Consider the following 57,671-nt stretch of genomic DNA (forward strand, 5'->3'; position numbering starts at 1 on the left):
AGAATTTAATTCTTTAATCAGCTTCACCAATACGCCCATTGAAATAGGATCTTGGCCTGCGAAAGGTTCGTCGTACATGATGAGTTCTGGATCGAGTGCGATAGCTCTTGCCAACGCCGCTCTTCTAGCCATACCGCCAGATAGCTCGCTAGGCATCAAATGTGCAGCGCCTCGCAAGCCAACGGCTTCTAATTTTAATAATACGATTGTCTCGATGATTGCCTCGGAGAGCTTGGTGTGTTCTCGGAGAGGAAATGCAACGTTGTCAAACACCGATATATTTGTAAACAGAGCACCGCTTTGAAATAGCATGCTCATTTTTCTGCGCACGTCATATAATCGTTTGCGGCTCATCTGATGAATATTTTCATCTTGAAACAACACTTCACCGCTTTCCGGGGTCAATTGGCCTCCGATCAACTTCAAAAGAGTCGTTTTACCAATACCACTAGGTCCCATGACCGCGGTAATTGCACCCTTTTGCACCTGCATCGAGATGCTATCGTAGATAACACGTTCGCCGCGCTCAAAATGCATTTTGTTAATATCAACTAAAATGTCTGACATTCTGTGTTCTTTATTCCTATTTTGTCTTGCATCTTAGCTGCATCCTTACATCGCTCTTACCGAGCTTTACGTTGTACAGAACACACAGCATGCATATAAAAATTGTATTAATTTTACTGTTAACTACACTTTAACTGAGCAACCCACTTAAGGATTCGCTGATACCCTAGTAAAGACGAGTAATAGCGCTAAAAAGTTCATAAAATGAAGATTAACAAAGTTTAATGACTCTAAGCTGAACAAGACCATCAATTTCGCCATTTTCTTCACATAAAAGGCTTTTATTTTCAAATTTCCCTAAGGAATCTTGAAAAACCTGCGATGTAGCCCTAAATTATAGCGTAATAAGGACAGCTATGTGGTTATAATTTGCGGTTTTTCAAGGCGATTAATAGTATTTATTCGTAACAAAATTTATAAATTGTAATGAAAACTTACAAAAAGTAGCCAAAGCCCATTTTGTTTTAGACATTTTAGTGTCAAATGGCCCTACTTTTTGCGACAATAGAAAAACTACTTAGAAGAGACTACTTACTCAGTGTTAATACAAATTGTTATATTTTTAATAGGCTTAGCAGTACTAAGTTGGAGTGCTGACAAGTTTGTTTACGGTGCCTCAGCATTAGCCAAGAACTTCGGCGTGTCGCCAATGATGATTGGTTTGACGATTGTCGCGATGGGCTCTAGCGCACCAGAAATTGTTGTTTCAGCCACTGCCTCGATTAATGGTAATCCCAACACTGCGGTAGGGAATGCCTTAGGCTCTAATATTACAAACATTGCTTTGGTTTTGGGCATTACAGCGCTTATTAAGCCTCTGCTTGTATCTTCTACCACGCTCAAGCGTGAACTCCCCGTCTTATTGCTAGTCACATTATTTGCTGTGTACTTTCTATCCGACAGTTATTTAAGCCCTGTTGAAGGCATTATCTTAATCACCATGTTTGTCATTGTATTAGGCGGAATGGCTTGGCTATCGTTTAAAGTCGATAAGAACGATCCTCTGATTGCTGAAACAGAAGACGAGATTCCAAATAACGTTCCGACAGTTAATGCGGTAACGTGGGTGATTGTTGGCTTAGTCATGTTGCCCCTTAGTGCGCACTTTTTAGTAGAAAGTGCCGTGTTTATTGCGCGCCATTTTGGTGTGAGTGATTTGGTTATTGGTCTCACCATCATTGCTTTAGGAACGAGCTTACCAGAACTTGCTGCAAGTATTGCCGGTGTGAGAAAGGGTGAAGATGATTTAGCCTTAGGCAACATCATCGGCTCGAACATATTTAATATTCTGGCTGTTCTCGCAATGCCAGGCTTGATAGCACCTGGGCTATTGGATGCCGACGCTTCAAGTCGAGACTCCTACGTTATGCTTGGCCTAACGATATTGTTATTTGTATTTTGCTTTAATCTGCGTGGTACACGACAGATCAATCGCTATGAAGGCGGTATTTTTGTGCTAGCGTTTTTAGCGTATCAATACTGGCTTTTCGCATAAAGTAACAGTTTAAACAGAATCTTGTGTTGTTCATGCCAGATTCAGGCATCGGTATTTATAGTCCTAAATAGGACAAAAGAAACGAGAAGATAATGAGCTTTTTGCAAACCGCAAATAAAGTATTCGAAAATGAAATTGCCGCTTTGACGCGCTTGCAAGACCGACTCGACGAAAAATTTAATCAAGCTTGTGAGCTTATGTTGCATTGCGAAGGAAAAGTAGTTGTCTGTGGTATGGGCAAATCGGGCCATATCGGTAACAAGATAGCAGCAACACTGGCTAGCACCGGCACACCTTCATTCTTCATGCATCCAGGTGAAGCCAACCATGGCGATTTGGGTATGCTGGCCTCTGGCGATGTATTTATCGGTATTTCTAACTCTGGCGAAACGCAAGAACTCACCAGTCTACTTCCCGTCATCAAACGCAAAGGCATCCCGACGATTGCCATTACGAATAATGATGCCAGCTCACTTGCAAAGCATGCTGACGTCGCTCTCAACATACAAGTCACCAAAGAGGCTTGTTCTCTTGGTTTAGCACCAACCACAAGCACTACCTCAACCTTAGTACTTGGCGATGCACTGGCAGTTGCCTTACTCGAAGCTAAAGGGTTTACCGCTGACGACTTTGCCCTCTCTCATCCTGGAGGCTCTTTAGGCAAACGTTTGTTGCTAACAGTTGACGATATAATGGCACGAGATGACGAATTGCCTATCGTCTTAGAAACTGCCTCGGTCACCGAAGCGCTATTCGAGATATCTAACAAAGGCTTGGGGATGACTGGCGTTGTAGATGCTCAACAACAATTATTGGGTGTATTCACTGATGGTGACTTACGCAGAGCCTTAGATAAACATATCGACATTCATCACTCAATAGTTACTGAAGTAATGACCAAAGGCAGTATTACGATTGAACAGCATAAGTTAGCGGTGGATGCATTAAACGTTATGCAGCAACATAAAATCAATGCCTTGTTCGTTGTTGATGCTGACAGACACCCCGTGGGCGCGATTAAAATGCACACCTTGTTAAAAGCCGGAGTGGTGTAATGGCTAAAGTAAATACATTGTACGGACAGATAGACCAAAGCCTCATGAACAAATTTGCCAACATCAGGCTACTCGTATGTGACGTGGATGGTGTTTTCTCTGATGGTACGATTTTGTTGGGCAATCAAGGTGAAGAGCTAAAAGCATTTAACACCAAAGACGGATATGGCATCAAAGCACTCTCTAAAGTGGGTGTCGATGTAGCCGTAATTACTGGGCGGCAGTCGCAAATTGTTGCGAACCGTATGCAAGCCTTGAATGTGAAACACATTATGCAGAATCGGGAAGATAAGCAAGTCGCGATTAAGGAGTTGATTCGTGATTATGGATATACGAATTCTCAAATTGCGAGTGTCGGCGATGACATGCCCGACACAGGTATGTTTTTAGAAAGTGAAATTGGCATCGCAGTTGCTGATGCCCATCCAATGGTGAAGCAAAAGGCGACTTTTTGTACCAGCTTAGACGGCGGGCGTGGTGCTATTCGTGAAATTTGTGATTTAATATTACAAGCAAAAGGAAAGCTGGAAGAAATCCATGGGGCTAGTGTATGAATCGACTAGCGCTCAGTATCATCCTTATTTTCAGTGCCGCACTTGCGCTGTACGTACCCATTTGGATGGAAGAAGAAGAACAAGTTGAGGTGAGCGATAAAGACGCTGCACTCGTGCCTAACTATCAGGCCCTAAATTTACGCAGTAAAATATTTGATAAAGATGGTCAGCTCACTCATCAAGTCAGTGCCGCAAAAATGGAACACTACGACCTACTTGAATATGTAAACTTTGAGCAACCTGAATACACTATCTACTTAGCCGAGACCGGCGAGAGTTGGCAGCTTGTCGCAAGTGAAGGAACGTTTTATGACAACAATCGACTAGAGCTTGCCTCGGATGTTGTGATCAGTAGTCAACAAACTAACGACTACATACAAACCATTTCTACTGACTACATTTCTTTTAGTTTAGACACTCAAGAATTGTCTTCAGATCAACCAGTTGCTATATCTGGTTCGAATTTTACGATTAATAGTATTGGGTTTAGCGCAAATCTAGAAACCCAACAATACGAGTTAAAAAAACATGTTGAAACTGAATACTTACCTACTCGCTAGTTGCTTAACGCTAGGTTTAGCGTTTTCGAGCACAGCGCAGGAAATCATTCAAAAGAGTGATTTTGAGCAACCCATTAGACTTGAGTCTGAAAATACCTTTGCCGATAGTAAAGAGAAAGTGCTGTTTTACGAGGGTAACGTCAAGATTACTCAAGGTAGCTTAAAAATTAGCGCCGATAAAATGGAAGTGATAGGCACCAATGGGGCTGGGCGTGAAATTTTTATTGCCACCGGCAAACCTGCTTCTTATATCCAACAATTGGCCGACGGCAGCATGGTCGAAGCCCGTGCGAATGAAATCAAATACATTAAAGCTGACCGCACCATTTCTTTGAAAGGCAATGCACAACTTCTGCAGAATGCCTTTACGATTAAAGGTGATTCAATTATTTTTGATATGCAAAAAGAACAGGTGCTGGCCAACACAAATGAGAAAAGTAACACGCCTACCGTGACAATTTTCAGTCCAGATACGATTCAGAAAACCAAAGACACCTTGAAAAATAAAGCAGAAGACGCAGATAAGAAGCAAGAGGACGATCAATAGTGAGTAAACTCGTTGCCAATCATCTCGCCAAGTCATACAAAGCTAGGCAAGTCGTTAGAGACGTCAGTATTGAGGTATCCACAGGCCAAATCGTTGGCTTGTTAGGCCCCAATGGCGCCGGTAAAACCACTACTTTTTACATGATCGTTGGGCTCGTACCTATCGATAAAGGTGAAATTTTCATTGATCAGCTAGATTTATCAATTCAGCCCATGCATGAGAGAGCAAGACACGGTATCGGTTATTTACCGCAAGAAGCTTCGATTTTCCGGAAACTAACGGTATATGAAAATCTAATGGCTATTTTGCAAACGAGAAAAGAACTCACAAAAGACCAGCGCGAGCAACAAGCCGATGATTTAATGGATGAATTTAATGTGAATCATATTCGAAACAATCTTGGGATGAGTTTGTCAGGCGGGGAGCGGCGTAGAGTCGAGATCGCGCGAGCTTTAGCAGCAAATCCTAAATTTATTTTGCTCGATGAACCCTTCGCCGGTGTTGACCCAATTTCTGTTAATGATATAAAGAAGATAATACAACAATTAAAAGAACGTGATATTGGTGTATTAATAACTGACCACAATGTTCGAGAAACCCTCGATGTTTGTGAACAAGCGTATATAGTAAGTCATGGCGAACTAATCGCCTCAGGCAGTGCTGAGGAAGTTCTCAGTAACCAAAAAGTGCGAGATGTTTATCTCGGTGAACAATTTGTCTTATAGGTATTCCGTATCATGTTTAGAATTCGGCACGTCTCGCCGTTAACATTAGGTCAAGGGCATCAATGAAGCCTTCATTGCAGTTAAAATTCAGTCAACAACTTACGATGACGCCTCAGTTGCAGCAGGCGATCAAGCTATTACAGTTATCTACGCTAGACCTGCAACAAGAAATCCAAGAAGCGCTTGACTCAAATCCCTTATTGGAAATTGATGAAAGTGAACACAATAATGACAAGCAGTCAGAAGAGAATAGTGCAAACGATAGAGAGCAAGCTGATTCTAGCGACCTCAATTCGGCAAATTCTGACAACATCGATAGTCATGACGCCTTAGAAAACAATCAACTCACTGATGATTTACCGATCGACAGTTCATGGGAAGAATACCTCAGTTCGTCTTCTGCACCAGCAACGATGACAGGTGGCTCAAGCCCCGACGACGACTACGTCTTTCAAGGTGAGACCTCAGAAAATATCCAAGACCACTTAATCTGGCAGATGGAATTAACGCCCTTCTCTGATATTGACCGTTCTATCGCTATCGCAATTATCGACAGTATCGACGAATCAGGCTATTTAACCGTCAGTTGCGAAGACATTTTGGATAGCTTACAAAACGAAGAGATTGAGCTTGATGAAGTGGAATGTGTTTTAAAACGCATTCAAATGTTTGACCCTATTGGCTCTGGGTCCCGCTCACCTCAAGAATGCTTGCTGGTGCAACTCAATCAGTTTGCTCCCGACACACCTTGGGTCGCTGAAACTAAACATTTGCTAAGCGAACACAGTGATTTACTAAGTAGTAAAGACTACCGCACTTTAATGCGTAAAACGAAGTTGAAAGAAGACCAACTGCGTGAAGTGATGCGTCTGCTACAAACACTCAATCCCCGTCCTGGGAGTGAGATAGCAACCAAAGAGCCGGAATATGTCATTCCAGATGTCACTGTGCTCAAGAAAAACGGTCGCTGGGTTGTTGAATTAAATAATGATTCACTGCCGCCATTAGTGGTTAATCAAGAGTATGCGGCCTTAAGTAAAAGTACAAAAAATTCGAACGATTCCCAATTTATTAAGTCTCATTTACAAGAGGCGAAATGGTTTATCAAAAGTTTAGAAAGCCGCAACGAAACACTCCTAAAGGTGTCTCATTGTATTGTGCAGCAACAAATGGGCTTTTTTGAACACGGCCCAGAAATGATGAAACCGATGGTACTAAATGACGTAGCTGAAATGGTGGATATGCACGAATCGACTATATCTCGAGTTACCACACAAAAGTATATGCACACGCCACGTGGCATTTATGAGTTAAAGTACTTTTTCTCTAGCCATGTTTCTACTGAGTCTGGAGGAGAGTGTTCATCTACTGCGATAAGAGCATTAATTAAGAAGTTAGTGGCTGCAGAGTTACCTAGCAAGCCATTAAGTGATAGCAAGATTGCGCAATTGTTAGCTGATCAAGGTATTCAAGTTGCACGGCGGACAATTGCGAAATATCGAGAGTCTCTCTCGATTCCCCCGTCGAACCAAAGAAAAAGTCTTTTATAAGACGACATTAGAGGACGTAACATTATGCAAATTAATCTAACAGGTCACCACGTAGATATTACAGATTCACTCAGAGCATATGTCGATACTAAGTTTGAGAAGTTAGAACGACACTTCGACCATATCAGCAACGTACACGTGGTGTTAAACGTCGAAAAGCTGAGCCAAAAAGCAGAAGCTACTGTGCATTTAAAGGGTGACGTTGTTCACGCAAATGCCGAGCATAATGACATGTATGCAGCCATTGATGGCCTTATCGATAAACTAGACAGACAGGTTATTAAACACAAGGAAAAACTAAAGCGACACTAGTTGCTTAAGAGTTAATATGATCATATCTGATATCATTTCTTTAGACCGCACTGAATGTGCGGTCGATTGTCACAGTAAAAAAAGAATTTTCGAAGTCATCAGCGAGATTGCGGCCAGAGAAAACCCATCATTAGCACTTGGCGATATACTCGCGAGTATAGTGAGCCGAGAAAAAATGGGCAGCACAGGTATTGGAAATGGCATTGCCATTCCTCATGGCCGTATCGACGGCATAGACGATATCGTAGCTGTTGTCGTCACGAGTGAAGAACCTATCGACTTTGACGCTATAGACGACAGACCCGTTGATATTTTCTTTGCACTATTAGTACCATCAGAGCAAACAGAAGAGCATCTTCAGACACTTTCTTCTATTGCACAAAAACTCAGTGATAAAGAAATCGTGAAAACGATTAGAAAAGCCACAAGTAAAGACCAAATAATCGCAGCGCTAGCATAACCAAAACCTAGAATAAGGGGCTCATCATTGAATCTAATCATCATTAGCGGACGCTCCGGTTCAGGCAAATCAATAGCATTGCGCGCCCTAGAAGACTTGGGCTACTACTGCGTAGACAATATTCCGGTCAGCTTACTCCCCACGCTAACGCATACCTTGGCCGATGAGAATGAAAAAGTAGCCGTTAGCATCGACGTACGAAACATTCCCAAAATGGCTAACGAAGTGTCTGAAATTGTCGACTTCTTACCAGATATTTGGGAAGTGACTATTTTATATCTGGATGCAAGTGACGATGTACTTATCAAACGCTATAGTGAGACGCGCCGCTTACATCCCTTGTTCAAACTGAACAAATCATTGTCGGAATCGATTGAGGCTGAGCGTGAAATCCTCGTGCCAGTATCAGAAAAAGCAGACTTGCATATCAATACCGATAATTTATCGCTTCATGAGCTCTCTGAGCTGATTAGAGAGCGCGTATTAGGGAAGAAGAGCACTAACCTCGTTATCGTCTTTGAGTCCTTTGGTTTTAAATACGGTATACCAAAAGATGCTGATTATGTGTTTGATGCCCGTTTTCTGCCCAACCCGCACTGGGAACCCGATCTTAAACCTCTGACTGGCTTAGATGGCCCTGTACAAGTATTCCTTGGCGGCCAACCTCTAGTGACCAAGTTCATTTGGCAAATCCAAAATCTTATTAGTACTTGGTTACCGCATTTAGAGCGTAATAATCGAAGTTACGTGACTGTTGCGATCGGCTGTACTGGTGGCCAACATCGCTCAGTTTTTGTGGCCGAGTCATTGTGTAGCAGTTTCCGTTCTAGCCACGGTGACGTGCAAGTGAGACACCGCGAGTTGAAAATCATTAAAGCGCTTGAAAATAAGCCTGAAGATGGCGACGAGGCTACTCGGCTATGACTCTTGAAAAACAACTTACCATCGTTAACAAGCTAGGTTTACACGCCAGAGCTGCAACACAGTTAGCCAAGCTTGCCAATCAGTTTGAATCCTCTATCACCCTTCATCAAGGCGATAAAGAAGCGTTTGCCAATAGTGTTTTAGCCTTGATGATGCTTGAAAGCAGTCAAGGCAAACAGGTTCTGCTGCGTTGCGATGGTCCAGACGCACAAGAAGCCATGGATGCTATCGCTAGCCTTATCGTAAACCGCTTTAACGAAGATGAATAAATTTCAATAAAATCAATAAGACAGATAACACTAATGAAAACTAGTGTTATACTTAGCGCATATTCGACCAAACTTAACATAGACAGTCCTGTATAGAGTGGCAACTCAGCCTCAATCTCTTTACAAAGACGACGAAAGGGTCTTATGGCGGAAACAGTAGAATCAAGCAACGTACAAAGTCAACTGGACTCGATTAGCCAATCACTAAGCGACGGTACCTTTGTGCAAGTCAGAAAACTACTGCATGATTTGCCATCCAGTGACGTTGCTTTACTACTTGAGTCCAGCCCCCTAAAAACGCGTAAAGAACTCTGGGAGCTATTAGACGCTGATTTTCATGGTGAAGTCCTCGAAGAATTATCAGAAGATGTCAGAAACGGTATTATCTCGAAGATGGTGCCATCAAGCGTTGTTGATGCGCTTGAAGACATGGACACCGATGACTTAGCTGAAACATTAAGTACCCTGCCCGATACCGTCCTGCAAAGCATCCTCAAATCAATGGATGCGCAAGATAGACAGCGTGCCGAGAAAGCACTCTCATACGGTGAAGATACCGCCGGCTTTATCATGAATACCGATACCATCACCTTGCGTCCTGACGTGACCGTTGATGTTGTATTACGTTACTTACGTTTAAAAGGTGAACTGCCAGAAAATACAGATACGCTTTATGTTGTTAATCGCCATGACAACCTCATCGGTACAGTGCTTGCTACAAAGCTACTGACCTCACCGCCTGAGGTCAGCGTTAGCGAAATCATGAATGAAGAAGCTGAAACCATTCCCGTGAACATGAGTGACAGCGAAGTCGCCAGCATGTTTGAAAGATACGATTGGCTTTCTGCACCTGTTATTGACGAGAATAAAACCTTAGTTGGTCGTATCACAATTGATGACGTGGTTGATATTATTCGTGAAGATGCGGAACACAGCATGATGAGTATGGCGGGCCTTGATGATGAAGAGGATACCTTTGCACCAGTAGGCCAAAGTACAAAACGACGTTCTATTTGGCTGGGAGTAAACCTTGTAACAGCGTTGTTAGCCGCGGCTGTGAGCGATTTGTTTGAGGCGACTTTGAGTCAATTAGCCGTGCTCGCTATCTTAAACACAATTGTGCCAAGTATGGGTGGTGTTGCTGGTAATCAAACGCTAACACTGGTTATTCGTGGTATGGCGCTAGGCCATGTTAGTGGTAGTAACTCGGTTTGGCTGGTCAGAAAAGAATTAGCGATAGGCTTTTTGAACGGTATTATCTGGGCGACCTTGATCGCCTCTGTTATCGCTATTTGGAAACAAGATTTCATGTTAGGCGCGGTTATCGCGTTCGCCATGATGATGAACATGATTGCTGCTGGTTTAGCCGGTGCAACACTGCCGATCATTATGAAACGGTTTAAGATTGATCCAGCCCTCGCTGGCAGTGTTATATTGACTACGATCACGGATGTGGTCGGAATATTTGCTTTTTTAGGTACAGCTACTTTATTCTTACTTTAGTTTAGGACTATTTAACTTGGAAGTTCAGTGAAGCCAGTTCGCTTGGAAACAAGCCCTTCTCCAACCTTACTCTATTTATTGCTAGCAATCATCACTGTGGTCAGCGTTATTCTGGCCTTAGTTCAACAAAATTATCTTCTTCTTATTATTGGTTTTTTCGGATTATTATCTGCTATCGCATTACGCCAATTTAGCACAACCTTCTGTGACCAAAAACGCAAACCATATTGCCAAGCGCAACCCCCTATTGACGACGACAAAGCCATACTCCAGCAAATTCAAGCGGTCGTAAACAAACTGCCCGTAGGTGTGCTGTTTTATAATCAACAGCGCCAATGCGTGTTCATCAACAAATACATGGCAAGTTCTGGCTTAGTGCTCGAACACGACTTCAGTTCAACACCCGAACTAAATGAATTATTCTGCTCCACTTTTCTAGCAACGTTCAGTGCTCAACTGGATAATCAATCTTCAGCAAGACCAGAGTTTATCGCTTCACAAGTCTTTGAATATAAGAATAAGTTCGATCGGCAGCGGTTTGTAGAAATCAAAATATACTCCCCTAATGCCGAAGCCTCTGGTATGAATGCCTTAGGGACTGTGATTGCTAGAGATATCACTGAAGCCTATGAGTCTACAAACCAATTGACCACGCTCAACGAAGAGCTGCGTAATCAAACAGACATTGCCATCGCTCATTCTCAGGCGAAGAGCCAGTTTTTAGCAAATATGAGTCATGAAATACGCACTCCAATGAACGGTATTTTTGGTATGTTAGAGCTATTGAAAATGACTGATTTAGCGGCGCAACAAAAACAATATATTTCAACCATAGATCAGTCATCGCAAGCGCTATTGAAAATACTGAACGATATTCTTGATCTATCAAAGCTTGAGTCTGGCAAGCTTACGTTTGAGTCAGAGCGTTTTGACCTCACTTTAATGGTTAAGCAGATTATTGATACCTACAATAAAAGCGCTGAAGACAAAAAACTCAAGTTGATAAGTACTTTGTCGAATGATTTGCCTCGTCATTTGATTGGTGATGAATTTCGCATTACACAGGTTTTGAATAACTTTGTTTCAAACGCAATCAAGTTTACTGAGGTCGGTAAAATTGAAATTGAGCTACGCTTAGTTGAACGTGATAACACAAACGCGATCATTGAATTCAGCGTGCAAGATAGTGGTCTGGGGCTCAGCCCTGAACAACAATCCCGTATCTTCAATAGCTTTGAGCAAGCGGACAATTCAACAACGAGAGAGTTCGGCGGTACCGGACTTGGATTAAGTATTTCCCGTGATCTAATTAAAAGAATGCATGGCCAGCTAGATGTAGACTCTGAGCTTGGAAAAGGCAGTCGTTTTTGGTTTCGCTTACCTTTAATGGCCTGCAACGAAACGGGCCAAATAGAACCAACCGAACTTAGTCACAAAAGCCAGAGTATCACTAGCCTACAGGGCAAAAACATCTTGATTGTAGACGACAATGAAATTAATCGGGCAGTTGCTGCTAGTATGCTGGAGCAGCATCGGGCGAAAACCTTTCAAGTTGATAACGGGAAAAAAGCGATAGAGTTAAATAAAAGTTTTACTTTCGACCTTATTCTAATGGATTATCAAATGCCGATCATGGATGGTATACAAGCGAGCAAAGCCCTTCGCGAAAATGGTCTTACCCTTCCAATAATAGCGATGACTGCTGCAGGATTCGACGAAGATATCGAGGCTTATTTTGAGGCTGGAATGGATGGTGTAATCATTAAGCCCTTCCAATCAGATCAGCTTGTAAACGAAGTAGTTAAACACTTATCGATAAACAATCAGGAAACATGACTAAAAGCCAAGTACCAACTACATTGCGAGTTTGATTAAAATGAGCGACTATAATAATTAAGTATGAATACTCCTGAGAACATATGAGTCAAAAGTCGGCCTTAATAACCACCCTCAAGCGTTTGTTAAAACAACGAGGCATAACTTACAAAGAAGTCGCTTCGTCACTGCAGTTGTCGGAAGCCTCTGTTAAGCGCTTATTTTCAAAACAAGACTTTTCACTTCAACGCTTAGATGATATGTGTAAGTTACTCGATATTGAAATTTCAGATTTAAGTGACGAGATGCTAAAAGCGCAAAGCTTTACCAGTGAACTGAGCGTTGAACAAGAGTCTTTTCTGGTCTCAGATATTCGATTATTAATGCTTGCACAGTTGTTGATGGACCATTGGACCTGCGATCAAATCCTTCAGGTGTATGACTTTGAGGCACTTGAGTTAGTCCAGTATCTGGCTAGCCTCGACAAACTCAAGATCATCGATCTTTATCCAAATAATAGAGTGAAGCTGAAAATTAGTCGTGATTTCTCTTGGCTAAAAGGTGGACCGATTGAAATGTTCTTCAAGCAACATGTTCAGTCTGATTTTCTAAATAGTCACTTTAATGGACCTGGGGAAATCCGTATTTTCCAAACTGGGCTGCTCAGTAAGGCTTCGCATGCTGAACTAAGCAGAAAAATAAAACACTTATCGCTCGCTTTTGAAGATGCTCAACGCAGTGATGAAGCCGTCGAGTTTGACGATAAGTATGGCACCAGTATGGTTATTGCAATGCGACCTTGGAAGTTAGCGGTGTTTGAACAATTTAGGCGCTAGGGCCTAAATGGGGAGAGGTAAGTATGAACTATCAATTTACAAGAGATATAGACGGTGAACCCAGAGCTGAATTTGAAATGGGCTGCGAAACCTTTAGCTTGTGGTTCAATGAAGAACTAAGAAGCAATCTCAAAAAGATACGAAGCGTGCTAGACGGCATAGAGCAAGTGACATCAAAAACACTCAAAGAATATAAACTAGCTGGTAACGATATTGATTTGGTCTTAGATAGCGATGAGGTCGAAGTTAGGTCGAAGACTTTAGACATTGAGCTAGATGATGAATTGCCAGAAGGAACCGAGGCTTACGATCAGGAATCAATGGCTGGATGCGGTCTTGAAGACTTTAGTAGAGTGCTTCACTCTTGGCACGACTTCGTTGTTGAAAAATAGCGTGTTAATACCGCTTGGACAATTCGTCAAACGCCTCTCTTTGGCGTGCCTGTGAAAATACCCATTGATACCTTTGTCGCGCCTAAGTGTGAGCAAAAAATTGATATTTTGCGTCACGACGAACACTTCTTATTAATAAATAAACCCAGTGGCTTGCTATCATTATCAGGTAAAAATCCATTAAATAAAGATTCTGTGCATTACCGCTTAGTACAGGATTTCCCACAAGCAAAACTTGTCCATCGCCTAGACTTTGGCACATCAGGTATTATGTTGGTAGCCTTAAGTAAGCTGGCAAACAAAGATTTCACTCAGCAATTTCAAGCGCATGCGATCAATAAAACCTATATTGCTATCTTGTCAGGACAATTGTCACAGAATCAAGGAAATATTACTGCCCCTATCGCCAAAGATCCCAGTCTGTTCCCTCGGTTAAAAGTGTGCTTCAATATTGGGAAGTCATGTAGATCTGATTTTGAAGTATTGGAGCGGAATATCAGCTCAACTCGCGTACGTTATAAGCCAGTCACAGGAAGAACTCATCAGTTACGGATACATAGCCAATATATGGGCCATCCTATTCTAGGGTGCGATTTATACGGAACTGAAGAAACACAGAGTCAATCAACCAGGCTACTGTTGCATGCAGAGACCATCTTATTTAAGCACCCAATTACCGGGGATACCGTAGTAGGAAAAAGTCCATGTGAATTTTAGTTATCCTTCTGCTCCCTTCCTTAGGTGTCATCTTTTTTAAAAAACGACTTGGGCAGTTGTAAGTGAAACATAAGCTGATAATTACCAGTGACCCACCTACGTCATTACCAGTGAACCACCTACGTCATTACCAGTGAACCACCTACGTCATTACCAGTGAACCACCTACGTCATTGCCAGTGAACCACCTACGTCACTACCAGTGAACCACCTACGTCATTGCCGCGAAGGCGGTAACCTCCAATACAGCGTAGTAAATTAAAAAAACAGAATTATTTCAAAAATATAAAGCTAATTGCTATTGAAATATTTCTTGTGTGGCCGGAGGTTCCTGCCTGCGCAGGAATGACGTAGGAGGTATTGGCGATGACTCCTTGTGGATGATTGCTGACCTACGTCTTATCTTAGCGAAAGCATACTCAGGAGTTTTAGAACCGACACTGTTTCGCTTTCGTTCCAGTGTGCAAAAATTTGTTCGCATTTTTGCGATACTGTTAGATGAGCATTGTTAAAAATCTCCATTCCAGCGTCAGTTATTTTTACCAGACTAACTCTTGCGTCCTTCAGATTACTCTGTTTAACGATTAAGCCTGATTTTTCCATTGGAAGAAGAATTCTGGTTATACCTGACGCTGATTTACCTAATGAATCAGCAAGGTCAATTCTTCTTACGGTATATTCGTGTGCATTATTTAATTCATTAAGTACCATATATTCCGTTAGACCAATTCCATGTATTGCGCCGAGAGTACCGTCTAGCTTCTTAGTGAGTAAAGAGTTTGCCGCATTAATTGATAGTAAAAGACTTACTCGCTTTTCTGTTTTTTCCATAGTGTTACTTTCCGATTAATTTTTTAAACGTTTGTTGTCAGTAGACAAACATCATACTTCCAACATACTTGATAAGTCAAGCATATCGGAAGTACCTCTGAGGCACTGAAAAGAATAACGAATGGTTCTAATACCAAGCAAATTGCGCGGGCAATTACGCTCATACAAACAGAGGTAAGCTATGGATCTAGGCTAGTTTTGATTAACTCAATCACAGTATTCATTCTTTTGAGAAGAGGCCTATTACGGTGGTAGCACACATATATATTTTCATTCACTGAATTCGCTAATTGATGCACGTTTATCAGTTCAGGTTTATTAAATGTACTTACCGCAGTTGCAGGTAAAACGGTAAAGCCTAAACCTAAGCATACAGGCTCGAGTATCAAGCTTATTTGATTGGAAAATCCAGTCTGCTTTATTTGGTCAATATGCTCGAATTCAGGGTAGTTTGCGCTAAATAGCAGCTGAGCATGGTGTTGGCCATCTGGGTGTGCAATAAAACCGGCATCACACAATGTTTGCCACGTCGGGTTGTTTATATTGCGTGCTGTGACTAACAGCAGACGTTCCGTGCCTATTTTATAGTTAGACACTTCCCCAAGGCTAGGCTCTTGAGTCATAAAGCCAATATCGGCTTGATGATTAGCAATTGCTTGTTCAACGCTAATATTTGGTGCAAAACGATAGTCTATGCTCAAGCTGCGATGCTTGGTTTGTAAAGCCAGTAACTGCTGATAAAATTGTAAACCACAACTGCCAGGCGATTGTATTTTGATCAAGCCACTAGTTGATGAGTCGTCTTTCAATTGTTGTTCCAAAAATTGCCATTCTTTTAATAATAAACGTCCTTTTTGATATAGGTTTTGTCCATGTATGGTGAGCGAAAATGTTTTGCCATGTCGCTCAAGTAAAGCGCAGCCAACTTGCTGCTCAAGTTTTTTAATATGCTGACTTACACCTGATTGTGTCATATACAAACGCTCAGCGGTTTGAGTGAAATGGTTTACCTCAACAAGTGTGCAAAACGTATTTAACCAGATTGGATTAATCATCACAAAATGTACTCAAAATAATAATTATTAATAATTTTAATTAATCAATAAGGCTAAGTAAACTCTGCGATTAGAATCAATCAGTCGATAGGAGACAATATGATGAATCAGAAATATCCGCGAAGCTTTTCCCATATCGGTATATCAGTGCCCAACGTTGAGAAGGCCGTGGAGTTTTATACCAAAGTAATGGGTTGGTATACCATAATGGAACCAACTGTAATTACTGAAGACGACAGCCCAATAGGCGAAATGTGTACAGAAGTATTTGGTGAAAAATGGGAAAAGTTCAAAATTGCGCATCTATCTACTGGAGACAGAATTGGCGTTGAGATTTTTGAATTCAAAAACCAAGAGAACCCAAAAGATAACTTTGAGTACTGGAAAACAGGCATCTTTCACTTTTGCGTTCAAGACCCTGATGTAGAAGGATTAGCTGAGCGCATTGTTGAGGCGGGCGGTAAAAAAAGAATGCAAGCGCCTCGATATTATTACCCAGATGAAAAACCATATCGAATGATTTATATGGAAGACCCGTTTGGTAACATTCTTGAGATTTACAGCCATAGCTATGAACTTATTTACAGTGCCGGCGCTTACTAACTTCTTACAATTTAATTTCAGGCCGGAGTATAATCTCCGGCTCTCTTGTTTTTTATTACTATCGTTTTTAGAGGACTTTGATAACAGGATTGACTATACGATAAGTAAATCTCACCTGTGTGCTTTTAGACAATATTTACCCTACAAAAACGCAGTTAAACCAACACTCAATCCTAGCCTAAAAAATATTATCCCACTTTTCGTCCAGCGCAGCTTTCGCTTCAGCTAAGTTCAAAGCCTCATATTTATCTTCTCGCTTTTTGATAATTCCGAAACGAGTTAACTTTGACAAAGCATCTTCAATTTCAAAATCGATTTCAAAATTAAACGTATCCTCAAACCACTGCTCAATGACTCTGTCTAACTCTAGCGCCGTATGCGGGGTCTTTGAGATATGCAAAAAGAAGTAAGCTAGTATTGCTTCTTTACATTCCTCTTCTTCTGCAGAGTCGAGCAAGTGATGAAACACACCCGCGTTATTATCGAGATTCTTAAAATACAAATTGTCAGCCAAGGCTTTCATGAACTTCAATTTACGGTTTTTAAATTTACTCCACTCTTTAAAAATAAACCCGCCTAAGACACCGGCACCGGCGGCTAAGGCAAGCAGTTCTTTCGTTGTGATGGTGACTTCTTTATCAGATAGGCCTATCCAATAAGCGAGTAAACCTGAAACTAGTAAAAGAGATGCACCGAGCTTGGTCACTAACATGATCGTTCCACCAATTAAGGCAGAGCCCCCAATAATAGCTTTATCAAGAGTGCGCATGCGCACTTCACTGTTCGGGAAAAGCATTTCCAAGTCCGCTTTAGGTACATTCTGAAAGAGTTTTATAATGGTTGAACTCGGTTCGAAGTTGTCTGTCTCTCGATCCTGAGCCTCAAAATAGTCTTTATCCTTAAAACGAATGTAAACCGCTACCTTGTCATAGTTAGTGAAGGTGATTTTTTGCTTCTTTAGCCCCCACCACTTTTTAACTATTTCGGTTTTTTGATATTCTCCGCGGCGATAAAAAACGACTTCCGCGAAATCATCAAATTCAACCGCTAATCTGACTTTAAATAAGGACTCTTCTTCCAGAGCTTCTCGAAGGTCTTGGTCGGTTACTTTTTCAAAATTTGCAGCATTTAGAATTTTTGCAAATGTGTTTGCAAATATTGCTTGCTTCTCTGTCAGTTCGCTTTGACTCAGTGGGTTTAATTTGAGGGTGTCACTGTTTGGGTCAAAAGGCGCATAATTATCTTTGAGAACCTCTAAATGCTGATGATATTCGAAGTGCAAGGTACTGACGATCAAACTGCACAGTTCGCCAAACTCGACTTTCTCATGCAAGTCTTGGTGTGCAAGGCAAGCGTTAACCAACTCTGACTTACGCAAGGGAATAAAGCGGTCTTTATTTATACTCTGCTGCATAACACTGCCGGCAGGTCGAACAGTTCTGTCATAGGGCCGTTTCCTTAAGTTCTTTTATCCTAGTCATCTATCTTATTTGCATTAACCCATTCAAGTAGATGTTCAACGTCTTGCTCAATCGCCATTTCAAGCTCTTCAACCCAATCATGTACGTTTTCCCACCATGTTGGGTGATCACCTTGCTGAATTTTATTCGCCGTTTTTTGTACTCTGGACAAACCAACAGATCCTGCGGCGCCTTTGATTTTATGAGCTTCAGAACAAACGTCTGATTTTTCATCAGCGGCAAGTGACACTTTTAATAATTCCATATATTCGGGGATCTTCTCCTGGAACACGCCAAGACTGGTTCGCACCATATCTTCCCCGATGGTATCGATTAACATTTGTAGCATATCAATATCGAGTATCTTGTCGACCTTAGGAATACTCACAACCTCACTCGCACTCGGCCGCTCAGATTGTAATTGATCTTCACCAAACAGTTCATTGAAGACTTCAATGACTCGGCTTTTCTTGATTGGTTTGGCAATAATGTCGTCCATACCGTTTTGTAAATACTCTTCTCGCTTCTTAATGACATTCGCCGTCAGTGCCACAATAGGTGTTTGTAGCACTAACTCTTCATCATGTAGCGTTCTTGCCACATCAAAACCAGTCATATCGGGTAATTGTATGTCTAACAGAATGAGGTCGTATTGTGTTTTCCTCGCCATTTCAATTGCAGCGGTTCCTGTCATAGCGACTTCAACCCGCTGACCTAGCTTTTCAAGTAGTGCTTTTGCAACCATGACATTCAACTCAATATCTTCCACCAATAGTATATTGAGATTGCTGACCTCCAACTCTGCCATTCTTGCTTGTTGCTTGCTGATTGCCACCGGCAATACAATTTCAAAACAGGTTCCTTGACCAACCACACTATGGACGCGAATGTCGCCATTCATTTTGTCAACCATCTGCTTACAGATGGCAAGACCAATACCCGTTCCGGTCGCAGACTGATGATCGGGATGATCAACCTGATAATACATCGCGAAAATTTTATCTATATCGTCCTGTGGTATTCCGACACCTGTATCGTTAATTCTGAAGGTAACCGTTGAGTTACCAGCCCCCTCATCTCTTGCCTCGACAACCAATGTCACTTCACCCTTTGGCGTAAACTTCAAAGCATTGAATAGAATATTCCACAAGACTTGGCGTAAACGTGTACCATCGGCTTCAATGGCAACAGGAATGGGTTCGATAATCTCAGATTGAAAGGTCAAATTCTTATCTTGCGCTAACAAGCGAATAATACTGCTAATTTCATTTGTGAAGTCACGTAAATTGACGGTCTTCAGGTCAATCTCAATTTTATCTCTATCAAGTTTGTCCAAATCGATAATATCGTTAAATATATTGCCCAGAGTGATGGCACTCGCATATATTGTGCTCACCCAATCAAACTGCTCTTTTGACAACTTGGTATCACGGAGCATTCTGCTCAGACCAACGATGCCATTCAACGGCGTTCTTAATTCGTGGCTAATTGTGGCGATAAATTTGGTTTTGTCCTTACTTGCCTGGGCTATGGCACTTTCCGCCTGCTTCCGCTCGGTCATGTCTCGTCCAAAAGCCAGTAGACCCAAGCGATGACCGTCTTGATCAAAGAAAGGAACCTTACGCATTTCGAAATAGCGGCTACGCCCATCTGCAAATTTTAACCAAAGTTCCTCGGTCAAACTGGCGTTAGTTTCAAGGACCTCGTTATCACTCGCGGCAACCTGCCTCGCCAAAGATTCATCATAGACTTGATGCGGTGTTAAGCCTAATAACTCTTCTTCTGTTTTACCTGTCACTTCCTCTGCAACACGGTTACAACCCGCAAATCGGCCTTCTTCATTTCGGTAGTATATTAAGTCTGGAGACGCATCAATGATTGAACGAGTTAGCGTAGATAGTCGTCGCGCTTGCATTTCTTGCTCAGACTTTTTCTTAATTTCTCGCTCCAGTTCTTCAAATACGCTTTCACGCTCTAGCTGCGCATTGCGCCTTTGTTCAATCTCGTAGTTCAACTGTCGAATGTTGTTCTGTAATTCACGATTCAATATGACATCGTGTTTTCTCAAACGCTCCAGTTGGCTGACAGCGTCCTCCAAATTAATGCGGCTGTGTTCGAGTTGTTTGATCAGCTCACTAAAGAAGTAGAGCAACCAGGGTGCACTGAGCATAGTTAGGATAAGTGCACTGATAAAATCATCAATTTCAATCTGACTGCCCATGCTGCTTCGAATAATGTACGAGCCAACGAGCGTAAAGAGGAGAGTAAACACAACAAAAAGGATACTGATCTTCAGCGTACCAAAACGATCAACAAATTGAGCAAACTTTATTGCCCAAGACTCATTAGGAGATTTTAGGTGCATGGTTTATGTAGTCTATTGCTATAATTGTTTTGCATGCTACCAAGAAAGCAAGTGAAGTGAAATTAATCTCATCATTCAAGCCCAATTAAAAAGCGACTTACTGAACCTTATGTAATAAGTATGCAGCTTTATATGAATTTACATTCATTCAAACCTCCCTTTTATTAAGACATTTTTTACCCTCGATAAAAGCGAAGTCAAGCATGCCATGAGCAAGAAACCGAACAGCAAGACCTTGAAATCATTAGATCATCACCTTTATTTTTAATATTTACAGGCGATATTCACCAAATAAATATTAATATTTATACTGCTTATAATTGCTTTTGATGTACAAAATAGGTATGTTGTTTTGCCGCTATAAAAGGTGAATAAAAATTCGGACGTTTGAATTCGTTATTTCACAACAACCATTCTGGCAACAACAGTAGATAGCGGCAAACAATACGACAAAACATTGGCCAACATACCAATGGCAAATTAATAACAATAATAATAAAAGAAATACAGCGACTGGTTCGCCTTATTTAACAAGTGTCACGTCTTGTTCAAGGACAGCGTGCTGCAGCGTTAAGCTGCGGAAGGAGAATAATATGAGTTTGTATCATCCTAATGATTCAAAAGACAACTGTGGCTTCGGTCTCATCGCCCACACATCGGGTGAAGCTAGCCATCAATTAGTATTAACAGCAATCGAAGGTCTAGACCGCATGCAACACCGTGGTGGTGTTGCCGCCGATGGTAAAACCGGTGACGGCTGTGGCTTATTACTACAAAAGCCAGACTCCTTTTTTCAAGGTATTGCTGAGCAAAGCGGTTGGAAGCTGAGTAAAAACTATGCCGTTGGCATGATATTTTTAAGTCAGAATCCAACACTCGCGGAACAGTCACGCCAAGTATTGAGCGAAGAAATTGAAAAAGAAATGCTGCCCGTTCTTGGTTGGCGAATCGTACCTGTAGACCACAGCATTCTTGGTGACTTAGCAAAAACAGGTGTACCGCAAATCGAACAGATTTTTGTCAACAGTCCTAGCGGCTGGCGCTCAGAAGATGTTGAACGTAGGCTGTATATGGCGCGTCGTCGTGCAGAAAAACGATTAGAAGACGATCCTGACTTTTATGTTGCCTGCCTATCTGGCTTGGTCACGGTCTATAAAGGTCTTGTCATGCCAAAAGATCTCCCTACTTTTTACCACGATCTTGCAGACGAAAACTTACAATCTAGTATCTGTGTGTTCCACCAGCGCTTTTCAACGAACACATTGCCCAAGTGGCCACTTGCTCAGCCCTTCCGGTTTTTAGCGCACAATGGCGAAATTAATACAATCAAGGCGAACCGCGATTGGGCAACGGCTCGCGCAGGAAAATTTGCAACCCCGCTAATACCAGACTTATTGCAAGCAGCCCCATTTGTAAACACCGAAGGCTCAGATTCTAGCTCGCTAGATAACATGCTAGAAGTCTTTTTAGCTGGCGGCATGGACTTGTTTAGAGCCATGCGCTTACTTGTCCCACCCGCATATCAGAACAACGAAACAATGGGCGACGACTTACGCTCATTCTACGAATTCAATTCAATGCACATGGAGCCATGGGATGGTCCTGCCGGGATCGTACTAACAAATGGTCGCCATGTTGCATGTAACCTGGACAGAAATGGCTTACGCCCTGCTCGTTATGTGATAACTAAAGACGGTTTAATCACGCTAGCATCTGAGATTGGTATCTGGGACTACAAGCAGGAAGATGTCCTTGAAAAAGGACGTGTTGGTCCAGGTGAAATGCTGGCAGTAGATACTTACACTGGAAAAATCTGGCGTACCAATGAAATCGACGAAGATTTACAAACACGTCACCCTTATAAAGAATGGTTAGAAAGCCATATCAAGCGACTTGTTCCAGTGGAACAGGCTGATGCCAGTCAAATTGGACAACGCGCCTTTGACGACAATACCATGGCGACTTATCACAAACTCTTCGGCTACAGTTACGAAGAGATGCAACAGGTGATTAAAGTATTAGCCAAAGACGGCCAAGAGGCGGTTGGCTCAATGGGTGACGACACGCCGATGGCGGTCATGTCATCAAACAACCGAACCCTGTATGATTATTTTAGACAACAGTTTGCTCAAGTAACTAATCCCCCAATTGATTCATTGCGTGAAAATCACGTTATGTCACTGGCAACTTGTATTGGCCGTGAACAAAACGTGTTCAACGAAACCAGAGGCTACGCTCATCGCGTTTTGTTTGAGTCACCGGTATTAATGTATACCGACTTAAAGCAACTTAAAGAACTGGATGATGAGCACTACCATCACGAAATAATTCCACTCAATTATAGTCTAGCAGAAGGCTTGTCCAATGCTATTCAGCGTATTTGTGATGAAGTTGAAGAAGCTGTAAGAGAGCGCTCTGCCGTATTTGTAGTATTGAGCGACCGTGATATCGAAGCGAATATGCTACCAGTGCCTGCCGCTATGGCAGTAGGTGCGGTACAACGCAGACTTGTTGATAATGCCTTGCGTTGTGATGCAAATATTGTTGTCGAAACAGCCTCTGCTCGCGACCCACATCACTTTGCTGTACTCATAGGCTTGGGCGCGACAGCTGTCTATCCGTTCTTAGCCTACGAAACGATTGAGCAACTGGTTGATAAGAAAGAACTTGATATCACACCAATGCAAGCGGTGCTGAATTACCGTAAAGGGATTAACAAAGGCTTGTACAAAATAATGTCGAAGATGGGAATTAGCACCATCGCCAGTTACCGAAGCTCGAAATTATTTGAAGCGGTTGGGATCAATAGTGATGTTGTGTCTCTTTGTTTTCGTGGTATCCCTTCTCGCATTCAAGGCGCCTCTTTTGCTGACTTCGAGCAAGATATCGTTAACTTATCAAGAATCGCTTGGTTGAAACGTAAAACGATTAGCCATGGTGGACTACTTAAATACGTTCATGGCGGCGAATACCATGCTTACAACCCTGATGTAGTTACATCGCTTCAAAAAGCAGTAGTTAGCGGTAGTTACGATGATTACCTCGTTTATAGTAACTTGGTGAATGATAGAGCACCGGCACACTTGAGAGACTTAATGGAAATTAAGAGTTTCAAAGAAGCCATTCATGTTGACCAAGTAGAATCTGCTGAAAACCTATACCCTAGGTTCGACACTGCTGCAATGTCTATCGGAGCACTCAGCCCAGAAGCGCATGAAGCATTAGCTATTGCGATGAATAGGCTCGGTGGGCAATCTAACTCTGGTGAAGGCGGTGAAGATCCAGCGCGCTTTAATACAGAGAAAAACAGTAAGATCAAACAAGTAGCATCAGGTCGATTCGGCGTAACGCCACACTATTTAATGAATGCGAGTGTTATTCAAATCAAAGTGGCTCAAGGCGCAAAACCCGGCGAAGGTGGCCAGCTTCCTGGTGACAAAGTCAACAAATACATTGCTGAGTTGCGTTTCTCAGTGCCTGGCGTGACGCTCATATCGCCTCCACCACATCATGACATTTACTCTATTGAAGATTTAGCTCAGCTGATATTCGACTTGAAACAGGTTAATCCGAAAGCGTTGATTTCGGTAAAACTCGTTTCTGAGCCTGGTGTCGGAACAATAGCGACTGGGGTTGCAAAAGCTTATGCCGACCTGATTACCATTTCTGGTTATGACGGTGGAACAGGCGCAAGCCCATTAACTTCAGTGAAATACGCTGGAAGCCCCTTTGAATTGGGACTATCAGAAACTCAGCAAGCGCTTGTTGAAAATGGCTTACGACACAAAGTACGTGTACAGACAGATGGCGGCTTAAAGACTGGTTTAGATGTTGTTAAAGCAGGTATTTTAGGCGCAGAGAGCTTTGGTTTTGGTACCGGCCCAATGGTAGCCTTAGGCTGTAAGTACTTGCGCATTTGTCATTTGAACAATTGTGCAACAGGTGTAGCCACACAGGACAAATCACTGCGCGACAACTATTTCATCGGACTGCCTGATATGGTGATGAACTACTTTAAGTTCGTTGCCCAAGAAGTGCGTGAAATCATGGCAAGTATTGGTGTCACCAAGTTTGAAGACCTCGTGGGGCGCACAGAACTACTGACCTTACTCGACGGTCAAACGGCTAAGCAAGCAAGATTAGATTTATCACCCTTGTTGAAAAAGCCAGAAGCGGGCAAGCATACGCGCCTATTTTGTTCAGAAACGACCAATGAACCAATTGACAAAGGTGAGTTAAACAAGCGCATGCTTGCCGATTGTAAACAAGCCGTTGATAAAATGTCTGGCGCACAATATACCTATGCCGTTCGCAATACTGATCGTAGTGTTGGCGCAACGCTATCAGGCTATATCGCTAGCTTGCACGGTAACCAAGGTATGGACGATGAACCAGTTAAAATTACACTAACGGGTACTGTTGGCCAAAGTTTTGGTGTGTGGAATGCAGGCGGATTACATATGCGCTTAATTGGTGATGCTAACGACTACGTTGGTAAAGGTATGACGGGTGGTAAGCTAGTCATCCACCCTCCTCGCAATGTCAGTTTTGATGTTCATGCCAGTGCCATTATGGGTAACACTTGCTTATACGGTGCAACAGGCGGGAAGCTATATGCTGCAGGCCGCGCCGGTGAGCGTTTTGGGGTTAGAAACTCTGGCGCAGTAGCGGTTGTGGAAGGCATGGGTGACAATGGTTGTGAGTACATGACCGGCGGTATCGTTGCTTCCCTAGGTAGTATTGGCGTTAACTTCGGCGCAGGTATGACAGGCGGATTTGCTTACCTTTACGATGAGTTTGATGATATCGAAAACAGAGTCAATAGTGAGTTAGTCGAAATTATGAGTGTTGACGACAAAGTAATTCTTTCTGAACATTTACGTGGCCTAATCAATGGCCATTATGAAGAGACTGGTAGTGAGCATTCATTAAAGTTACTCACTGACTTCGCTGAAGAAAGTAAGCACTTTAAGCTTGTTAAACCGAAAACCAGCGACGTGAAAAACTTGCTTGGTCATATTAGCCGTTCCAGCGCGGAACTACGCGTTCAAGCGCAATAAGAGAAGGGAGAAGTATTATGGCTAAAAACGTATATCAATTTGTTGATGTAGAACGCATAGACCCGCCTAAAAAACCTATTTTAGTGCGCAAAGAAGATTTTGGTGAAATTTATCAACCACTATCTCAATCACAAACTGAAGGTCAAGCCGATCGTTGCTTAGACTGTGGTAACCCCTATTGCGAATGGAAATGTCCGGTACATAACTTCATTCCTCAATGGCTAGCTTTAGCTAATGAAGGGAAAATACTGGAGGCTGCTGAATTATCTCATAAAACCAACAGCTTACCCGAGGTATGTGGTCGTGTTTGTCCACAAGACCGTCTATGTGAAGGTGCTTGTACATTAAATGACGACTTTGGCGCTGTCACTATCGGTAGTATTGAAAAGTACATCACTGATACCGCGTTCAAAATGGGCTGGCGTCCGGACATGTCTGACGTTGTTCCGACTGATAAAAAAGTCGCGATTGTAGGCGCTGGACCCGCTGGACTGGCATGCGCAGACATTTTAGTGCGCAATGGCGTAAAACCTGTCGTATTCGATAAATATGAAGAAATCGGGGGGTTGCTAACCTTCGGTATCCCTTCGTTTAAGTTAGAAAAAGAAGTGATTAAATTACGACGTGAAATTTTCACTGAAATGGGTGTTGAGTTCGTACTGAATACCGAAGTAGGTAAAGACGTTCAGTTCCAAAGTCTAATCGATGACTATGATGCTGTTTTCCTAGGTATGGGAACGTACAAATCAATGAAAGGTGGTTTTGCTAACGAAAGTGCACCTGGCGTATACGAAGCCCTTCCCTTTCTCATCGCGAATATTAATAGAGTGATGGGGATTGAGAAAGACCCCGCTGACTTTGTCGATATGAAAGGTAAAAAAGTGGTGGTTTTAGGCGGTGGTGATACTACGATGGATTGTGTCAGAACCTCAATTCGCCAAGGCGCGCAAAGCGTCACATGTGCTTATCGTCGTGATGAAGAGAGTATGCCTGGTTCACGTAGAGAAGTTGTAAACGCGAAAGAAGAAGGCGTTGAGTTCCAGTTCAATTTGCAACCAATTGATATTGCAGTTGATGAGCGTGGCAGAACAATCGGTGTTCGTGTTGTTAAAACAGAAATGGGTGAACCGGATGCGGCTGGCAGAAGGCGACCTGTAGAAATTGAAGGTTCAGAACATATACTTGAAGCCGATGCCGTTATTATCGCTTTCGGTTTCCAACCCAGTCCAGCGCCTTGGTTTGGCGATTATGGCATTATTCTGGATGAGAAAGGCCGTGTTCGTGCTCCAGCAAAAGGTCGCTTTGCGTTCCAAACCTCTAACCCCAAGATATTTAGTGGCGGCGATATGGTGAGAGGCTCTGACCTTGTCGTCACTGCCATCGATGAGGGACGAAAAGCAGCTGAAGGTATGCTGGATTACATGGAAGTGTAATGCCTGCTTAACTCGCTTCTTTCCTATCATAATGGGCGTGATGACTTGATGTATCACGTCCATTTTTTCGTTCAAAACGCCCCAGAAACACCCACTTTGGTTATTTTTTAATATACCTAGCTATTATTAGACAGACTACATGACTGCAGTACAGCTAGTATCCTGCCGATATGGAAATTATATTTAGTATTCTTTTAAACGATATGTCAGCAGTTTAAAAGACACATACTCAGGCGGGTAGGATTTTGAATAAGTACAATCAAACACTGTTTAGTTCAGCGGCGAAGAACAAACCTTCGAGCGCACAGGCTATGACCAGAAACACTAGCAATAAAAAGACAAGCATCGTGATGCCTGCTGTAATTGCTGGTTTCATCTTTGCAACAGCTGCTAATGTTAGCATTGCAGAGGCTGCCGGAACGACGGTTAAAAGCCCGGACCAAGTCGAACAAGCACTAAGTGCTCTGCTTGATACGAGAAAAGGCAATGTTGATGGAGCTTTGGTAGCTCAAGTACCAACTACTTATAAAACACAAGCTGTTGCTGCACCGAAAGCAAGTGACAAACCAGATCATTCCGAGAAGTCAGTGGCTGAACTGATTATGGCTGGTTTAGCCATTACGAATGAAGCAAAGAGCGAGTTAGCGGCACAAGATGCTAGTACGGTTGAAAAGGCAAGTGTTGAAGCAAGTACGGAAAAAAGTAACGATTTCCAAGTCAAAGATATTAAAACCGAAAGTGAACTTGCGGCACTCGAGCAACAAAGTATTGAAATGGCAGTTGAAACCACCGAAGAGGCCGCTGCAACTGAAGCACAAGTTGAAGCTGTCGTCGCAGAAGCAGAAGAAGAAGTACTCACTGAAACCGCTGAGGCGCTCGTTGCTGTTGAAATTCAAGACACTGCTGAACAGGTTGAAGAAGCGGTAGTGACAGAAGTGCAAGACGTTACTGATACCACTGAGATGCTTCGTGCTGTTGAAGTTCAAGACACTGCTGAACAGGTTGAAGAAGCGGTTGTGACAGAAGTGCAAGACGCTACTGATACCACTGAGGTGCTTCTTGCTGTTGAAGTTGAGGAAACTGCTGAACAGGCTGAAGCAGCAGCTGTAGCAGAAGCGCAAGACGCTACTGAAACCGCTAAAGCCACTGTTGTCGCCAAAACAGAATTGGCAGCCAAAGACGCTAACAAGACCGAAATCCCTGCATTGCCTAAAGTTGCAGCGTCACCTGAAGTGCCTGCTTTACCAGCCATTGCAAAAACCAAACAAACACCAAAACCTGTGGAAGACAAGGTAGTCTCTCCAAGCGTTGAAAATGAAGCGGCAGAAGACGACAACTATTCAATGATTGCTGTCAGCGAAAGTGCTGAAGAAGCTAACATAGAAGACCTATCTGATAACAATGCCAACCTTTACGCTGTAAGTGAATCTAGCGAAACAGTGAAGTCTCAACAAGACACTGTTGTAGATGAGACTGTTATAGATGAGCTTGAAGCTAACGTTGAAGTTGCGGTAAGAGCAGCAGGTTGCCCTGAAACATTTAATCAGGTCGATATTCCGGTAAACGGCAAATTGTGCCAAATTTTTGCCGCTGATTACCCTGCTTCTATGATTTTATTCATCCCACAAACGCCAGAAGAGGTGGTTGAATACTACTTATCTTCATCTGTACAATTTGCCGAACCGAAAACAGTGAAGCAAAGAACAATGATCAAAAGTGCAGATAACAACACCACTTTGATTATCTCAAAAGACGGTGGTGGTACACAGGTAGATATCCTTGTAAAAGCGCCTCTTAGCTAAGAATTACCTCCCTTTCCTTCACGATTTAGAACGATTTTAATGGTTCTAAATCGTGAATGTCCTCCCAAAAGCTAACAGCTAGTTAGCGACACTCCTCATAAAAAAACACTTTCAAACTTCTGCTTGGCACAGCAATTGCTACCTCTTTGTATAAGTCAAAACACCGACTCGACGATCACGTCAAGTCAACAGACCAACTAGGAAAGAGTATGGAATTTGCGATTGTATTAGTGATGATTTTAATTGTAGTGGCTATCGTTGCAATTAAGTTCAGTGAAGATGAAGTGAGTTTCCCTTTTATGCGCAAAACGCAATTGTTCTCGCCAGTAGAGCACCAATTTTTAGATATGATTGAGCGCGCGGTTGGCAATGAGTTTAGGGTCATGTGTCGCGTGCGTCTGACAGATGTTTTGTCACTGCGACGCAACACCAACAAAAAAATGGCGAAATCAGCTCTGATCAAAGCAACGGGCAAGCAACTTGATTATGTGTTGGTGAGTAAAACCGACATGACACCTGTGCTAGCTCTCGACTTAGTGCATAATATGGGGCCCGAAGGACACAAAACTAAACGCGACTTCTTTGTCACTGGTGCTTTGGATTCAGCAGGCATACCGCATGCTCGAATCAAAGCCAGACACGGCTACAAAATTGAAGATATTCGAGCTTGTATCGAAGCAAAATTGGTCCCTTTGAGACGTCAACAGGGTAAACTACCATTGGCACCTGAACCAACAAACTCATCTCTATTTACACCATCTAAGCGCCCCACGAGACCTGTACGCTCATCTCGCCAAGTTGCAGCGTAAGTGCCTCTGAACGCATTAGTATAGTTAAGATTGTGACATCATAAAAGCGCAAGCCACTCCTTGAGTGCTTGCGTTTTAGTGTTTGCCAAGTACACTTCCCATAAAAATCAACGAGATTTCTAATGAAAATAGCAATACTCGGTGCGATGGACGAAGAGATCGCACTACTCAAAGCCTCAATCACCAATTTACAAGAGCAAAATCACGCTCACCTTACTTTTTATTGTGGCGAATTAAATGGTCACTCTGTTGTATTAGTAAAGTGTGGCATAGGTAAAGTCGCTGCCGCTGTTGCCACCAGCTTGATCATAGACCGTTTTGCGCCTGATTATGTGGTAAACACTGGCTCAGCAGGTGGTTTCGATCAAGATCTCGATATTGGTGATATTGTGATTAGCCAAGCAGTCACTCATCATGACGTAGATATTACACATTTTGGGTATAAGCTTGGTCAATGTGCTGGGATGCCTGAAAACTATGTGTGCAACGAACAGCTCATCGAGGCAGCTATCGCCTCGGCCAAATCACTTCCCGACGTTAAGACCAAAGTCGGTCTAATTTGCACAGGTGATAGCTTTATTGGCAGCGATGATGCAGCCATGGAAACCAAGCAACGCTTTCCTGAAATGACAGCTGTTGAGATGGAAGGCGCTGCGATTGCACAAACCGCATATTTGATGGGAACGCCATTTTTGGTAATTAGAAGCTTATCAGATATCGCTGGAAAAACATCCACGGTATCGTTTCAGGCTTATCTCGACAAAGCAGCAAAAAATAGCGCCAACCTCGTTATGGGTATGCTCAAAGTCATCGATTAAAATTAATGGACATATTGCTCAACATCATCACTCACCCAGCGCTTGAACCTTGGCTGATTCTGTGTGCTGTGGTTTGTTTTGAGAGAATATGGCCCTTGCCTACTAGGGTTGATCCAATGTCATTTGTTCGCTTTCTGGGCGAACGAATGGCCTCAAGAGTCAAACCAAAGACCAGTGCACCTAATAGTCAACATGTAATATCAGGTGCGCTTGCTGCGTTCATGATCATTGCACCCAACTTGGTGATCTTGATCATTTTCAGAGAGTTTGTATATTACCCAGCTCTATTTGATGCCTGCATTTTGTATGTTTGTTTGCAGTTCTCAAGCCATCTTCAACGAAGCCAACAGATTAAAAAAGCCCAAATATTGGAGAAGAAATCACTGAGTAAGTCTCTCCTCGCGCCCATGGTATTGAGAGAAACAGATATGTTATCTGAGGTAGGAGTAACGAAAGCCACAGTAGAAGGCTTGTTACTTCGCTTTCATTATCAATCTATCGTGACTTGGTTCTGGTTTATTCTTCTGGGCCCATTTACGGCGCTTACCTATCGAGTATGTTATGAGCTGCATCACAGCTGGAACACTAAACTGCCGCAGTATGAGTATTTTGGTAAGGCTGTTGCAAAATTTGTATTTATTCTGCAATGGTTGCCTATTCGACTAAGTGCATTCATTTCTGTATTCATCGCCAGAGGGGTATTGATCGTCACGTACATACGTCAACATAGAATTGCCCGTTCTATCTCCGAGACCCAGGGAGCTATTGTGCTGCGTGCATGTCATTACGCACTTGATATCAACTTAAGCGGACCCTTGTTTTATAGAAATACTAAACACAGTGACGCGAACAAATATCGCCGCACAAAATATATTGGTAAAGGTGAGCCACGAGCAATAGTCATCTCAAATACCATCGCATTGATAAATCGAATAAGCGTAGTGTTCCTTTTACTTTTACTACTATTTTGTTTAGCCTTGCATACTGCGATTACCTACTAACAAGCTTATTTTGAAGAATTCACTCATTTTTGTCATGTTTGCATGCTTTGGTTTCGCCCAAGCAAATAGCGAGGAAGACAAACGTATCATCAGCCTCTCTCCTCATCTAAGCGAAATTGTGTTTGCCTTGGAACAAGAAACATATCTCGTTGCTGTCAGTGATTTTAGCGACTATCCTTACGGCCAAGGCTGCCGAACAAAAAAATGTACCCAGCCCTTACCGTCTGTATCTAGCTATCAAGGTGCAGACATTGCTAGTATCGTTCGTTTAAAGCCAAGTATTATATTGGCTTGGGAAGGTGGGAATAAAGCACAAGACTTAGCTCGGTTAGAACAGTTAGGTTTTACTGTGTACCGATCATCACCACAAGCATTTAACGATGTCATTACCGATATAGAACGCATTGGTAAGCTCCTTAATGCAACACAGCAGGCAAGTAAACTAACAAAGCAATTAACAAGCACTCTTGCCGACTTAACTCAACAGTATAAAGACCAAAACAGTACAGCCCTTTATTATATGAGCCAGCAACCTCTAAGTGGTGTTGGTAATGACAGGTGGATAAATAATTTATTGGCCATCTGTGGTATCCAAAATATATACGCTGACACGGCAAGCTCTTTTTCACAGTTTTCGTTAGCCGACATTATTCGCAAACAGCCTTCACACATTATTGCTGCATTGAGCTTACCAATGAAAGATATTGAGCTTTTTTGGGCCGCCCACACTGATGTATTCGCACCTAGTATTATTAAAGTTAATCCAGATGCATTGCATCGCTTTACACCGAGAGTATTACCTGAATTAGCAAAGTTATGTAAATCCGTCTATCTTTAGCTATAGTTAACTTTCAAACAACAGCCCTGATAACTAGTTAAGAACTCATGGCTTATTGATAAAGTCGATACAAGGACATAAAACGATGCGTCAAAACAAACAGTCACTTTTCTTCACAATTAACACATTTCTCAAAACTACACTTAGTCTATTGATGTTCTTATCTTTTTGCGCTTACAGTAGCCAAGATATTTCACCTGATGAATTGCTAAAGATGGATAAAGGTGAACGTTTACTTCTCGATGTAAGAACCATACAAGAATACAGTGAAGCACACATTCCGAACTCAGTGAATATTCCTGTGAATGAAATCGAAACAAGCTTGGATCGTTTGTCAGAATTCAAAGACTTCCCAATTGTCGTTTATTGTCGATCTGGTTTTCGCGCTGGAAAAGCCATTAAAATGCTGGAAGAAAACGGGTTTAATAAAGTATTTCATTTAGAAGGTGACATGTCTGGCTGGCAAGAAGATAAACGCGCCGTTAACTCTTTAAAATAACAATCACTCAAGTTGCGCAGGTTCTTGTAAAGTAAGCGCGCCAATTGGCAGTAGAAACAATATATGGCAATAACTCCTAGCCAGCGTTTGATCGCTGCGGCTAGAGAAAACATAGCTCCCGCCCTTATTCTGCAATCATTTGCATTGGTGGTCGTGCTTAGTTTTTTCTACTTAGAACAAGCGAAAAGCAGTTTTGAATATGTTGCACAAATAAAAACGCAGTTTGGTATTTTATATGCAATTGTGTCCACTGCTCTTTTTGGCGGCTTTCTTCCTTTTGTATTCCTTTATTTTAAACAGAAAATAAAAACACAAAAATTTCAGCATTTTATATTTTACATCGTGGTTTGGGCATTCATGGGGTGGCTCATAGATAGTTTTTATCAACTGCAAGCTGGGTGGTTTGGAGACCAAGCAGATGCCATCACGGTAATAAAGAAAACAGCCGTCGACCAATTTGTCTTTAGTGTGTTTATTACTAGTCCCCTGCTTACCGCGCTTTACATCTGGAAAGAAAGTGGCTTTAGTTGGGCCGTCACTCGGCAGTCTCTTTCTCGGAGCTTTTTTTATAATCGATTACCAGCCACAATCATTAGCACATGGTGTATTTGGCTGCCCGCAGTGAGCCTCATATATATGATGCCCAGTAGTTTGCAGATACCCTTATTCAATTGTGTATTATGCTTTTTTGTGCTGATTATTTCTGCTTTAGATAGAGACTAACATGAAGGCAATGGACGATCATTCTCCACAAAACAAGCCAAATTAGGCCAACTTACTCTTTCTGGCTTTTATTTTCTGAAGCACAACACCGAGCACTACGCCCCAAAATGCGCCAGAGACACCAGCAAAACTCATACCCGACGCACACACTAGGAACGTAACTAGCGCAGCTTCACGATGGTCGGGTTCAGCCAAAGCGCTATGTAAGCTACTTGCTATTGTGCCTAATAAGGCTAAACCAGCTAAAGCGCTGATAAATGCCATTGGGAAGCTAGCAAATATGCCAACCATCGAAACAGCCATTAGGCCGGCGAGTATATTGAAAAGACCTGCGGAAATACCCGCAATGTAGCGCTTATTTAGATCGTCATGAGACTCTTCTCCTGTGCATATGGCAGCAGTAATCGCCGCAAGATTCAATGCAAAACAGCCAAAGGGTGCTAAAACCAACGTGACCACATTTACGCTTCCAATGAGAGGAGAGATTGCTTGATCGTGATAGCCACTCGCTTTTAGTACTGCAATCCCTGGTAAGTTTTGTGCGCTCATTGTCACTATAAACAAAGGAATACCAACACCGATAATGGTACTTAACTCAAACTCTGGCATAACAAAGTAGGGTTTAGCCATTCCCAGTCCAACGCCCTCGACTGACAGTTGCTCAGGTCCGAAGAATAGGTACAACGCACCGCTTACTAGCGTGAGGATGACCGCGTAGCGAGGTGCAAAATACTTACTTCCAAAAAAAGTAATAAGCATGAGGCCAATAAGCACCGGGGAAAGCTGAAACGACGTAAATATAGAAAAGCCGAACTTGACTAAAACACCGGCAAGTAGAGCGGCAGCGATGGGCATTGGGATCCACTGCGCCACTTTATTAAACGTTCCGGAAAGAGCAATAAGCAATGAAAGCGCAGCAACAAATAAGAAAACACCTGTTGCCTGTTCTATGCTGAGTCCTTGCAAACTAGTCGCCAATAGCGCGGCACCGGGAGTTGACCACGCAATAATAATTGGGTTTTTGTAGTACCAAGAAAGACCGAGGCAACAAATCCCCATGCCTACGCCTAGCGCTAAAACCCAAGACTCAATAAGTGCAAGCGGCAAATCCATCGCATGAGCAGCCTGCAGCACAATCGCCAAAGAACTCGCAAAGCCCACCAAAACAGCAACAAAGCCGGCACTAAAGGCCGAAATACTAAAATCTTTTAGAACGTGACTGTTATGAGCGTTATGCTTCAATCTGGCCTATTACCTATTGTTGACCTTGAGTACCTTACTTCAGGGTTATTCGAGCGAATTTCCGTTTACCTACTTGATAAACAGCCTCTCCCGCTTGTTCGATTTTGAAACGTGTATCACTCACTTTTTCGCCATCAATTTTAACTGCACCTTGCTTAATCATTCGCATTGCATCAGATGTGGATGCAACTAGGTTTGCTTGTTTCAAAAGATTACCAATAGCGATCCCGTCATCTTCTAAAGCAAATTCAAACTCTGGCATATCATCTGGAATCGCGTTCTTTTGGAAGCGCTGAATAAAGTCTTGTAGCGCAGCTTCTGCGTCCTGTTCAGTATGAAAACGAGCAATCAACTCTTGGGCTAGCGCAATTTTCACGTCTCTAGGGTTTTTACCGTTTGCTACCTCATCCTTTAGCAATTGGACTTCTTCAAGCGGTTTAAAACTTAACAGGTCGTAATAGCGCCACATCAAGTCATCAGAAATACTCATCACCTTACCAAACATTTCGGTAGGACTATCGGTAATACCAATGTAGTTATTCAAAGACTTTGACATCTTCTGAACGCCATCGAGGCCTTCTAGCAATGGCATCATTAATACTGTTTGCTGTTTCTGCCCCTGATCTTTTTGTAACTCACGCCCCATTAGCAAATTGAAGCGTTGATCGGTACCACCAAGCTCAACGTCAGCTTCTAATGCAACCGAATCCCAGCCTTGCACAAGCGGATACAAAAACTCATGAATAGCGATTGGTTGGCCATTGGCATAACGCTTTTTAAAGTCATCTCGCTCCAGCATACGCGCCACCGTTTGACTAGCCGCTAGCTTGATCATACCGGCCGCGCCCACTTCGTCAAACCACTCGGAGTTGAAGCGGATAGTCGTGCGCTCTGGATCCAATATTTTAAAAACCTGTTCCTGATATGTTTTAGCGTTCTCCAGAATTTGCTCTTTGGTTAATGGTTTACGCGTGACATTTTTACCCGTTGGATCGCCGATTAAGCCAGTAAAGTCCCCAATCAAAAAAATCACTTCGTGACCTAAATTCTGAAAAGTGCGGAGTTTATTGATCAAAACCGTATGACCTAAGTGCAGGTCTGGTGCAGTTGGATCGAATCCAGCTTTAATTTTTAGCGGCTTGCCGCTTTTTAACCTTTCAATGAGTTCTTCTTCGATCAATATTTCGTCGGATCCGCGCTTTATCTCTGCGAACGCTGTTTGCCAGTCTGCCATTACTTATTCCTGTAGTACTGAAGGTATAAAAGAACGTCCTTTATAACTTCTTAATATGATTACATTTTAATCAGCTCATTCGTTTGGATGAAGAAATTCCTCAGATTGAGGAGTAACAAACAAAGTGGAAATTGAACCTTTCCGCTGGATTCAAGACTAAAATCATTATATTCTGGTGTTTTAATAGAAAGCTATTTTACGGTCGTATGATTACGAATACAATAAAACAACTGCCAAAACCGCACCGATTTACGCTTGCCACTGTCGCAATCGTCATGCTCGGCTTCGTTTTATTCCCTGCCGACACTGTTGAAGCTTCAAGAAACCTTGAGGTTAAACAACTGCTTCCCGGCATAAAATACGATGTGCAGCTACCAAAATTAGCCTCAACAGTAGAAAGCGTTGAGCTCGAAGATGATGCGGATAACTGGCAAACTCATCAAGTAAAAAGTGGTGATACCCTCGCCAGTATTTTTTCACAACTTGGATTAAGCCCAAGAGACACTCACAATGTGAGCCGTGCTGGCAAACTAGCAAAGAATCTAGTCAAAATTAAGCCAGGCGATTTTCTCTACGTTCAAATGGATGAAGCAAAACAGTTTCAATCACTACGTTACCCTTTATCTAAAACTGAAACCCTTAGCATTAAACGCGACAGCGACAATAAACTCACCAGTGACGTTTCTGTAAAGCAGGTCGATACCCTATTCAGTTTCGCACAAGGCGAAATACGCAGTAGTTTTTGGAACGCTGGTAGTGAAGCAGGGTTAACTGACAATCAAATTATGCGCTTAGCGGGTATTTTTGGTTGGGACATCGACTTTGCACAAGAGATAAGAGAAGGCGATACCTTCAATGTTATCTATGAAAAGCAATATATTGACGGCGAGTTTATTGGTTTCGGCGACATCGTTGCGGCTGAATTTATAAACCAAGGCGAACAATTCCAAGCAATAAAATATAGCGATGGTAATTTTTACACGCCAGACGGCAGAAGCATGCGTAAGAGCTTTTTGAGAGCTCCTGTCTCATTTAAATACATTAGCTCCAGCTTTAAAAAACGTCGTTTCCATCCTGTACAAAAGCGTTGGAAAGCACACAGAGGTGTGGATTACGCTGGCAAAGTAGGCACGCCAGTAATGGCTGCAGGTGACGGTAAAGTGATTAAATCAGCTTACGACAAATACAATGGACACCACGTGTTTATTCAACATGGTGAAAAGTACACCACCAAATATTTACACTTTACAAAACGCGCTGTGAAGCGCGGGCAAACTGTTAAACAGGGTCAAACTATTGGCTATTTAGGTTCTACGGGTCTAGCCTCTGGACCTCATTTACATTATGAGTTTCTAGTCAACGGCGTACACCGCAACCCTCGTACGGTAAAGCTGCCTCAGGCTGAGCCTATCGCAAAAGATCAAGCAGCTAAATTCTCTTTGGTGGCTCAAGAAAGAGTGGAACAGTTGAATAATAACAAGCGGATAATGTTGGCGTTTAATCGGTAAACGGTGGGAGATTGACTAGCAAGCCTGGTGTTTAAGCTACCATGGCTTGCTTACGAGTGACTAAACTCAGTTTTTCTAAAGATGCTATCCAGCCATATTGCTGGTGTAACATGTCCTCTTCACGCTTAAAACCACTTTGCGTTAGCCTGATTGACGTCGTGCTGTCATTATCACAGGTGAAAGAAATGTTCACTTTAGTAATGTCGTTTGTATCTTCCCAGCGCCAAGTAAAACAAAGCTCCTCATTCAGACTGATCGCTTCATAGCTACCAATGATGGTCTGTTGGAATCCATCAGGCGATTGCAATATCAGCCGATAGTTCCCACCTTCTATGAAGTTAGACATAAACTGAGACACCATCATATTGCCAGGGGCAAACCAACGCACTAGCACATTAGGATCGTGGAATGCAGTGTATACATCGGTCAAACCTGCGTTCAGCGTTCCATTAATGGTGAAATCATACATAGTAACTACTTCGCTTATTCTATTTATCTGTGATAAAAAAGGTATCGGCATTTTTACCAAATCCTGCACCTCTATTTGCAAAAACTAAGGAAGAATTTCTGTGTTAAAACTAGCAATTATTTCTCGAGACCATAAAGCGTATCAGCAAGCCTTTGAAATATTGAAAAATAGTGAAGGCTACACAGATATTGAGCTGTTTTGGGCTAATGAACATGCTGAAGGTCTTGAACTCTCTGAAGCAAATATCGTTCTAGGCAATCCCAATATTTGTTCTAAATTTATCGACCAGTGTTCCAACTTGATCTGGTTTCAATCAACCTGGGCTGGCGTTACACCTTTGATTAATAGCACGAAGCAGGACTATGTATTAACTGGCCTAAAAGGTGTTTTTGGTGCTCAAATGCGTGAGTATGTGATGGCATATGTTTTACTGTTTCAGCGCAAAGTAGAAGCATTTATGTCGCGACAATCGAACAGCCACTGGGAACAAGAGTTACTCCCAACACTGAAGGGAAAAGTAATGGGTATCATGGGCTTGGGCGATATTGGATATGATGTTGCGCTTGCGGCTAAAGGCTTCGGAATGCAAATACATAGCCTAAATGCCCGTTCGCGCCCTGAAGTGGCAGATAAACATTTTCATTTATCCACACTCGTGGATTTCGCGGAGAGTTGCGATGTTATTGTTAATTTACTGCCGCATACACCAGACACTAATGGCATTTGCGATGAGGCTTTTTTCAATGCAACTAAACCCGAGAGCATTTTCATCAATGGCGGACGCGGCAATGTTATTGCTGATGATGCAATGCTAGTAAAGGCCTTAGACGAAGGACGATTGAAAGCGGCTGTACTTGACGTTTTCAAACAAGAGCCCCTACCACAAGAACACCCATTTTGGACGACGAAACGACTCTATATGACGAACCATACTGCTGCATCCAGTATGCACGCTTCAGTATTCGAGTTATTTACCGAAAACTTAGCCCGCTTTAGGAGTAAACAAGGCCTGATTGGCAAAGTCGACTTTAACAAAGGGTATTAGTGCTCCCTGCACTTTCGTCATCCCCGTGCATGCGTCATCCCTGCGTAGGCGGGGACCTTAGTTCTTACGTCCGCACTTGCGTCACCCCCGCACTTCCGTCATCCCCGTACTTTCGTCATCCCCGCGTAGGCGGGGACCTTGATCCCTACCTAAACAGAAATAACAACTAAGCTTTCGCTATTTTGGACGCGCTAAAGTAAAAACATCACCTAAGTTTGCATATTGATTCGCACCTAAACGCGCCAGAGGGTTTAGTACTTTTGCATCAACATGTAAACGTCCTTTGACTTCGCTAACCGCGGCATCATCAATGTAAATATCGACAATTTCAACAAAAATGAGTTGCTGTGGTGCATTGCCTAAAGTTTGAGTACTGTGAACGCGACATAAAAAAGCGGCGCCGCAATTGGCTACAAAAGGTAATGGCCAATCGTTTTGTTCTTTAAGCGCAATATCATTAATATCAATTTCGCTATTTCCGTAGTCCACAGTCGCAGCTGATGCTGTGACAAGTGCGGCTTGCTCAGCATTCGGAATATTGATCACGCAATACTTTCCCTGAGTCAGATTTACCGCTGTGTCTTTTGACGCGCCACCAGCGTTTTTACCAACAGACAACATACACAAAGGCGGATCGCTGCACACTGCGTTGAAGTAAGAAAACGGAGCAAGGTTATAGTCATCGCTGATTGGCGCTTTGTCTCTATCATTTTCAGACAATACCCATGCTATTGGCCTTGGTATTATTGTTTGTGTCATTAGATGATAAATAGCACTACTCGACATCCCATCTAAATTGATAATCATTTAGTCTTTCCTGTTCCACGAATTATTTCATTATGGGACACACCTTTTTCCGTTTTGAGACAAAAGTCAATGCCGAATTCTAAGTCAGCTCTGATTACCGCTCATATCGTTCTGGATAAGCACTCAATAGATGGATACACTTAGCGTCGGCGTCATTTTTATTACAGGGATTAAACATGGAATTAGTAGTCGACAAGGTTGTTAAAAAGTACGAAGAGATGATTGCAGTCAACGAACTTTCTTTTTCGGTGTCAGAAGGTGAAATTTTTGCTCTTTTGGGCCCAAATGGTGCAGGTAAATCCTCTATTATTCGCATGTTGACTGGATTTACACATGCTGACGAAGGCCGCATATCAGTCAATATAGACGGAACTTATCATCCATCAATCCCCTCTCATGAGCTTGGCTATTTGCCCGAAGACCGAGGCCTTTATCCAGAGAAGTCTCTGCTTAAAAATATCCTGTATTTTGCTCAGTTAAATGGCATGGAAAAACAGTCAGCGTTAAGTGCCACCGATAGCTGGCTCGATCGCTTTGAACTCATCGACCGTAAAGATGATCCCTTAAAGTCCCTATCAAAGGGTAACCAACAGAAAGTACAGCTAATTACCGCTGTTATTCATCAACCACGATGGGTCATTTTAGATGAGCCATTTTCCGGGCTCGACCCAGTGAATCAAGAGAAAGTCGTCACCTTTCTATCCGAACTGACTGCACAAGGCATGAGCGTAATTTTGAGCGCCCATCAAATGGCAATGATTGAAAAGTTGGCCGCTCGCATCTTGCTAATGAATAAAGGAAAAGCCGTATTCTACGGCAAACTGGCAGACTTCCGTTCAAAGCAGGAAGCCAATGCGAAAATTTCTGTTACATTTGTACAGTCTATTGCACCGGAACTACAAAGCAGTATTCCTGACAATGTTGAACATCAATGGCTTAAAGACAATAAACTGAGTTTAAGCATCTCGGCACAATTCACCATTAATCAACTATTAAATCTACTACCTTCAATTGGTGAGGTAAGTGATATTCAAAGCCAGCAGATGGATCTACACCAACTTTACTTGCAAGCAATCGAAGAACAGGGAGCGTCTACCCATGCATAAAAATACATTTCGCCAAGTAAGGCTAGTTACTGCGTGGGAGTTTATGCATTTTTTCAAATGGAAGCAGGAGGTTATTTCAAAACTTATCATGCTTGCTATTGCTGCCGTTGTTTTTGTTTGGCAAACGGTAAAGGACGACAAAGAACCAATGTATTGGATTGGGGTTGTAAGCGAAAGCAGTAATATCGCCATACCTAACTCTACAGGGCCATTTGAGTTTGAACCTGCACCAGGAGCGCTAGACTCTTTGATCGAACAACTTGAAGATGACGCGCTATATGATGCAATCATTGAAGTCAAAGTGGGGGCACTGGGAAAGCATGAGGTCAAAATTCATAGCAGTGAAAAGACTGAGTGGCTAATTACACTGCAGCAAACGGTGACGCAATACTACGCGCAACTTTATGCGCAACAACTTGGTCTACAACAAGAGCAACTAAGCTTGCTATCCGAACCCGTTTTATTTGAACAAAGCTATACTGACGACAATGTGAAAGAAGACGAGAATGAAAGTTCGCTCACAGCCATTGGTATGGCCTTTCTCCTAATGGCAGGTGTATTCACCTCATTTGCCCAGATCTTTGCGAGTATTACGGGTGAAAAGCAGCAAAGAGTGACTGAACAACTTTATTCCTGCATTAGCGCTCAGACTTGGATTGACGGCAAAATATTTGGCAACTTATTACATGGCCTAAAAGCCATGCTCACCATGAGTATTAGTGGGATTCTAGGTTACACTTTTATACGTGTCGTGATCGCCGGTGAACCTTTAAGTTTCGACTTTATCGATTGGTCAATGTTGCCTTGGCTCATTGTATTTGCCTTGGCGGGCCTATACTTTTGCACTGCCTTTATGGCGGCGATTGCTGCAGCTATCGATGACCCAAATCACAGTGCAAAGACGAGTTTGATGCTTCTCCCTTTGCTACCTGTCATTCTAACGATGATGACAATGGGTAATCCCAGTGGTCTTGCCTTTACTTTCCTCAGTTACTTCCCATTAACTGCATTTGCCGCAATGCCAATAAAAATGTCATTGATAGAAGTGGCTATATGGGAGCCTTTATTGGCACTTGGCTTAATACTATTGCTGTGTTATTGGATTAGGGGCTCGGCGGGTCGCCTTTTTAAAATGGGCATGATTATGTATGGCAAAGAGCCCACTTTAAAGGATATGGTCAAATGGGCATTTAAAGGTAATTAATGTATTGCGCTGAGCTTTTACTATCTCTATTGATTTAGAAGCTTAGTCATTCCTTGATTGAATAGACGTAGCCATGAACCGCTTAATTGACCTTTGTAATCTTTGTTCAACGAAATAACCGCGTCTCGTTTCGACAATTTGCTCGCATTTTTCGGGTTAATTAGGCTATCGTAACGATCCAAAATACCAAGTAGTTTGGCACCTTCACAGATTTGATCTCGCTTAAGACCTAGTGGATACCCGGAACCATCCATGCATTCATGGTGTTCCATAACGATTTTTCGAGCTTCATCCCACAAACTCAGATTCTCAAGCAAACGTGCACTCTTGTAGACATGCGAACGCATTAAGTTTTGCTCTAAACTCGTTAACGCACTTTCTTTATTAACGATGTCTGCTGGCATAAATGACATACCAAAATCATGCACGTAACAAGCAACGGCCAACTGAGCCTCATCAATAGGCGTGGCACTGAGTTCGTTAATATAGAAAGCTAACTTTGCAATTCGATCGCCCCGCCCCTCTTGATATCCAATACGTTTTTCAATTGGTTTCATCAATTCACGGAAGAACAATAAATCGACTTGTTGCTCAGGACTGAGGTTTTGTGGAATACCCGTACGCGCTAATCGAACAGGGACTTCATCAAAACCTTCCTCTCCCTGCTCTAAGTTCCGCGTAGGATCAATTAAATTGACTGCATTGGCAAACAGAAACTCATGCCGATTTTGATTCGTCGGATTAATTTTACTGATCACATCAATGACTGCGTTGTTTAACTTTTCGTCATACTCGGCGTAACCATTCTTCATACAGCTTTCGACAAAGACCTTAACCTTGTCCATAAGCAATAGAACCAAATCACTCATGTTACTGGTGTAATCAATTTCGCCTTTCCGTAACAGATCTAGTAAATCTTCAAGATGCTGCAATATAGCAATCATCGGAGTAAACGAGACTAAACCCAAATCACCCTTAATGGTATGTACAGAACGGAATAACGCGCGCTGAAGTTCATTGTCTTTAGGTGTTAGCTCCAATTCGATAAGCGTTTGCTCACTAGCCTCGTACAGCTCGTTAATCTCTTCGATTAAGTCATGAAGAATATCGTCCTCTAGTTCTTCGTGCTTAAATACAGGCATACTGGCTCACTAAATGAAATTGGAAGTAGTGATAGTATATCGACACATTCAAGAAATTCATTCATATTTTCGACTGGTAAGCTATCTTCGCGAAAAAATCTCCGTATAATTGCGCCCATAGATTGTCACCTGGAATTTCTGTGTTAGCTATTATTCGTTTTATCACCTTACTTATCTATTTTATAGGTTTGAATGCCGTCCTCTTCCTTATCTTTTTGACGCGCCCATTTCATAGAAATAACGTTGCTTTAGCAGGTAGAATGTACTCGACAATGGCGCGCATTGTCGGACTGAAAATTGTAATGAGAGTTTCAAGCGAAGTAGACACTAATAACAATTACGTATTTGTCGCCAATCACCAGAATAGCTATGACCTGATCACAATTTGTAAAGCCGCATTACCCGGAGTCGTCACAGTCGGCAAAAAGAGTTTGAAGTGGATCCCTATCTTTGGCGTTATTTACTGGTTATCAGCAAACATCATGATCGACCGTAAAAACAAAGGTAGAGCTCGTGATACACTCACCGGTACCTTAGACAAAATGCGCGAAAAGAACCTAAGTATTTGGTTTTTCCCGGAAGGAACAAGAAGTAATGGCAGAGGTTTGTTGCCGTTTAAAACCGGTGCATTCCGATTAGCCCTCGCAGCAAAAGAACAGATTGTCCCTGTATGTGCGAGTGAGTTACACAATAAAGTGCATTTTAACCGCTGGAATAACGGTACTGTCGTCATTGAAGTCATGCCGCCGGTTGCCATTCCTGATGGAATGAATGCCAAACAATTAGCCGAACATTTTCACTCGATCATGTCGGACAAAATCAAGCAGCTCAATATTGAAGCTGAAAAACTAGATAACGCTTGAACATTGAGGAAGGTCAATTATGAGTGAACATGATGCAAATGAATGGTATGAATTCAACAAAGAGACAATTGAAGCCTTAATTGCTGACGGCAGTGATGTGTCACAAGCACACCAAATCGAGCACCACCTAGCTAGCTCGGATTTTGATGCTTTAGAGAAAGCGGCAGTTGATGCCTTCAAGGCAGGCTTTGAAGTCACTGATGCTGAAGAATTAGTGCTTGACGATGGTGGCACAGTCTTTTGCTTCGACGCTGTTGTAGAGAAAAAATTAGATGTTGACGTTTTTAACGCCGATGCCGATAAGCTGATAGCTATCGCAGATAAACACAAGGTCTATTACGATGGTTGGGGCACATACTTTATCGGCGAAGGTGCGTTAGAGCGCGATGAAGTTGGCCAAATCGATTATGACGACGATTATTAACGCCATAGCTTCATGGTAATCGCTAATTAGATCGACGGCAGCGCCACTTTTACAGATAGAGCCATATATATCAGCCTGTTGCCTAGGACAGCTTGATGTTTTACCCTAAGAAGGGTCAGTAGTCATAAAGGTCGGGAATGCACGGGACAGTCGGAAACTCAAAGTTTACTCAATCAATTCTTGATATCGTTAATCTTATTGATGGCAAGTCGCCTTTGCAAGATTCACTTTTTGAAGAAGCCTCTGTATTTTTTGAGAACCAAGAAACGGACCAAAAGCGCCTGACGACACTCGATACCGAAATACAAAGACTCACCAAAGCTGTTCAGTCTTCAAATAAAAAGACCGCTAGCTTGTCAACGGACGCGCTAAAAAAAGCAAAACTGAAGTTCAAGAAAGAAAAGGATCTGCAGGAACAAGAAAGGCTGAAACGCCTGCGTAGAGTGTCGGAAATTGGTGAAAAGATCATACGCCTTTCGGAAAGTGAAGACTGGGAGAAAACACAAACGTCAAGTGCCCGAATGTTGGGAACTTTACACCTATTGTGCCCCACTGAAGGCTTTAAGGTATTACAAACTAAACAACGTTTTAAACCGGCTTACAAATCAATTTTGGCAATGCGCTTATTAGATAAGCTACTGGATAAAAATCAAATTGATTCTAGCTACATTTCTGCTCGCTATGATTCTAATGCGAGGTACACCGATGCTAGAACTGAACTCACGCCGTTTCAAATTGACGTCGCCATCCCAATAATCACCGCTGCTATATTCCAAGATATTGGCTTACTGCACCCTAAGGCTCAAGAAATATTGAAGGGGCGAGATGGTAAACGCGACGAATATGCTGTCCTTGATAAAGAAACACGGATTGAATTATTAAAAACCAATTACAAGTACACCTTAGAATATGTGAAATATGGCCTAGGAATGGAGCAGTACGTCGGAAATTCAAAGCCCGAAAGAGCAGAGTTTATTGCTAAGGAAGAACAAAAGCTCAAATTAACAGTGGACTTATTAGTGGGTGCACAAAAGCCCAAAAATGGGATCGGTAACTTAATCAAAATCCCACAAATTTATGCTTCTTTTATTTTTTCAGCGAAACCCGACCAAACTCTATTTGATTTGCCTAAGGCTGGTTTGCTCATTACCAAGGCAGCAAAACAGTCATCACTAAGTGAATTAGCCGTTGATAGTTTATTGAAAATTTTAGGCCACTTTCCACAAGGATACGGCGTCACCTATATTGCTGAAAATCCTGATGGTACTAAATCTGATTCATTTGAATATGCGATTGTAGTTGAACTCAATCCAGAAAATATATTTGAGCCTGTCTGCCGAATTGCGACCAAAAACCTTACCTTTGTCGGAAATGGATCGACTATGGTCATCCCCGCAAAGCGCAATCTTTATTATCCCGAACCCAGAAAGCAATTAGAAAGAATCGATCCGGAAAGGCTTAAGTTGATACTGAAAAAGCTTGTGTCGAACTATGAAGAGCGCAAGGATCTTGAATTGATTCCAAGCCATTGGGACCCTCACACCTTTTTCCAGTATGAAAAATTACAAAACCTTTGGAAAAACTAATATAGCCAAAAAACGCTGTTTGTTACAAGCTAGAAGCAAAAAGCCAATCAACAACATGTGATTGGCTTTCTATATCTCAAAGCTTTATAGCCAAGCTTATGCTTTACGCTTTCTTGTCATGTAAACGCCACCTAATAGCACCAAGGAAAACAATACAATTGTTGAAGGTGCTGGCACTGGTTTAGAGTCGTAAGAAATACTGCCTGATAACACGTTAATAGTACCGCAACAGTTTACCCTGCTTGAAGAGTCAAAAGAGAGGTTCAATAAACCGTCACTGATAAGCGCAGCAAAATCTGCTGCTGAGATTATAGCAACACCAGTTAAAGTTGATCTAGATTGATTGCCAATATCACCAGCAAAATTAAATAAGTCATTGGCAGTGTTGCCATCAAATACTCTTCCTAGACTGAAAGCGTCAAAAAGAATATCGAGATATTCAAAATTACTGTTAAAATCACCATTTACAGAAAGCGTAACAGTTGCGTTACCCATAATAGTGGAAGGAACAACTAGATTATTGAAGGAGATTGTCGGCCCAGAACCAGAGGCTGATGAAGGTCCAAACGTAATTAACGCAGCGTTAGCTGAACCACCAACAAGCAAAAACATACATACAATCAACAGTTTTTTCATAAATATTTCCCTAATTTACTTTTTACAATCTGAATGCAATAGTTAGGCCACACATTTAATATAACAATATCAATAACTTAAGGTGGGTGGAAATAAAAATGTAAAATAACCTGACGGAAGTATTGTCATCAAAATAGATCAAACGTCACATAAAGCTTGCTCCACATCATCAAGAATATCTTCCGTCCGCTCACAACCCACGCTAAAGCGAATCACACCTTCAGCAATGTTATCGGTTCCCCATCGTGCCCGTCTCTCAGCCATACTATGCACACCACCAAAACTGGTTGCTTCGTATACCAATTTGCACGCATTGAGAAAATTCTCTGCAGCTTCTTTATCAGATAGTTCAAAGCTGATTATAAAGCCGAATAAATCTTGTTGCTTCTTGGCTATCTTATATGAGGGATCAGAAACTAAACCTGGATAACGGACAGACACCACTTTTTGATGTTCTGACAAGTATTCAGCCAAACGCATAGCATTCTCACACATACGTTGTAATCGCATATCGAGTGTTGACAGACTACGGTGAACCAGCCAAGTTTCCATCGGCCCTGGAATATTGCCAGAGTACTTTCGCCACTCTCTTATTTTATCGCTCAGCGCGCTGTTTTTTGTTGAAACATGGCCAAATACAACATCTGAATGGCCATTCACTGATTTTGTATCAGCACATAAACTGATGTCTGCACCTAAGGCCAAGGGTTGTTGGCCGAGAAACGTCAGTGTTGTATTATCGATTGCTAGTAAACAATTTTGAGTGTGCGCACGCTCAGCCGCTTCTCGGATATCAAAAGTGTCTAGCATCGGATTGCTGGGAGTTTCGAGTAAAGCAAGATCAACCCCTGCAAAATCGAAGTGTTCAATATCTTTCGTTGCAATTGTCTGTAAATTCACGCCAAAACGAACCAAGTATTGTTCAGTATAATAGCGCACAGGAGCATAGCCATCGCTTGGTAATAATATAGTATCCCCTGGCTTCACTAAACTTGTCAGGATCGCGGCTGCAGCGGCCATGCCAGAAGGAAATATACTCGTCTCACCTCCCTCAAGTTGAGATAAACCAAGTTCCAGATCCCGCCAAGTTGGATGATCAAAGCGTCCATACTGAAACGCTGTAGGGTCCACATCACCTGAGAGGTGAAAGGTGCTGGCAAACTCTGGACCTCGTCTAAAACTTTTTCCTTGTTCAGGTGGTGGTGCACCAGCATTAATGCTCAGTGTGGCTAAGCTTGGCTTCTTCGTCATAGCAAACTCAATAAATAAGGTATGTTAAACAGGATATTAGCACACACTTCGACAAAATTTAGCAGTTCATAAAGCAACAAATACTTCAGTTTGCAACAAACCTAGTCAGCTAAGGTTCAGGTAAATTTCAGTTTCGGTTCAGCTTCACCCTTGCATACTGACTATCAAGCATTACACCTAAGGGCTTACATTATGAAATTTATAACTAGCAAAACACTTTTTTCCATCGCGATGGTAAGCAGCATAGTATTTACTGGTGATCTGTTTGCTAATCAAGACACATCATCAGCATTGGTGAAGTCGAAAGAGTATCAACCCAACATAGTGGATGCTGCTGGCGAAAAACAAATTAAATATAAAACCGCTGAGCAAGGAAAAATCACAAATAGCGCAGCAACAAAAGCAGAACTAAACCTAAAGAAAAATGTAGCTCCTTTAACAAGAGAAACGGCAAGAAGCTATGATGATCCAGATTTTTGGATTTACGATAGCTACGTTACTTTAGACAATGACATCGATTATGACGGCTACTATTCATCGTTCACGATAGAGTTTGACGTAGACACAATATACCAACGTGCAGCGATTTATGCAGAAATATACTCAAGCACAAATGATACATTTACACCTTTTTATACCACCGACATCTATTATATCAACGGTGACAATACGCAAGATGCAATTGTGGTGGAAAACTCATTAATCACCGGCTTTCCAAGCAATGATTATGAAATAATGATTGTGATTTACGATGCTGATACAGATGAAGTTGTGGCGGTATCGGATGGTACGGACGATGCAGATTTAGCGTTTATCAGCTTGGAAAGTGAAAACTATGAGTATGTTGAACCTGTTGATGTGATTGTTGTGGAGAACGGCGGTTCATTTGGTAGCTGGTTACTCGCAGGGCTAGGTCTTGTTGCCTTGAGACGCGCTATTAAATAATATGTCAGAAAAGACAATAAAAAGCCCTGATTGCATTTCATCTAAAAGAATCGTCACAATCAGGGCTTTTTCAATACATTTGTAAAGTAGCTACCTTACTCTTCAATCCCGTGTGATAGAAGCGTAAATGCGTACTCTTCAGCATAGTCACGCAAGCGACCATAACGACCACTATTCGAGAAATGCCCCGCACCCATGTTGATGCGCATGACCAAGAGGTTATTGTCAGTCTTCAACTCACGCATTTTCGCTGTCCATTTGGCAGGCTCCCAATAAGTCACACGAGGATCATTCAGACCGCCAGTCACCAACATTGGCGGATAATCTCTCGCAACGATATTGTCATATGGCGAATAGCTTTTTATGTAGTCGAATGCAACGGGATCTTCGATTGGGTTGCCCCACTCTGACCACTCCGGTGGCGTCAACGGTAAACTTGCGTCCAACATAGTGTTAAGTACATCGACAAACGGCACGCCCAAATTTACAGAGCTCCACAATTCCGGAGCCTGAATCACAACGGCACCCATTAATTCGCCACCTGCGCTACGACCCGAAATGCTAATATTCCCTTCTGCAACATAGTCTTCACTGATCAAGTGACGAGCGACATCCACAAAATCATTGAAGGTATTCATGCGTTTATCTAGTTTCCCGTCAAGATACCATTGATGTCCTAACATATCGCTGCCACGCACATGCGCAATAGCGTATGAAAAGCCTCTATCCAATAAGCTTAATCTTAATGTTGAAAAGCGCGGTGTGACAGTTGAGCCATACGCACCATAACCGTACAACATCATCGGCTGACTACCATCCTTTTTAAAGTCCTTGTGATACACCAAGGTAACGGGGACTTCGATACCATCACGACTTGGTGCCATTATGCGCTCTGTACGATATTGAGACTTATCATATCCCGACGGTATCTCTTGAACTTTTTTAGTTTGCAACTCTTTCTTGCCGACATGATAGTCAAACACGGTGTTTGGCGTAATCATTGACGTGTAGTTTAAACGCACAAAGTCTTGTGAAAACTCTGGGTTGTTGCCCAAGCTGATGGTGAACACATTTTCTGGAAACGCAATATCGTGTGAACTGTCTTTGTAGTCGCTGATAGTCACTTTCTCAATCCCTTTCTCGCGGAATGAGATAACCATAAACTCCTTAAATACAGACATGCCTTTTAGATAAAGATCGTTTGAACCTGCTATAACTGTTTCCCACTTATCATAGCTAGGGTCGGCATCCGACACCTTGGCCATGCGTGAATTCACGTGAGTATCGTTGGCAATGATATAAAAATAACCATTGGCATGATCTACATTATTGAGAAAACCTTGCTCTCTCGATACGAGTTTAGTGGGTGTCGCGAATAAATCATTGGCGGGAACCACAAAAGTTTCGACCGTTTCACTTTGTCCACTAGCAATGATCAAGTATTCTTCGCTTGAGGACATATCAAACTGAATAAAGAAACCGTCGTCATTTTCAGTATGAATGATTTTATCTTCAGATGAATTTGTCCCCAAAGAATGCACGTTGACACTCTTTGTAAACCAACGCTCGTCATCTAACCGCCCGTAAACTAGAGTTTTATTATCAGCGCCAAAAACCAAATCGCCATTGGTATCGCTTAATTCATCAGATAAAAGCTCACCCGTATTTAAGTCTTTAATGACTATTTTATAGCGTTCATCACCGTTCGTATTATATGAGTAGGCTAAAAATTGATTATTTGGGCTAATTTCCCAATCACCCATTGTGTAATAATCATGCGGCTTAGCCAACTCAGTCACACTCATAAAAACTTCTTCTTTGTCGCTGTCCAACTTTCGACGACTATAGGTACGATACTCTTCACCTTCCTTGTAGAAGGATTTATATTCGTAACCGTTTTCGACCCAAGGAACTGATGAATCTTGATCGTTGGTTCGCCCTTTAAACTCCTCGAAAATAGTGTCGACAAGGGCTTTTTTGGGCTCTAGGAAAGCATTAAAATATGCATTTTCTTCATTTAAGTAGTCAATAACTGGCTGGTCGTTTACTTCTGGGTAGCCTTGGTCTTTTAGCCAATTGTATGGGTCAGATAAAGTCTTACCATGATATTCTGCGGTATATTCTACTTTTTTTGCCGTTGGCGCAGGAATAGGTAATTCTTTTAAACGCTCAAAGGTAGGTGAAGTTGCTTTCTTTGTTTCTTGTTTTTCCATTGAACCTTCTTCTGATGGTGTGCAAGCCGCTAATAAAGTCATGCCTGCGAGCATGGCTATGGGGCCAAATTTTAAAAATCGCATGGTATCTCCTTTTTTTTACTGTTGCTTTCTTGCGGAATAAACAAAAAAGCCAACACATGTTGGCTTTTCTTACTTATACATATCGTTAGATAGCTTCTATTTCTGCTTTTTGAGCACTAATTTTACTCAACTGCATTTCCATATCTGCAAGCTTAGCTCGCTCCTTTTCAATGACAGCTTCAGGAGCTTTGCTCACAAAGTTTTCATTACTCAATTTACCTTTCGTACGCTGTGCATCCTTCTCAATTTTTTCAGCAGCTTTATTTAAGCGTGCCAATTCAGCATCCTTATCAATTAGGCCAGCCATCGGTATTAAGATTTCCATCTCCCCCACCATCGCGGTAGCGGAAGCGGGTGCTTTTTCACCCTCGGTCAACAAAACAACGGACTCTAGTTTCGCCAATTTCGCTAGATAATCGCCACTGCTATCGAGCTTTGCTTTATCTGAGGCACTTACATTCTTGAGTAAAACCGGTAAAGGTTTTGAAGGCGCGATATCCATCTCACCACGGATATTACGGATACCTACAATAAATGATTTCACCCATTCAATATCGTCTAGCGCTACCTGATCTACTTTACTCTGATCAAACACAGGGAAAGCGTCAACCATGATGCTTTCAGCACTCGTCTGGTTTGTAGAGAGAGGGACTATTTTCTGCCAAATCTCATCCGTAATGTAAGGCATGAAAGGATGTAATAAACGCATCATATGCTCTAGTACATTGATTAAGGTATGACGAGTACCTCGTTTTTCTGCTTCACTACTGTTTTCTGAATTTAATATAGGCTTTGATAGCTCCAAGTACCAATCACAGAATTGGTTCCAGGTGAATTCATATAAGTGTTGAGCTGCAATATCGAATCGATACTGGGCCATAGCTTGTTCGTAGGCTTTCAAAGTCTCTTGGAATTGAGACCAAATCCAACGATCGAACACGCTCAATTGCAATTCACCACCGTTTTTACCTGCATCGAACTCTTCGGTATTCATTAACACAAAACGAGTCGCGTTCCATATCTTGTTACAGAAGTTTCGATAGCCTTCAACACGTCCCATATCAAAGTTAATATCACGACTTGTTGATGCCATTGCTGCAAAAGTGAAACGTAAAGCATCAGTACCAAAAGCATTAATCCCATCAGGGAACTGCTTTTTAGTTGCCTTGCCTATCTTTTCTGCCATTTTAGGTTGCATCATACCCGACGTGCGTTTGTTAAGGAGTGTATCGAGGTCAATGCCATCGATAAGATCGATAGGATCCAGCACATTCCCCTTCGACTTTGACATTTTGTCGCCGTTTTCATCTCGGATCAGGCCAGTAATATAAATGTCCTTAAACGGGATCTTGCCGGTAAACTTCTTAGTCATCATGATCATTCTGGCAACCCAGAAAAAGATAATATCAAAGCCGGTGACCAACACTGAACTTGGTACAAACGTTTCTAGCTCAGGCGTTTCTTTTGGCCAACCCATCGTTGCGAAAGGCCATAAGGCCGATGAAAACCAAGTATCTAGCACGTCTTCATCTTGTCTTAACGCAACACTCGCATCGATATTATGCTTCGCTCTTACCTCGGCCTCATTGCGACCCACAAATATATTTCCAGCGTCATCAAACCAAGCAGGAATACGATGTCCCCACCATAATTGACGTGAGATACACCAGTCTTGAATGTTGTGCATCCATTGATAGTAGGTTTTATTCCAGTTTTCTGGTACGAAACGGATCTCCCCACTTTCCACCGCCTCAATTGCAGGCTTGGCTAAAGACTCAACCGCAACATACCATTGGTTAGTTAAATAAGGTTCAATGACGACACCCGTGCGGTCTCCACGAGGCACTTTTAGTTTGTGTTCTTCAACTTTCAGCAACACACCAAGCTCAGTTAAATCGGCAACAATTGCAGTGCGGGCATCAAAACGATCCATACCGCGATATTTCTCTGGCGCAACATCATTTAACTTAGCATCGTCAGTTAGAATATTGATCATTTCAAGATTATGACGTTTACCCATATCGTAATCATTGAAGTCATGCGCTGGCGTAATTTTCACACAGCCTGTGCCAAACTCTTGATCAACATAATCATCTGCAATAATCGGAATTTCACGCCCCGTTAGTGGCAAAGTTAATGTTTTACCAATAAACGCGGCATAACGTTCATCATCAGGGTGAACAGCCACTGCCGTATCACCGAGCATTGTTTCTGGTCGTGTAGTTGCAACAACCAAATGACCGCTACCATCAGACAGTGGATACTGCATATGCCACATGTGACCGTTTTCTTCTTCACTCACTACTTCAAGGTCTGATACCGCCGTTAATAACACAGGGTCCCAATTCACCAAGCGCTTACCACGATAGATTAAACCTTCTTCATGAAGCTTAATAAACACTTCTTGAACGGCTTCAGACAAATTATCATCCATGGTAAAGACTTCACGATCCCAATCTGGAGAGGTCCCTAAACGACGCATTTGCTGCGTAATAGTGCCACCGGACTCTGCTTTCCAGTCCCATATTTTCTTAACGAAATCCTCTCGCCCTAAATCGTGACGTGTTTTTCCATCAGCATTTAACTGGCGTTCAACAACCATTTGAGTCGCGATGCCCGCGTGATCTGTACCGCATTGCCACAGGGTATTGCTGCCCTTCATTCGATTGTAGCGAATTAATGAATCCATGATGGTATGCTGAAACGCATGACCCATATGCAAGCTACCCGTAACATTCGGTGGTGGTAATAAGATACAGTAGGGTTCACCTTCACCAGATGCTTTAAAATAACCTTGCTGCTCCCACTTTTGATAACAGTCTTTTTCAATTTTGTGGGGATCGAATGTTTTATCCATTAATTACTCTCGTTTAATTGATTTGCAGGCGTGAATTGCATCTGGCAACCCGCCATTTTGTATTGCTTGTAACGCTCTCGCGCCTCTTGTTTTTTTACTTCGTCGACAGGCACAAAATCAATAATATGTTGATATTGTCGGTGGTTATCAATCATGCTGTGCGACAGATTCACTAGTGTATGGCGGTTACTGATTGGTTGGCCACTCCAAGTGATTTCAGCAGGTGTACCTTGCTTCGGTCCCTCACCCGCCAAGTTATGCGGGATAAACTCATCGACCGGATGTTGCCAAACAAATTCATCAACTTGTTCGGCTTGTTTTTTATCAGAACACAATACTGTTGACCACTTACGCTTTCGGTAAGCTGTAAGTAATAAACTCGAACACGCTTTCATAAGATCGTGACTTGGATCTGCTGAACTCTCATCGAGTTGATAGAACGTGACTATTGTCATTTAATATTGCACCTACTGCGTTTTATATTAATCTTCGCTGACTAAACCAGCTTTGTTAAACAGATACTGCGATAACATCGGCACTGGTCTGCCCGTTGCACCTTTTCTTGCGCCCCCGACCCATGCGGTGCCAGCAATATCTAAATGCGCCCAATTGTACTTTTTCGTGAAGCGCGAAAGAAAACACCCTGCAGTGATGGTTCCTGCCGGACGACCACCGATGTTTGCCATATCTGCGAATGGGCTTTCAATCAGTTCTTGATACTCATCCCACAATGGTAAGCGCCAAGCACGATCAGAACTTTGTTCTGAGGCGTTAATCAACTCATGCGAGAGTGGATTATGTGAGCTCAATACCGCCGTTGCATGAGGCCCAAGAGCAATGACACATGCACCTGTTAGGGTTGCAATATCGATGACAGCTTCAGGTTCAAAGCGCTCAACATAAGTTAAGGCATCACATAACACCAAACGGCCTTCTGCGTCGGTATTCAACACTTCGACGGTTTGCCCTGACATTGTGGTGAGTATATCACCTGGACGATAAGCATTCGCGTCCGGCATGTTTTCACACCCTGCGATAACACCGATAACATTGATAGGTAAGTTTAGCTCTGCCACGGTATGCATTACACCTAGGACTGAACTTGCACCGCACATGTCATACTTCATTTCATCCATATTGGCGCTAGGCTTGATTGAAATACCACCTGAATCGAAGGTCAGACCTTTACCAACCAACACAATTGGCGCCTGTGAGTCATCCGCTCCTTTGTGATGAATCACACTCATTATCGATTCATTGACAGAACCTCGGCCCACTGCAAGATAACTATCCATACTCAACTCAGTCATCTCTTTCTCGCCAACAGTATCTAATGACAAGGAATCGTATTGAGACACTAATTTAGCAGCTTGTTCATTCAAATATTTAGGATTACAGATATTTGGTGGCATGTTACTCACGTCTTTCGCAACCAGCACACCCTTGCTCACTGCTGAACCATGCTCAATAGCACGTTCACCAGAGGTTAATTCTTTTCGAGTAGGCACATTAAAGACCATTTTACGAAGTGGTCTACGAGGTTCACCTTTCTTAGTTTTAAGTTGCAAGAAGGTATAAAGAGAGTCATTCGCAGCTTCGACCGCTTGACGCACTTTCCAGTAAGTGTCTCGACCTTTCACGTGAAGTTCAGTCAAGAAGCAGACCGCTTCCATAGAACCAGTCTCATTGAGTGTTTGAATAGTCTTAGCAATAATTTGCTTGTATTGGCGTTCATTTAGCTCGCGTTCTTTGCCACAACCTACAAGAAGTACCCGTTCGCTCAGTACATTCGGCACATGGTGGAGGAGTAACATTTGACCAGCTTTTCCTTCGAGGTCACCGCGACGCAAAAGATTGCTAATATAGCCTTCGCTAATCTGATCAAGTTGTTCAGCAACATGCGTTAAACGGCGCGGCTCGAAAACGCCCACGACGATGCATGCACTACGTTGCTTTTCAGGACTTCCGCTTTTTACGCTAAATTCCATGTTGTTTCCTCAAATATTGTTTTGAATGAAAATCACCCAAAACCGATTAATTTCGTCTTTTTCAGATTATTGCAGATAAAAATAATGTATTGTCTGTTAGCAAAACTTTTGTTTATGCTAAACTATTACGTGATTTAAAGACGATGTGTGCATTAAAACAGTCAGAAATAGTAAGTTTACTGAAATATCTGCACCTTTCCACTAAAACCTATGTTTTCACCTGTAACTAAATGCTAATTTTTCGATATTTATTGCGCGAAACTTTCAAATCACAAATGGCCGTATTTTGTGTTTTGATGGCTATTTTCATCACCTTACGTTTTGCGCGTGTTTTGGGCGACGCGACCGACGGTAACGTTCCTGCAGACTTAGTGCTTGGTTTCATTACACTTTATAGTCCATATCTTGCTTCTTTGGTACTGCCCATCAGTCTATTTTTGGGCATAATGCTGGCGCATGGGCGGATGTATGTGGACAGCGAAATGACTGTACTGAAAGCATGTGGCGTCAGTGAATGGTATGTCACACGTGTTACCCTGCTTTTTGCGGTAGTAATGGCCCTCGTTACGGGCCTTGTCACTCTTTACCTTGTACCGGCATCAGCTGAACGGGAGTACCAATTACAAGAACAAGCGCAATCCCAATCGGGCTTAGCATCAGTAATTCCCGGCAGGTTTCAACAAACAGGTGATAAAAAGTCAGTTATTTTTGTTCACGATTTCGACGCAGACACTAATCGACTTGAGAAAGTTTTTCTTTCACAACGCGGTAAAGACGACGAGACAGTCCATCTCATTTATTCAAAAACTGGTACTATTGAAACTAGTGAACTAGGTGATCAGCAATTAGTGCTTTTTGATGGAAATCAGTACGAAGGCGAAAACACTGATCAGGCTTTCCAGATCATCAACTTTGACGAATATCGCCTAACAATTGCACAAAAAGACCAAGAACAAAAGCGTCGAAAACTAGTCGCTTTGCCTACCTCTGAACTCTTAAAAATGAATAGTATCGAGGAAATTGCCGAGCTACAGTGGCGAATTGCCATTCCTCTGTCTTTACCTTTTCTTGTTTTAATCGCGGTCCCTCTGAGTGCCGTAGATCCTCGCCAAGGGCGCTTCGGAAAAATGTTCCCTGCTCTACTCCTATACCTCGGCTATTTCTTATTATTACTCGCCAGTCGCAGAGTGCTAGAAGATGGCAAACTACCTGTATTCCTTGGTTTGTGGTGGGTTCACTTCCTAATGTTATTAGTGGGCATTGGATTAATAGCGCGCGATAGAAAAACAGGCGTAGTGTTGAGACAACTATTTTTGAGGAAGAAAGATGTTTAAGCTTCTAGATCTTTATGTTGCTCGAACGCTTATTAGCACCGTCACCGTGACGCTTTCAGTGCTGATTGGTCTTAGCGCGTTAATAAAGTTTGTAGAACAATTAAGACGTGTAGGTCAGGGTGACTATGATATGACCTTAGCTGCACTTTACGTCT

At 42.4% G+C, this 57,671-nt stretch carries 52 protein-coding genes (2 of these 52 only partly in view); 36 read left to right on the forward strand and 16 right to left on the reverse strand.

Annotated features, from left to right (window positions below; all coding sequences use genetic code 11):
• Positions 1–567, reverse strand: the 5' portion of a protein-coding gene (mlaF, locus tag RM556_RS11735) for a phospholipid ABC transporter ATP-binding protein MlaF (protein ID WP_311362865.1). It extends 237 nt beyond the left edge of the window; only the first 567 of its 804 coding nucleotides appear in the window; it begins with the start codon at positions 565–567; its stop codon lies off the left edge, out of view.
• A 538-nt stretch (positions 568–1,105) separates the two neighbouring features.
• Between mlaF and RM556_RS11740 the strand changes: the two genes are divergently transcribed.
• From RM556_RS11740 to RM556_RS11815, 16 genes are all read left to right on the forward strand, one after another.
• Positions 1,106–2,062, forward strand: coding sequence for a calcium/sodium antiporter (locus RM556_RS11740; protein WP_311362866.1), 957 nt, complete (start codon positions 1,106–1,108; stop codon positions 2,060–2,062).
• Positions 2,063–2,154: 92 nt separating this feature from the next.
• Entirely contained in the window at positions 2,155–3,117 is a 963-nt protein-coding gene (locus RM556_RS11745) for a KpsF/GutQ family sugar-phosphate isomerase (protein ID WP_311374664.1), read from the forward strand.
• The gene (kdsC, locus tag RM556_RS11750) at positions 3,117–3,671 is read left to right on the forward strand and encodes a 3-deoxy-manno-octulosonate-8-phosphatase KdsC (RefSeq protein WP_311374665.1); all 555 of its coding nucleotides are present in this window, start codon (positions 3,117–3,119) and stop codon (positions 3,669–3,671) included. Before RM556_RS11745 ends, kdsC begins: the two co-directional genes overlap by 1 nt.
• The gene (lptC, locus tag RM556_RS11755; RefSeq protein WP_311362869.1) at positions 3,668–4,231 is read left to right on the forward strand and encodes an LPS export ABC transporter periplasmic protein LptC; all 564 of its coding nucleotides are present in this window, start codon (positions 3,668–3,670) and stop codon (positions 4,229–4,231) included. Before kdsC ends, lptC begins: the two co-directional genes overlap by 4 nt.
• Positions 4,200–4,778, forward strand: coding sequence for a lipopolysaccharide transport periplasmic protein LptA (gene lptA, locus RM556_RS11760; protein WP_311374666.1), 579 nt, complete (start codon positions 4,200–4,202; stop codon positions 4,776–4,778). The genes lptC and lptA overlap by 32 nt, the downstream gene beginning before the upstream one ends.
• The gene (gene lptB, locus RM556_RS11765; RefSeq protein ID WP_311362871.1) at positions 4,778–5,503 is read left to right on the forward strand and encodes an LPS export ABC transporter ATP-binding protein; all 726 of its coding nucleotides are present in this window, start codon (positions 4,778–4,780) and stop codon (positions 5,501–5,503) included. The genes lptA and lptB overlap by 1 nt, the downstream gene beginning before the upstream one ends.
• A gap of 62 nt (positions 5,504–5,565) precedes the next feature.
• Positions 5,566–7,053, forward strand: a complete 1,488-nt coding sequence (locus tag RM556_RS11770) for an RNA polymerase factor sigma-54 (protein ID WP_311362872.1) — start codon at positions 5,566–5,568, stop codon at positions 7,051–7,053.
• A 24-nt stretch (positions 7,054–7,077) separates the two neighbouring features.
• Positions 7,078–7,365 (forward strand): ribosome hibernation promoting factor, encoded by a 288-nt coding sequence (gene hpf, locus RM556_RS11775; RefSeq protein ID WP_311362873.1) that lies wholly within the window; start codon positions 7,078–7,080, stop codon positions 7,363–7,365.
• Positions 7,366–7,381: 16 nt separating this feature from the next.
• Positions 7,382–7,825: a PTS IIA-like nitrogen regulatory protein PtsN gene (gene ptsN, locus RM556_RS11780; protein WP_311362874.1), complete on the forward strand. Its 444-nt coding sequence runs from the start codon at positions 7,382–7,384 to the stop codon at positions 7,823–7,825.
• Positions 7,826–7,852: 27 nt separating this feature from the next.
• Positions 7,853–8,749, forward strand: coding sequence for an RNase adapter RapZ (rapZ, locus tag RM556_RS11785; RefSeq protein WP_311362875.1), 897 nt, complete (start codon positions 7,853–7,855; stop codon positions 8,747–8,749).
• Complete coding sequence (locus tag RM556_RS11790) at positions 8,746–9,018, forward strand: HPr family phosphocarrier protein (protein WP_311362876.1); 273 nt, start codon at positions 8,746–8,748, stop codon at positions 9,016–9,018. Before rapZ ends, RM556_RS11790 begins: the two co-directional genes overlap by 4 nt.
• A 144-nt stretch (positions 9,019–9,162) precedes the next feature.
• Positions 9,163–10,521: a magnesium transporter gene (gene mgtE, locus RM556_RS11795; protein WP_311374667.1), complete on the forward strand. Its 1,359-nt coding sequence runs from the start codon at positions 9,163–9,165 to the stop codon at positions 10,519–10,521.
• A gap of 27 nt (positions 10,522–10,548) precedes the next feature.
• Positions 10,549–12,357 carry an ATP-binding protein gene (locus tag RM556_RS11800; RefSeq protein ID WP_311374668.1) on the forward strand — a complete coding sequence of 603 codons (1,809 nt, stop codon included), beginning with the start codon at positions 10,549–10,551 and terminating at the stop codon, positions 12,355–12,357.
• Positions 12,358–12,440: 83 nt separating this feature from the next.
• Positions 12,441–13,172 (forward strand): helix-turn-helix transcriptional regulator, encoded by a 732-nt coding sequence (locus tag RM556_RS11805; RefSeq protein WP_311374669.1) that lies wholly within the window; start codon positions 12,441–12,443, stop codon positions 13,170–13,172.
• 23 nt (positions 13,173–13,195) lie between these two features.
• Positions 13,196–13,564 carry a YacL family protein gene (locus RM556_RS11810; protein WP_311374670.1) on the forward strand — a complete coding sequence of 123 codons (369 nt, stop codon included), beginning with the start codon at positions 13,196–13,198 and terminating at the stop codon, positions 13,562–13,564.
• 51 nt (positions 13,565–13,615) lie between these two features.
• Complete coding sequence (locus RM556_RS11815) at positions 13,616–14,281, forward strand: pseudouridine synthase (RefSeq protein ID WP_311374671.1); 666 nt, start codon at positions 13,616–13,618, stop codon at positions 14,279–14,281.
• A 399-nt stretch (positions 14,282–14,680) separates the two neighbouring features.
• Here the strand turns inward: RM556_RS11815 and RM556_RS11820 are convergent, their stop codons facing one another.
• Complete coding sequence (locus RM556_RS11820) at positions 14,681–15,112, reverse strand: MarR family transcriptional regulator (RefSeq protein ID WP_311362882.1); 432 nt, start codon at positions 15,110–15,112, stop codon at positions 14,681–14,683.
• Positions 15,113–15,291: 179 nt separating this feature from the next.
• Positions 15,292–16,167 (reverse strand): LysR family transcriptional regulator, encoded by an 876-nt coding sequence (locus RM556_RS11825; RefSeq protein ID WP_311362931.1) that lies wholly within the window; start codon positions 16,165–16,167, stop codon positions 15,292–15,294.
• A 102-nt stretch (positions 16,168–16,269) separates the two neighbouring features.
• On the opposite strand from RM556_RS11825, the gene RM556_RS11830 reads away from it, so the two are divergent.
• Positions 16,270–16,770, forward strand: coding sequence for a lactoylglutathione lyase family protein (locus RM556_RS11830; protein ID WP_311362932.1), 501 nt, complete (start codon positions 16,270–16,272; stop codon positions 16,768–16,770).
• Positions 16,771–16,948: 178 nt separating this feature from the next.
• On the opposite strand, the gene RM556_RS11835 is transcribed toward RM556_RS11830, so the two are convergent.
• Positions 16,949–18,172: a TMEM143 family protein gene (locus RM556_RS11835; RefSeq protein WP_311362933.1), complete on the reverse strand. Its 1,224-nt coding sequence runs from the start codon at positions 18,170–18,172 to the stop codon at positions 16,949–16,951.
• A gap of 71 nt (positions 18,173–18,243) precedes the next feature.
• Complete coding sequence (gene arcB / locus RM556_RS11840; protein WP_311362883.1) at positions 18,244–20,595, reverse strand: aerobic respiration two-component sensor histidine kinase ArcB; 2,352 nt, start codon at positions 20,593–20,595, stop codon at positions 18,244–18,246.
• A 593-nt stretch (positions 20,596–21,188) separates the two neighbouring features.
• On the opposite strand from arcB, the gene gltB reads away from it, so the two are divergent.
• The 9 genes from gltB to RM556_RS11885 all read left to right on the forward strand — a co-directional run bounded on the left by gltB (position 21,189) and on the right by RM556_RS11885 (position 33,578).
• Complete coding sequence (gltB, locus tag RM556_RS11845; protein ID WP_311374672.1) at positions 21,189–25,655, forward strand: glutamate synthase large subunit; 4,467 nt, start codon at positions 21,189–21,191, stop codon at positions 25,653–25,655.
• Between the two features lie 17 nt (positions 25,656–25,672).
• Positions 25,673–27,088 carry an FAD-dependent oxidoreductase gene (locus tag RM556_RS11850; RefSeq protein ID WP_311374673.1) on the forward strand — a complete coding sequence of 472 codons (1,416 nt, stop codon included), beginning with the start codon at positions 25,673–25,675 and terminating at the stop codon, positions 27,086–27,088.
• A gap of 245 nt (positions 27,089–27,333) precedes the next feature.
• Positions 27,334–28,890 (forward strand): hypothetical protein, encoded by a 1,557-nt coding sequence (locus RM556_RS11855; RefSeq protein ID WP_311374674.1) that lies wholly within the window; start codon positions 27,334–27,336, stop codon positions 28,888–28,890.
• Between the two features lie 209 nt (positions 28,891–29,099).
• A complete protein-coding gene (locus RM556_RS11860; RefSeq protein ID WP_311362887.1) occupies positions 29,100–29,699 on the forward strand; it encodes a DUF2726 domain-containing protein in 600 nt (199 codons plus the stop codon).
• Positions 29,700–29,821: 122 nt separating this feature from the next.
• Positions 29,822–30,517, forward strand: coding sequence for a 5'-methylthioadenosine/adenosylhomocysteine nucleosidase (locus tag RM556_RS11865; RefSeq protein WP_311362888.1), 696 nt, complete (start codon positions 29,822–29,824; stop codon positions 30,515–30,517).
• Positions 30,518–30,522: 5 nt separating this feature from the next.
• Positions 30,523–31,518, forward strand: coding sequence for a cobalamin biosynthesis protein (locus RM556_RS11870; protein ID WP_311374675.1), 996 nt, complete (start codon positions 30,523–30,525; stop codon positions 31,516–31,518).
• 10 nt (positions 31,519–31,528) lie between these two features.
• Entirely contained in the window at positions 31,529–32,356 is an 828-nt protein-coding gene (locus RM556_RS11875; RefSeq protein WP_311374676.1) for a helical backbone metal receptor, read from the forward strand.
• A gap of 85 nt (positions 32,357–32,441) precedes the next feature.
• A complete protein-coding gene (locus tag RM556_RS11880; protein WP_311362891.1) occupies positions 32,442–32,855 on the forward strand; it encodes a rhodanese-like domain-containing protein in 414 nt (137 codons plus the stop codon).
• A 63-nt stretch (positions 32,856–32,918) separates the two neighbouring features.
• The gene (locus RM556_RS11885; RefSeq protein ID WP_311374677.1) at positions 32,919–33,578 is read left to right on the forward strand and encodes a hypothetical protein; all 660 of its coding nucleotides are present in this window, start codon (positions 32,919–32,921) and stop codon (positions 33,576–33,578) included.
• Positions 33,579–33,620: 42 nt separating this feature from the next.
• Here RM556_RS11885 and RM556_RS11890 read toward each other — a convergent pair whose 3' ends face one another.
• Together RM556_RS11890 and tyrS are read right to left on the reverse strand one after the other, a co-directional pair.
• Positions 33,621–34,820, reverse strand: a complete 1,200-nt coding sequence (locus tag RM556_RS11890; RefSeq protein WP_311374678.1) for a benzoate/H(+) symporter BenE family transporter — start codon at positions 34,818–34,820, stop codon at positions 33,621–33,623.
• A gap of 34 nt (positions 34,821–34,854) precedes the next feature.
• On the reverse strand, positions 34,855–36,054 hold the full coding sequence (gene tyrS, locus RM556_RS11895; protein ID WP_311374679.1) for a tyrosine--tRNA ligase: 1,200 nt from the start codon (positions 36,052–36,054) through the stop codon (positions 34,855–34,857).
• A gap of 206 nt (positions 36,055–36,260) precedes the next feature.
• Here tyrS and RM556_RS11900 point away from each other — a divergent pair, with 206 nt between their 5' ends.
• On the forward strand, positions 36,261–37,562 hold the full coding sequence (locus tag RM556_RS11900) for a peptidoglycan DD-metalloendopeptidase family protein (RefSeq protein WP_311362895.1): 1,302 nt from the start codon (positions 36,261–36,263) through the stop codon (positions 37,560–37,562).
• Positions 37,563–37,593: 31 nt separating this feature from the next.
• Here RM556_RS11900 and RM556_RS11905 read toward each other — a convergent pair whose 3' ends face one another.
• Entirely contained in the window at positions 37,594–38,031 is a 438-nt protein-coding gene (locus RM556_RS11905) for an SRPBCC domain-containing protein (protein ID WP_311362896.1), read from the reverse strand.
• A gap of 100 nt (positions 38,032–38,131) precedes the next feature.
• Here RM556_RS11905 and RM556_RS11910 point away from each other — a divergent pair, with 100 nt between their 5' ends.
• Positions 38,132–39,076, forward strand: a complete 945-nt coding sequence (locus RM556_RS11910) for a D-2-hydroxyacid dehydrogenase (protein WP_311374680.1) — start codon at positions 38,132–38,134, stop codon at positions 39,074–39,076.
• Between the two features lie 177 nt (positions 39,077–39,253).
• Here the strand turns inward: RM556_RS11910 and RM556_RS11915 are convergent, their stop codons facing one another.
• On the reverse strand, positions 39,254–39,883 hold the full coding sequence (locus RM556_RS11915; RefSeq protein WP_311362898.1) for a flavin reductase family protein: 630 nt from the start codon (positions 39,881–39,883) through the stop codon (positions 39,254–39,256).
• A gap of 176 nt (positions 39,884–40,059) precedes the next feature.
• Here RM556_RS11915 and RM556_RS11920 point away from each other — a divergent pair, with 176 nt between their 5' ends.
• Together RM556_RS11920 and RM556_RS11925 are read left to right on the forward strand one after the other, a co-directional pair.
• Positions 40,060–40,989 carry an ATP-binding cassette domain-containing protein gene (locus RM556_RS11920; RefSeq protein WP_311362899.1) on the forward strand — a complete coding sequence of 310 codons (930 nt, stop codon included), beginning with the start codon at positions 40,060–40,062 and terminating at the stop codon, positions 40,987–40,989.
• Positions 40,982–42,193 carry an ABC transporter permease gene (locus RM556_RS11925; RefSeq protein WP_311374681.1) on the forward strand — a complete coding sequence of 404 codons (1,212 nt, stop codon included), beginning with the start codon at positions 40,982–40,984 and terminating at the stop codon, positions 42,191–42,193. Before RM556_RS11920 ends, RM556_RS11925 begins: the two co-directional genes overlap by 8 nt.
• 26 nt (positions 42,194–42,219) lie before the next feature.
• Here RM556_RS11925 and RM556_RS11930 read toward each other — a convergent pair whose 3' ends face one another.
• Complete coding sequence (locus tag RM556_RS11930) at positions 42,220–43,335, reverse strand: HD domain-containing phosphohydrolase (protein WP_311374682.1); 1,116 nt, start codon at positions 43,333–43,335, stop codon at positions 42,220–42,222.
• 140 nt (positions 43,336–43,475) lie between these two features.
• On the opposite strand from RM556_RS11930, the gene RM556_RS11935 reads away from it, so the two are divergent.
• The 3 genes from RM556_RS11935 to RM556_RS11945 all read left to right on the forward strand — a co-directional run bounded on the left by RM556_RS11935 (position 43,476) and on the right by RM556_RS11945 (position 46,208).
• A complete protein-coding gene (locus tag RM556_RS11935) occupies positions 43,476–44,198 on the forward strand; it encodes a 1-acylglycerol-3-phosphate O-acyltransferase (RefSeq protein WP_311362902.1) in 723 nt (240 codons plus the stop codon).
• Between the two features lie 19 nt (positions 44,199–44,217).
• Positions 44,218–44,622 (forward strand): ribonuclease E inhibitor RraB, encoded by a 405-nt coding sequence (gene rraB, locus RM556_RS11940; RefSeq protein ID WP_311362903.1) that lies wholly within the window; start codon positions 44,218–44,220, stop codon positions 44,620–44,622.
• A 137-nt stretch (positions 44,623–44,759) separates the two neighbouring features.
• Positions 44,760–46,208 (forward strand): hypothetical protein, encoded by a 1,449-nt coding sequence (locus RM556_RS11945; RefSeq protein ID WP_311374683.1) that lies wholly within the window; start codon positions 44,760–44,762, stop codon positions 46,206–46,208.
• A gap of 96 nt (positions 46,209–46,304) precedes the next feature.
• Here the strand turns inward: RM556_RS11945 and RM556_RS11950 are convergent, their stop codons facing one another.
• Together RM556_RS11950 and RM556_RS11955 are read right to left on the reverse strand one after the other, a co-directional pair.
• Positions 46,305–46,844 (reverse strand): PEP-CTERM sorting domain-containing protein, encoded by a 540-nt coding sequence (locus RM556_RS11950; RefSeq protein ID WP_311374684.1) that lies wholly within the window; start codon positions 46,842–46,844, stop codon positions 46,305–46,307.
• Between the two features lie 138 nt (positions 46,845–46,982).
• The gene (locus RM556_RS11955; protein WP_311362906.1) at positions 46,983–48,095 is read right to left on the reverse strand and encodes a cystathionine gamma-lyase; all 1,113 of its coding nucleotides are present in this window, start codon (positions 48,093–48,095) and stop codon (positions 46,983–46,985) included.
• Between the two features lie 192 nt (positions 48,096–48,287).
• On the opposite strand from RM556_RS11955, the gene RM556_RS11960 reads away from it, so the two are divergent.
• Positions 48,288–49,040: a choice-of-anchor H family protein gene (locus RM556_RS11960; RefSeq protein WP_311362907.1), complete on the forward strand. Its 753-nt coding sequence runs from the start codon at positions 48,288–48,290 to the stop codon at positions 49,038–49,040.
• Positions 49,041–49,135: 95 nt separating this feature from the next.
• On the opposite strand, the gene RM556_RS11965 is transcribed toward RM556_RS11960, so the two are convergent.
• The 4 genes from RM556_RS11965 to pepA all read right to left on the reverse strand — a co-directional run bounded on the left by RM556_RS11965 (position 49,136) and on the right by pepA (position 56,182).
• Entirely contained in the window at positions 49,136–51,337 is a 2,202-nt protein-coding gene (locus RM556_RS11965) for a S9 family peptidase (protein WP_311362908.1), read from the reverse strand.
• A gap of 85 nt (positions 51,338–51,422) precedes the next feature.
• Positions 51,423–54,194, reverse strand: a complete 2,772-nt coding sequence (locus tag RM556_RS11970) for a valine--tRNA ligase (protein ID WP_311374685.1) — start codon at positions 54,192–54,194, stop codon at positions 51,423–51,425.
• Positions 54,194–54,649: a DNA polymerase III subunit chi gene (locus RM556_RS11975; RefSeq protein WP_311362910.1), complete on the reverse strand. Its 456-nt coding sequence runs from the start codon at positions 54,647–54,649 to the stop codon at positions 54,194–54,196. The genes RM556_RS11970 and RM556_RS11975 overlap by 1 nt, the downstream gene beginning before the upstream one ends.
• A gap of 27 nt (positions 54,650–54,676) precedes the next feature.
• Complete coding sequence (gene pepA / locus RM556_RS11980; protein WP_311362911.1) at positions 54,677–56,182, reverse strand: leucyl aminopeptidase; 1,506 nt, start codon at positions 56,180–56,182, stop codon at positions 54,677–54,679.
• A 230-nt stretch (positions 56,183–56,412) separates the two neighbouring features.
• Between pepA and lptF the strand changes: the two genes are divergently transcribed.
• On the forward strand, positions 56,413–57,516 hold the full coding sequence (gene lptF, locus RM556_RS11985; RefSeq protein ID WP_311362912.1) for an LPS export ABC transporter permease LptF: 1,104 nt from the start codon (positions 56,413–56,415) through the stop codon (positions 57,514–57,516).
• Positions 57,509–57,671 carry the beginning of an LPS export ABC transporter permease LptG gene (lptG, locus tag RM556_RS11990; RefSeq protein WP_311362913.1) on the forward strand. It continues 902 nt past the right edge of the window, so the window shows 163 of its 1,065 coding nt (coding positions 1–163); the start codon lies at positions 57,509–57,511; its stop codon lies beyond the right edge, outside the window. The genes lptF and lptG overlap by 8 nt, the downstream gene beginning before the upstream one ends.

It is taken from the genome of Alteromonas sp. W364 (assembly GCF_031846205.1).
In the GTDB taxonomy this organism is placed as follows: domain Bacteria; phylum Pseudomonadota; class Gammaproteobacteria; order Enterobacterales; family Alteromonadaceae; genus Glaciecola; species Glaciecola blandensis.

Excerpts from the sequence above, each read along its gene's own strand:
- RM556_RS11745 (WP_311374664.1), top strand. The coding sequence starts at position 2,155 with ATGAGCTTTTTGCAAACCGCAAATAAAGTATTCGAAAATGAAATTGCC.
- kdsC (WP_311374665.1), top strand. The coding sequence starts at position 3,117 with ATGGCTAAAGTAAATACATTGTACGGACAGATAGACCAAAGCCTCATG.
- lptC (WP_311362869.1), top strand. The coding sequence starts at position 3,668 with ATGAATCGACTAGCGCTCAGTATCATCCTTATTTTCAGTGCCGCACTT.
- lptA (WP_311374666.1), top strand. The coding sequence starts at position 4,200 with ATGTTGAAACTGAATACTTACCTACTCGCTAGTTGCTTAACGCTAGGT.
- RM556_RS11770 (WP_311362872.1), top strand. The coding sequence starts at position 5,566 with ATGAAGCCTTCATTGCAGTTAAAATTCAGTCAACAACTTACGATGACG.
- hpf (WP_311362873.1), top strand. The coding sequence starts at position 7,078 with ATGCAAATTAATCTAACAGGTCACCACGTAGATATTACAGATTCACTC.
- ptsN (WP_311362874.1), top strand. The coding sequence starts at position 7,382 with ATGATCATATCTGATATCATTTCTTTAGACCGCACTGAATGTGCGGTC.
- RM556_RS11790 (WP_311362876.1), top strand. The coding sequence starts at position 8,746 with ATGACTCTTGAAAAACAACTTACCATCGTTAACAAGCTAGGTTTACAC.
- mgtE (WP_311374667.1), top strand. The coding sequence starts at position 9,163 with ATGGCGGAAACAGTAGAATCAAGCAACGTACAAAGTCAACTGGACTCG.
- RM556_RS11805 (WP_311374669.1), top strand. The coding sequence starts at position 12,441 with ATGAGTCAAAAGTCGGCCTTAATAACCACCCTCAAGCGTTTGTTAAAA.
- RM556_RS11810 (WP_311374670.1), top strand. The coding sequence starts at position 13,196 with ATGAACTATCAATTTACAAGAGATATAGACGGTGAACCCAGAGCTGAA.
- RM556_RS11820 (WP_311362882.1), bottom strand. The coding sequence starts at position 15,112 with ATGGAAAAAACAGAAAAGCGAGTAAGTCTTTTACTATCAATTAATGCG.
- RM556_RS11825 (WP_311362931.1), bottom strand. The coding sequence starts at position 16,167 with ATGATTAATCCAATCTGGTTAAATACGTTTTGCACACTTGTTGAGGTA.
- RM556_RS11830 (WP_311362932.1), top strand. The coding sequence starts at position 16,270 with ATGAATCAGAAATATCCGCGAAGCTTTTCCCATATCGGTATATCAGTG.
- arcB (WP_311362883.1), bottom strand. The coding sequence starts at position 20,595 with ATGCACCTAAAATCTCCTAATGAGTCTTGGGCAATAAAGTTTGCTCAA.
- gltB (WP_311374672.1), top strand. The coding sequence starts at position 21,189 with ATGAGTTTGTATCATCCTAATGATTCAAAAGACAACTGTGGCTTCGGT.
- RM556_RS11850 (WP_311374673.1), top strand. The coding sequence starts at position 25,673 with ATGGCTAAAAACGTATATCAATTTGTTGATGTAGAACGCATAGACCCG.
- RM556_RS11860 (WP_311362887.1), top strand. The coding sequence starts at position 29,100 with ATGGAATTTGCGATTGTATTAGTGATGATTTTAATTGTAGTGGCTATC.
- RM556_RS11865 (WP_311362888.1), top strand. The coding sequence starts at position 29,822 with ATGAAAATAGCAATACTCGGTGCGATGGACGAAGAGATCGCACTACTC.
- RM556_RS11870 (WP_311374675.1), top strand. The coding sequence starts at position 30,523 with ATGGACATATTGCTCAACATCATCACTCACCCAGCGCTTGAACCTTGG.
- RM556_RS11880 (WP_311362891.1), top strand. The coding sequence starts at position 32,442 with ATGCGTCAAAACAAACAGTCACTTTTCTTCACAATTAACACATTTCTC.
- RM556_RS11885 (WP_311374677.1), top strand. The coding sequence starts at position 32,919 with ATGGCAATAACTCCTAGCCAGCGTTTGATCGCTGCGGCTAGAGAAAAC.
- tyrS (WP_311374679.1), bottom strand. The coding sequence starts at position 36,054 with ATGGCAGACTGGCAAACAGCGTTCGCAGAGATAAAGCGCGGATCCGAC.
- RM556_RS11900 (WP_311362895.1), top strand. The coding sequence starts at position 36,261 with ATGATTACGAATACAATAAAACAACTGCCAAAACCGCACCGATTTACG.
- RM556_RS11905 (WP_311362896.1), bottom strand. The coding sequence starts at position 38,031 with ATGTATGATTTCACCATTAATGGAACGCTGAACGCAGGTTTGACCGAT.
- RM556_RS11915 (WP_311362898.1), bottom strand. The coding sequence starts at position 39,883 with ATGATTATCAATTTAGATGGGATGTCGAGTAGTGCTATTTATCATCTA.
- RM556_RS11920 (WP_311362899.1), top strand. The coding sequence starts at position 40,060 with ATGGAATTAGTAGTCGACAAGGTTGTTAAAAAGTACGAAGAGATGATT.
- RM556_RS11925 (WP_311374681.1), top strand. The coding sequence starts at position 40,982 with ATGCATAAAAATACATTTCGCCAAGTAAGGCTAGTTACTGCGTGGGAG.
- RM556_RS11930 (WP_311374682.1), bottom strand. The coding sequence starts at position 43,335 with ATGCCTGTATTTAAGCACGAAGAACTAGAGGACGATATTCTTCATGAC.
- rraB (WP_311362903.1), top strand. The coding sequence starts at position 44,218 with ATGAGTGAACATGATGCAAATGAATGGTATGAATTCAACAAAGAGACA.
- RM556_RS11945 (WP_311374683.1), top strand. The coding sequence starts at position 44,760 with ATGCACGGGACAGTCGGAAACTCAAAGTTTACTCAATCAATTCTTGAT.
- RM556_RS11950 (WP_311374684.1), bottom strand. The coding sequence starts at position 46,844 with ATGAAAAAACTGTTGATTGTATGTATGTTTTTGCTTGTTGGTGGTTCA.
- RM556_RS11955 (WP_311362906.1), bottom strand. The coding sequence starts at position 48,095 with ATGACGAAGAAGCCAAGCTTAGCCACACTGAGCATTAATGCTGGTGCA.
- RM556_RS11960 (WP_311362907.1), top strand. The coding sequence starts at position 48,288 with ATGAAATTTATAACTAGCAAAACACTTTTTTCCATCGCGATGGTAAGC.
- RM556_RS11965 (WP_311362908.1), bottom strand. The coding sequence starts at position 51,337 with ATGCGATTTTTAAAATTTGGCCCCATAGCCATGCTCGCAGGCATGACT.
- RM556_RS11970 (WP_311374685.1), bottom strand. The coding sequence starts at position 54,194 with ATGGATAAAACATTCGATCCCCACAAAATTGAAAAAGACTGTTATCAA.
- RM556_RS11975 (WP_311362910.1), bottom strand. The coding sequence starts at position 54,649 with ATGACAATAGTCACGTTCTATCAACTCGATGAGAGTTCAGCAGATCCA.
- pepA (WP_311362911.1), bottom strand. The coding sequence starts at position 56,182 with ATGGAATTTAGCGTAAAAAGCGGAAGTCCTGAAAAGCAACGTAGTGCA.
- lptF (WP_311362912.1), top strand. The coding sequence starts at position 56,413 with ATGCTAATTTTTCGATATTTATTGCGCGAAACTTTCAAATCACAAATG.